We start from the raw sequence: 56021 nt of genomic DNA, 5'->3' as shown, positions 1-56021 counted from the left end.
GGACGGTCGAACCGGGCAGGGGGGAGCCCCGTAAAATCGATCCCTATGGCACATCTCCTGGGCGCTGAGGCGCTGCGACTCGAGTACCCGACGCGGGTCATCTTCGACGACGTCTCGCTCGGCATCGAGGAGGGCGACCGCATCGGGATCGTCGGCCGCAACGGCGACGGCAAGTCGACCCTCCTTCGGCTGCTCGCGCAGCGCATCGAGCCGGACTCCGGCCGGGTCACCCACCGCCGCGGCGTCACCCTCGGCATGCTCGACCAGGCCGACACGGTCGACGAGGACCTGACGGTCGCGCAGGCGGTCGTCGGCGGCCTCGAGGAGCACGAGTGGGCGGGAGACGCGCGCACCCGCGACGTGATCGCCGGGCTGCTCCGCGACGTGCCGTGGGACGGCGTCGTCGGCTCCCTCTCGGGCGGGCAGCGCCGCCGCGTCGCGCTCGCGAAGCTGCTGGTCGGCGACTGGGACGTCGTGTTCCTCGACGAGCCCACCAACCACCTCGACGTCGAGGGCATCGCCTGGCTCGCCGAGCACCTCAAGCGCCGCTGGGCCACCGCCTCCGGCGGACTCGCCGTCGTGACCCACGACCGGTGGTTCCTCGACGAGATCTGCACCGCCACCTGGGAGGTGCACGACCGCCTCGTCGAGCCCTTCGAGGGCGGCTACGCGGCGTACATCCTGCAGCGCGTCGAGCGCGACCGGATGGCGACCACGATGGAGGCCAAGCGGCAGAACCTGATGAAGAAGGAGCTCGCGTGGCTGCGCCGCGGAGCCCCCGCCCGCACCGCGAAGCCCAAGTTCCGCATCGACGCCGCCAATCAGCTGATCGAGGACGAGCCTCCCGTGCGCGACTCCGTCTCGCTGTCGCAGCTCGCGGTCTCGCGGCTGGGCAAGGACGTCGTCGACCTGCTCGACGTGACCGTGCGCTACGGCGAGCGGACGGTGCTCAACCGCATCGAGTGGCGCATCGCCCCGGGCGAGCGCACCGGCATCCTCGGCGTGAACGGCGCCGGCAAGTCGACCCTCCTGGGCCTGGTCGCCGGCAGCGTGCAGCCCACGAGCGGCAAGGTGAAGCGCGGCACCACGGTGCGGGTCGCGATCCTCGACCAGCAGCTGCGGGAGCTGACCGAGGTGCAGGACCAGCCGGTCCGCGAGATCATCGCCCAGCAGCGCACCAGCTACTCGATCGGCGGCAAGGACATGACGCCCGGGCAGCTGCTCGAGCGGCTCGGCTTCTCGAGCGCTCAGCTGTCGACGCCGGTCAAGGACCTCTCGGGAGGCCAGCGCCGGCGCCTGCAGCTCCTGCTGATCCTGCTCAGTGAGCCGAACGTGCTGATCCTCGACGAGCCCACCAACGATCTCGACACCGACATGCTCGCCGCGATCGAGGACCTGCTCGACTCCTGGCCCGGCACGCTGCTCGTCGTCTCGCACGACCGGTACCTGCTCGAGCGGGTCACCGACCAGCAGTACGCGGTGCTCGAGGGCGCGTTCCGGCACTTGCCCGGAGGTGTGGAGCAGTACCTGGAGCTGCGCCGCGCGCTCGAGAAGGCGGGACCGGCGGCCCTGTCCTCCTCAGGCTCCGCCGCACCCTCCGGACTCGGCGGCGCCGAGCGGCGCACCGCCGAGAAGGAGGTGTCGGCGATCGACCGGCGCCTGCACAAGCTGACCCAGCTGACGAAGACCGTGCACGAGAAGATGGCGACGCACGACCAGGACGACTACGACGGCATCCTGGCGCTGAACGCGACGCTCCGCGGCTACGAGGACGAGACCGCCGAGCTCGAGCTGCGCTGGCTGGAGCTCTCGGAGCAGCTGGAGGGCTGAGCTCCGCGCACGACCTCGGCTGCGAGGGGGTCTGTCCGCTGACAGCCGAGTGACCCCTCCTGCAGCTGATGTCCTGCGGCCGGGCCCTAGCCGAAGTCGAGCGAGAGCTTGCGGAGCAGCTGCGCGAGCCGCTCCTGCTGCGCGTGAGTCAGGGCGCCCAGCAGCTCCTGCTCGGCGTCGACGAGCCGCGTGATGGCGGCGTCCACGCGCGCGAGACCGGACGGCGTCATCTGCACCAGCACTCCGCGTCCGTCGTTGGGGTCGTCGAGGCGCTCGACCAGGTCGCGCTCGACGAGGCGGTCGATGCGGTTGGTCATGGTGCCGCTGGTGACCATGGTCGCCTGCAGCAGCTGCTTGGGGGAGAGGCGGTAGGGGGCGCCCGCGCGGCGCAGCGCCGACAGCACGTCGAATTCCCACGTCTCGAGCTCCGAGCGGCCGAACGCCGTCCCCCGGGCGCGCTCGAGCTGCTTGGCCAGCCGCCGCATGCGGGAGAAGACCTGCAGCGGCGTGAAGTCCAGGTCGGGTCGTTCCCTCACCCAGGCGTCGACGATGCCGTCGACCTCGTCGTTCGCGCTCACCCCTCCATTGTGGCGGGTGCGGGCCGGTGCGGTTCCCGGAGGAGACGCGAAGGGGCGGACTCCGGGTTCTCTGCGGGTCTCGACCGGATGGCAGGATGGACGACGCGCGCGAGCGCGGTCCGCCATGGTGTAACGGCAGCACGGCAGCCTTTGGAGCTGTCCGGTCCAGGTTCGAATCCTGGTGGCGGAGCGGGGGATGACGAGCGCGCACCGACCCGGGTGCGCCCGCCGAAGAGGAGACGCGATCATAGACAGCACTCTCGCGGTCGTGATCCTGGCCGCAGGCCAGGGCACCCGCATGAAGTCCAGGACGCCCAAGGTGCTGCACCGGCTGGCGGGACGGCCGCTGCTCGGCCACGTCCTCGACACCGCCGCCTCGCTCCAGGCGCAGCACGTCGTCACCGTCGTGCGGCACGAGCGCGAGCGGGTCGCTCAGGCGGTGCTCGAGCACACGCCCGCAGCCCTCGTGGTCGATCAGGACGAGGTGCCGGGTACAGGCCGCGCGGTCGAGCTCGGGCTCGGCGCTCTGCCCGCCGACTTCGACGGGACCGTCGTGGTGCTCAGCGCCGACGTGCCCCTCCTGGACGCCCCGACGCTCCGGCGCCTCGTCGACGCGCACCTCGCCGAGGCGAACGCGCTGACCATGCTCTCGTGCGTCCTCGAGGACCCGACGGGCTTCGGGCGCATCGTGCGCGGCTCCGACGGCGGCTTCGCCTCGATCGTCGAGCAGAAGGACGCCGACGACGACCAGCTCGCCATCGCCGAGATCAACGCGGGCGTCTACGCGTTCGACGCAGCGGCCCTCCGTGCGGTGATCGGCGGCATCGGCACCGACAACGCGCAGAAGGAGATGTACCTCACCGACGCCGCGGCGGCCCTGAAGGCGGCCGGCCGTGCGATCGAGGCCGTCCCGGTGCAGGACCGCTGGCTCGTGGCCGGCATCAACGACCGCGTGCAGCTGGCCGACGCGGCGCTCGAGCTCAACGCGCGCATCGTCCGCCGCTGGCAGCTCGAGGGCGTCACGGTCCAGGACCCGGCGACGACCTGGATCGACGTCGACGCGGTCCTCGCGCCCGACGTCGAGATCCTCCCCGGCACGCAGATCAAGGGACCGACCGTCATCGCGACGGGCGCGGTCATCGGCCCGGACACCACGCTCGACTCGTGCGAGATCGGCGAGGACGCGGTCGTCAAGCGCTCCGACGCGACGCTCGCCGTGATCGGCGCGGGCGCGCAGGTCGGCCCCTTCTCGTTCCTCCGCCCGGGCACGGTGCTCGGCGCGAAGGGCAAGATCGGCACCTACGTCGAGACCAAGAACGCGACCATCGGCGCGGGATCGAAGGTCCCGCACCTGTCCTACGTCGGCGACGCGACCATCGGCGAGGAGTCGAACATCGGCGCCGGCTCGATCTTCGCCAACTACGACGGAGTGACCAAGGCGTCCTCCGTGGTCGGCTCCCACGTGCGGGCCGGGTCGCACAACGTCTTCGTCGCCCCCGTTAGAATCGGGGACGGAGCGTACACGGGCGCCGGCACGGTCATCCGCAAGGACATCCCCGCCGGAGCCCTCGGCATCACCGTCGCTCCGCAGCGCAACATGGCCGGTTGGGTGCAGACCCACCGTCCCGGGACCGCGGCGGCGACCGCCGCCGAGGCGGCCGGGGTGCCCGAGCCCGAGGGCTCGGACCGGCCGACCGGAGGAAGCGGAGAACAGTGACGGGCATCACCGCCAGCAACAAGAAGAGCCTGGTCCTGGTCTCGGGGAGGGCGCATCCGGCACTGGCGGAGGCCGTCGCCTCCGAGCTCGGGACCGAGCTGGTCACCACCGAGGGGCGCACCTTCGCGAACGGCGAGCTCTACGTGCGCTACGGCGAGTCCGTGCGCGGCGGTGATGTGTTCGTGCTGCAGTCGCACACCTCGCCGATCAACGAGTGGCTCATGGAGCAGCTGATCATGGTCGACGCGCTCAAGCGCGCCTCGGCCAAGCGGATCACCGTGGTCGCCCCGTTCTACCCCTACGCCCGTCAGGACAAGAAGGGCCGCGGCCGCGAGCCGATCTCGGCCCGCCTGGTCGCCGACCTCTTCAAGGCCGCCGGAGCCGACCGCATCATGTCGGTCGACCTGCACGCCGCGCAGATCCAGGGCTTCTTCGACGGGCCCGTCGACCACCTCTTCGCGATGCCGGTGCTGCTCGAGCACTTCCGCGAGAAGCTCGACCCGTCGACCCTCACGGTCGTCTCTCCCGACATGGGCCGCGTCCGCGTCGCCGACATCTGGAGCGACAAGCTCGGCGTGCCGCTCGCGATCATCCACAAGCGCCGCGACCCGAAGGTCGCGAACCAGGTCTCGGTCCACGAGATCGTCGGAGAGGTGAAGGGGCGCGTCTGCCTGCTCGTCGACGATCTCATCGACACGGGACGCACGATCGCGAAGGCCGCCGAGGCGCTGAAGAACGCCGGAGCGATCGGCGTCGTCGTCGCCGCGACCCACGCCGTCTTCTCGGACCCGGCCCGCGAGCTCCTCAGCTCCGAGTTCATCGACTCGGTCGTCGTCACCGACACCCTGCCGCTCCCGGAGGAGAAGAAGTGGGACCGCCTGACGATCCTGCCGATCGCGCCGCTGCTGGCGCGCGCGATCCACGAGGTGTTCGACGACGGCTCCGTCACCTCGATGTTCGACGGCGACGCCTGATCGACCGGGCCTGAGTTCCGCGCGTGCCCGGGCGAGTGAGCGCTGATCGCGCTCGGGCGCGCCCCGCGGAGCCGGTCGGGGCGATCGCGCTCGCCGGGCTCTTCCTCGTCTACTCGCCCGCCGCGCTCGAGGCCGGCTGGTGGCTGCTGCTCGGGATCGGCGTCGCCGCGGTGCTGACCGCGATCAGTGCGGTCGCCGACTCCGGCCGCGAGCAGCACGACGGGCCGACGGCCCAGTGGCTGGCGCTCGCCGGCCGGGCGCTCGGCGCGTCCGCGCTGGCGCTGACCGCTGCGGACTCGGTGCTCGGCGCGTCCGCGCGGCCCGTCGCGGTGCTGATGCTCGTCGCAGTGACGGTGTTCGTCCTGCGGGGGGGAGTCGTGCGGGCGGGTCTCGCGCGCGGACTCGGCGCGCTGGTGGTCCTGCTCCTGGTGGCCGCCGCCGTGATCGTCGCCGTGGCGCCGCCGGTGCTCCCCGAGTCGGACGTGCGTCCGGGGGGAGTGGAGGGCACCGCGTCCGCCGCGGCGCTCGCGCTGCTCCTGTTCGCGCCGCCGACGTCGGGTGCCCTCGTGCGGCTCCGGCCCGCGCTCGTCTCGACGGGCGTCGTCGCCCTCGTGGCCGGCGCGCTCGGGGCGGGACTGCTGCTGCTGGTCGGGCCGGCCGTGCTCGCCGGCACCGCCACTCCGCTGCGCGCCGCCGCACTCGGCACCGCCGCCGAGGTGCCCGTGGCGGTCGCCGCCGTGCTCGCGGGGCTGCTCGCGCTCGTCGTGCTGCAGCGCCGCGATGCGGGAGCCCTCGTCCGCCTCGCCGACGCCGGAGAGATCCCGGGCGTGCTCGCGCAGCGCTCGCGGCGGACCGGGGTCCCGGTCGTCGCTCAGCTCGTCGTGTGCCTCGTCTCGGTGGTCGCGGTCGTCGTGCTCGACGCGGATGCGCTGCTCGCCTTCGCGGTCGCCGCCCAGCTGGTCGCGTTGATCGTCCGCCGGGTGGAGTGGGGAGCGGCGGCGCTGCGCCTGCCTGCGCTGGTCTCGGCGGTCGGTGCGCTGGTGCTGCTGCTCGCCCTGCCCGCGGCGACGGCGGCCGCGGTGGCGGTGCTCCTCGGGCTCCTGCTGATCGTGCGGGCGTTCCGGCGCTGAGCCGGGCGCTCAGACTCCGGCGGCCGCCGTCGCGGAGGCGCCGCCGCTCAGACGCAGGGTGAGCGGATCCGCGCGGACGCGGTCCAGGCCCGCTCGGACCGCTCCGAGCGCGACGGCGCGGTCGCCGAGGGTCGAGGGCACGATCCGCGGCGCCGGCGCGTGCACGAGGGCGGCGACCCGCTCCGACACGTCGGCGAGCAGCGGTCCGGCTGAGGCGGCGAGGGCGCCGCCGACGACGAGGAGCGAGACGTCGAGGAGGTTCGCGAGGGTGGCCGCGACCGCGGTCAGTCGCGCGGCCAGGCGGTCGACGACCTCCCGGGCCAGCGGGTCGCCCGCCGCGGCGGCGGCCAGCACCTGCTCGGCGCCCGGGTGCTCGACGGAGTCCAGGAGCGACGGGGCGCGACCCGGAGCAGCGAGGGACTCCTGCGCCCACGACCGGGCGAGTGCCGCGACGCCCTCGGCGGATCCGACTCCCTCGACCAGGTCGAGGTAGCGCATCTCGCCGGTGAGTCCGCGCGCGCCCCGGAGCAGCGTGCCGCCCAGGACCACACCGCCGCCCAGGCGCTCGCCCGAGAGCAGCGCGACGTAGTCCGAGCAGCCGACGGCGGCGCCGCGCCAGCCCTCCGCGAGGGCCGCGAGGTTGGCGTCGTTGTCGACGACGGCCGCCCAGCCGCGCGCGGCGAAGCGGTCGCCGAGGCCGGGGTTCATCGCGCTCCAGAAGCCGCTGTCGTCGGCGGGGGAGCGGCCGTCGGCGTCGACCGGCGCCGGGACTCCGAAGGTGACGGCGAGGACCTCGTCGTCCGGGACTCCGGCCCGGCGCAGGGTGCGGTCCAGGATCCGCTCGATGTCCGCGAGGCGGCGCTCGCGCGGCAGCTCCTCGACCGGCTCGTGGTCGACCGGCTCGACGTGGTGCGCGATCGTGTCGCCCAGGAGGTCGGCGACGTCGACTCCGACGCTGTGCTGCCCGGCGTCGACTCCGACGATGACGCCGGCCGTCCGCCGCAGCGCGTAGCGGCGCGCGGGGCGGCCCTTCACGTAGTCGCCCGCTGCGCGCTGATTCGCGAGCTCCTCGATCCAGCCGAGCTCTATGAGGTCGTCGCAGACGGCGATGACGGTCGAGCGGGTGAGGCCGGTGCGCTCGATCAGATCGGAGGCGGTCAGCGGCTCCCCGCTCCACGCGCTCTGCAGGATCTCGAGGGCGTTGCGGCGTCGCTGGAACGAGAACGTGTTCTCGGACATCGGTTCCGCCTCCCCTCTTGACCCCGAGCGGATCGGCTGCAACAGTACATCGCGTACTAGATTTTCTATCTAGATTTAGTCGATGAAGCAACTTTTCCACACATATGGGAGACGACGACGTGCCCCTCACCACCCCACCCCTCGGCGGCCTGAGCCGCCGGTCCCTCCTCGCCGCGGCGGGAGCGGGCGCCGCCGCGCTCGGCCTCGCCGCCTGCGCCTCGCCCTCCGGCTCCGGCCGCCCCGTCGAGATCGTGTTCCACCAGTCCAAGCCCGAGGTCATCGGCTACTTCGACGAGGTGATCGAGAAGTTCCACGCAGCGCAGTCCCGCGTCCGTGTCGTGCACGACTTCTCCTCCAACCTCTCGGCCGGCTTCGTGCGGTCCAACCCGCCGGACCTCGGCTGCCTGAACTACAACTTCGAGGTCGCGCGCTTCGTCGAGCGGGGCGCGTTCAGCGACCTGTCCGACCTGCCGGAGGCGCAGCGCATCAATCCTGCGTTGCAGCCGCTGATCGAGCAGACCGCGTCCTACCCCGACCGCACCAGCGTGCTGCCCTACTCGCTGATGATGTCGGCGGTGCTCTACAACCGCGAGATCTTCGCCCAGCAGGGGCTCGAGGTGCCGACCACCTGGACCGAGTTCATCGCCGTGTGCGAGGCGCTGAAGGCCGCGGGCATCACTCCGCTCTACAGCACCTACAAGGATCCGTGGACGGTCTCGCAGGGGCTGTTCGACTACTCCGTCGGCGGCACCGTCGACCTCGAGTCGTTCTTCTCGCAGCTGAAGGAGCAGGGGCCGGAGGTGGGGCCCGGGTCGCCGGTCTCCTTCGAGAAGGACTTCGCCGCTCCGGTCGACCAGATGCTGCAGATCGCCGCGTACTCGAATCCGGATGCGGCCAGCCGGGCGTACGGCGACGGCAACCTCGCGTTCTCGAACGGCGAGGCCGCCATGTACTTCCAGGGGCCGTGGGCGCTGAGCGAGATCGCGAAGACCGCTCCCGACCTCTCGATCGGCGCCTTCCCGCTCCCGATGACGGACGACCCCGAGGAGCGCCGGGTGCGGGTCAACGTCGACCTCGCGCTCTGGATCCCCGAGGCGTCCACCAAGAAGGAGGCCGCGCGCGAGTTCCTCGCGTTCCTGATGCAGCCCGAGATCATCGACGCCTACAACGCCGACAACAACGCGTTCGGAGTGACGACCGATGCGCCCGCGGTCACGCAGCCCACGCTCGTCGAGCTCCAGGAGTTCTACGACCGGGCCGCCTTCAGCCTCGGCGCCTCGCAGCTCGTGCCGCAGAACATCCCGCTGCAGAACTACCTGCAGGGCATGGTCCTCGGCTCCGACCCGGTCCGCACGCTGCGCACGATCGACGCCGACTGGGCGCGCATCGCGTTCCGCTCCTGACCACTCCTCCCCGCCGACCACTCTCCCCGCCGACCACTCTCAGAGACGAGACACCATGGCCACCACCCTCCCCGCGCGGACGGAGGAGCGGCGCCCCGCCGCCGCCCGCCCCATCGCGCGCACCACGCCGAAGCGGCGCCGCGACCTCACGTTCCCGCTGTTCCTCCTCCCGGCGCTGATCCTCTTCACGCTCGCGATCACCCTGCCGGCGGTGATGGGCATCTTCTTCAGCTTCACCGATTCCATCGGCTTCGGCGAGTGGAGCTTCATCGGCCTCACCAACTACGTCGCCCTCTTCTCGGACCCGGCGATCCTCGCGTCCTACGGCTTCACCGTCGGGCTCGCGCTGGTCACGGTGCTGCTGGTGAACGTGATCGCGTTCCTGCTCGCCATCGCCCTCACGACGCAGATCCGGGGCAAGGTCGCCCTGCGGGCCGTCTTCGTCCTGCCGATGGTCGTGTCGGGCATCATCATCGCGTTCGTCTTCAACTTCCTCTTCTCGAACTCGCTGCCCGGCTTCGCCGCGTCGATCGGAGCGACTCCGCTGGCCAGCAGCATGCTCGCCAACCCGGATCTGGCGTGGCTCGCGATCGTGATCGTCACCGCCTGGCAGGCGGTCCCCTCCGCGCTGCTGATCTACATCGCCGGAGTGCTCTCGATCCCGGGCGACGTCTACGAGGCGGCCTCGCTCGACGGCGCGTCCAGCTGGGGGCAGCTGCGCTCCATCACGCTGCCGCTGGTCGCGGGCTACGTGGTGATCAACCTCGTCATCGGCTTCAAGAACTTCCTGAACTCGTACGACATCATCGTCGGCCTCACCAACGGCGGACCGGGCACCTCGACCCGCAGCGTCGCGATGACGATCTTCTCGGGCTTCACCAGCGGCGACTACGCCTACCAGATGGCCAACGCCACGATCTTCTTCCTCATCGCTCTCGTGATCGCGCTCGTGCAACTGCGCGTCTCGCGCGGAAAGGCGGCCTTCTGATGACCAGCCAGGTCCCCCTCTCGCCGGCGCTGCCCGGCACCCGCCCCGCGGCCGACGCCGACGCCCGCCGCGGCGGACGCCGGAACCGCTCGAACCTGCTCCTCACCCTCGTTCTCGCGGTCTGCGCACTGACCGTCATCGCTCCGCTCTGGGTCACGGTGACCATGGCGTTCAAGACGACCGCGCAGGCGGTGGACGGCAACGCCTTCTCGATCCCGGCTCCGATCTCGATCGACGGCTTCGTGCAGGCCTGGAACCTCACCGACTTCCCCCGCGGCTTCGCGATCTCGCTGCTCGTCACCGCGATCACCGTCGCCGGGACCATCGTGCTCAGCGCCCTCGCGGCCTACGCCATCTCGCGCAACTGGGAGAAGAGGTTCTACCGCTACTCGTTCTTCTACCTGCTCGCCGCGATGTTCCTGCCGTTTCCCGTGCTCGCCCTCTCGCAGGTCTCGCTCACCGGACTCGTCGGCCTCGACAACCCGATCGGCGTCGCGATCCTGCACGTGATGTTCCAGCTCTCCTTCAGCGTGATGCTGTTCACCGCGTTCCTCCGCTCACTCCCCGAGGAGCTCGAGGAGAGCGCACGACTGGACGGAGCGACCACCAACCAGGTCTTCTGGCGCCTGGTGTTCCCGCTGCTGGCCCCCATGAGCGCGACCGTCGGCATCTTCGCCTTCCTTGCCTCCTGGAACGACTTCATGATGCCCTCGCTCATCACCTCCGACCCGTCACTGCAGACCCTGCCCGTGCTCCAGAGCATCTTCCAGACCCAGTTCAGCAACGACTACAACGTCGCCTTCGCCTCCTACCTGATGGCCATGGCGCCGGCGATCCTCGTCTACCTCTTCACCCAACGCTGGGTCATGTCCGGCGTGACTCAGGGGGCGATCAAGTAAGGCTCGCGGGTCTCGGGGCGGCGATCTGCGGCGTTGTCCGTTCCGCTGGCCTCGGGGCGGCCGTCTGCGGCGTTGTCGATCGGTCGTCGTAGCTCCGCTACGCCTTCCCTCCTCCGCCTTGCAGCCGACCACCCCGAGACCCGCGGCCACCCTCCGAGAGACGCATCGGGCCGTGCTGCGCACGAGCAGCCGCTCGGCGGAGGGGCCCACCTCTGCTGATCGAGTAGCCCGCGGAGCGGGCGTATCGAGATCCACGTCCGCCAGGAGGCGGGTACCACTCATCGAACAACTCAACGGAAGGAACGGCATGACCGAGACCCTGCTCACCAGGAGCGGCACCGCGGAGGACGCGCTGTGGTGGCGGCAAGCGGCGGTGTACCAGATCTACCCGCGGAGCTTCGCGGACGCGGACGGGGACGGGATCGGCGACCTGAAAGGGATCATCCAGCGCATCCCCTACCTCCGCGAGCTCGGGATCGACGCGGTGTGGCTCAGCCCGTTCTACCCGTCGGCGCTGGCCGACGGCGGGTACGACGTGGCGGACTACCGCGACGTGGACCCGCGGATCGGGACCCTCGCCGAGTTCGACGAGACGACCCGACTGCTGCACGAGGCGGGCATCCGCGTGATCGTCGACATCGTGCCGAACCACTCCTCCGATCTGCACCCCTGGTTCCAGGAGGCGCTGGCGGCGCCGAAGGGCTCGCCCGAGCGCGAGCGCTACGTCTTCCGCGACGGCCGCGGCACCGACGGCTCCGTCCCGCCGAGCGACTGGGAGTCGGTGTTCGGCGGCCCCGCCTGGGAGCCGGTCGGCGACGGCCAGTGGTACCTGCACCTCTTCGCCAAGGAGCAGCCCGACTGGAACTGGGCGAACCGCGAGATCCGCGACGACTTCCTCGACACCCTCCGCTTCTGGTCCGACCGCGGAGTCGACGGCTTCCGGATCGACGTGGCCCACTCGCTCGTCAAGGACCTCAGCGAGCCGCTCCCCGCGGCCGCCGAGATCGAGGCACCGAGGATCGACGGCTCGCACCCGTTCTGGGACCGCGACGAGGTGCACGAGGTCTACGCCGAGTGGCGCGCCCTGTTCGACTCCTACGACCCTCCGCGCACCGCGGTGGCCGAGGCCTGGGTCGACGCCTCCCGCCGCGCCCGCTACGCCAGCCCCGAGGGCCTGGGCCAGGCGTTCAACTTCGACCTGCTCGAGGCCGACTTCAATGCGGAGGAGTTCCGCCGCCTCATCTCGTTCAACCTCGAGCTCGCCGCCGAGTCGGGCTCCTCGACGACGTGGGTGCTCTCGAACCACGACGTCGTCCGCCACCCGACGCGCTACGGACTTCCGGCCCGCGGCGACGCTCCGGTCGCGCCCGCGAAGCAGTGGCTGCTCAGCGGGGGAGCGGAGCCCGGGCTCGACCGCGAGCGGGGGCTCCACCGCGCCCGCGCCGCGACGCTCCTCCTCCTCGCCCTGCCCGGCTCCGCGTACCTCTACCAGGGCGAGGAGCTGGGCCTGCACGAGGTGCCCGCGATCCCGGATGCGCAGCGCCAGGACCCGACCTTCTTCCGCAGCGGCGGCACCGACGTCGGCCGCGACGGCTGCCGGGTTCCCCTGCCCTGGACGGTCGGCGGCGACTCGTTCGGCTTCGGACCGGGCGCCGCGCACCTGCCGCAGCCGGAGTGGTTCGCGGACTCCTCCGTCGAGGCCCAGGAGCGCGACGAGGAGTCGACGCTCGCGCTCTACCGCCGCGCGCTGGCCCTGCGGCACGAGCTGCAGTCCGGCGAGCAGCTCGAGTGGCTCGACTCGGAGCCCGACGTGCTGCACTTCGCGCGCCCGAACGGCTGGCGCTCGGCGACGAACCTCGGCGCGACCCCGGTCGCGCTGCCCGCCGGCGAGGTGCTGCTCGCGAGCGGCCCGCTGGGCGACGGAGTGCTGCCACCCGAGACCACGGTCTGGCTGCGCTGAGCCGCTGAACGCGAGAGCGCCCCCGCACCCGATCCGAGGATCGAGGGGCGGGGGCGCTCCGGCGTGTCAGGCGGTCAGTGCGTCGACGGGTCCTGCTCGACCTCGGAGCGGTCGCCCGACCACAGCGTGTGGAAGGTGCCCTCCTTGTCGACGCGCTGGTAGGTGTGCGCGCCGAAGAAGTCGCGCTGCCCCTGCACGAGGGCGGCGGGGAGGCGCTTCGAGGCGAGCGAGTCGTAGTACGACAGCGCGGCACCGAAGCCGGGGATCGGCACGCCCGAGAGCGCGGCGGTCGAGACGATGCGGCGCCAGGCGGCCTCGCCGTTCGCGACGGCCTCGGCGAAGTACGGGTCCTCGAGGAGGGTCGAGATGCCCGCGTTCTCGGCGTAGGCGTCGACGATGCGGTTGAGGAACTGCGCGCGGATGATGCAGCCCGCGCGCCAGATCTTCGCGACGGCGCCCTTGTCGATCTCCCAGCCGTACTTCTCGGCTCCGGCGATGATCGCGTCGAAGCCCTGAGAGTAGGCGACGACCTTCGAGGCGTAGAGGGCGGCGCGGACGTCGTCCTCGAAGCCGTCGTAGAGGGCGACGGGAGTGGGGCGCGAGGTGACGCGGTTCTGCACCGCGGCGCGCTGCTCCGGCTTCGACGAGACGGCGCGGGCGAAGACGGCCTCGGCGATGCCGCCGACGGGCACGCCCAGGTCGAGCGCGTTCTGCACGGTCCAGACGCCGGTGCCCTTGGAGCCGGCCTGGTCGAGGACGACGTCGATGAACGGCGAGCCGGTCTCGGCGTCGACCTGGCGCAGCACCTCGGCGGTGATCTCGATCAGGTACGACTCGAGGTCGCCCTTGTTCCACGCGTCGAAGACCTCGGCGATGGCGGCGGGCTCGTGGCCGCCGACCGTGCGGAGGAGGTCGTAGGCCTCGGCGATGAGCTGCATGTCGGCGTACTCGATGCCGTTGTGGATCATCTTGACGAAGTGGCCGGCGCCGTCGGTGCCGATGTGGGTGACGCAGGGCTCTCCCTCGGCGACCGCCGCGATCGAGGAGAGGATCGGACCGAGGGTCTTGTACGACTCGACCGAGCCGCCGGGCATGATCGAGGGGCCCTTGAGCGCGCCCTCCTCACCGCCCGAGATGCCGGTGCCGACGAAGTGGATGCCGGTCTCGCGGACCGCCTTCTCGCGGCGGATCGTGTCGGTGAAGAGCGCGTTGCCGCCGTCGACGATGATGTCGCCGGGCTCGAAGACCTTCGTCAGCTGGTCGATGACGGCGTCGGTGCCGCGGCCGGCCTGGACCATGATGATCGCGGTGCGCGGCGTCGCGAGCGAGGCCGCGAAGTCCTCGATGGTCTCCGAGGCGACGAAGCCGGCCTCGGGGTGCTCGGTGATCAGCGTCTCGGTGCGCCCGTACGAGCGGTTGAAGACGGCCACGGTGTTGCCCTCGCGGCTGGCGAGGTTGCGGGCCAGGTTCGAGCCCATCACCGCCAGACCGACGACTCCGATGTTGGCTGTGGCGGTGGGCTTGTCAGACACGGTTCTCCTCGACGTACGCGTTCAGGGACGCGCCCAGGCTATCGAAGCGTCCCGGCCGCGGCCCGGTCCCGAGCGTGCACATCGGTCGCGGCGGCGATTCACGGCCGTGCGGAGGGAGCTACACGGTGTGGTCGGCCGGCACTCGCTCCGAGGGGATCGGGGGCGGCGGAGGAGTGCCGTCGCCGAAGGGACGCCCGCCCAGCTCCTCGCGGTGCGACGGGACGCGCCAGCCCGACAGGTCCGGGCCCTTGGGGACCACTCCGGTCGGATTGATGTCGCGCTGCACCTCGTAGTAGTGCGACTTGATGTGGGTGAAGTCGATGGTGTCGCCGAATCCCGGAGTCGCGAACAGGTCGCGCGCGTAGCCCCAGAGCGCGGGCATCGCCGAGAGCAGGTTCCGGTTCGCCTTGAAGTGGCTGTAGTAGACGGCGTCGAAGCGGGCGAGCGTCGTGAACAGGCGCACATCCGCCTCGGTGATCGTGTCGCCGACGAGGTAGCGCTGCGTGCCGAGGCGCTCCTCGAGCCAGTCGAGACGGGCCCAGAGCGCGTCGTAGGCCCGCTCGTACGACTTCTGCGACCCCGCGAACCCGCACTTGTAGACGCCGTTGTTCACGTCGTGGAAGACCAGCTCGGCGACCTCGTCGATCTCGTCGCGGAGGTGGTCGGGGTAGAGCTCGGGGGCTCCGTCGCGGTGGAACGCGGTCCACTCGGTCGAGAAGTCGAGCGTCATCCGCGGGTAGTCGTTGGTGACGACCTCGCCGGAGGGGATGTCGACGATCGCGGGCACCGTGATGCCGCGCGGGTAGTCGGGGAAGCGCTTCAGGAACGCGTCCTGCAGGCGCGGGATGCCCAGGACCGGGTCGACGCCGCCGGGATCGAGGTCGAACGTCCAGCTGCGCTTGTCGTGGGTCGGACCGCAGATCCCCATCGAGAGGGCGTCCTCGAGTCCGAGCAGGCGCCGGACGATCACGGCGCGATTCGCCCAGGGGCAGGCCCGCGAGACCACGAGGCGGTAGCGGCCGGCCTCGACGGGGAAGCCGTCGCTCCCGTCCGCGGTGATCCGCGTGGGGATGTAGTTCGTGTCGCGGTGGAACCCGTTCTTCTCCACGTAGGAGCCGAAGTCGTCGTCAGTCATGGTCCGCACGCTAACGAGTGCGCCTGACCGCCTCCCGGCAGGACCCCGCGGGTGGCGGGCGAGGGGATCGGCCGGTAGGGTGGGCAGCTGAACTTCGGCGAGGGATGCACCACGCATCCGTGATCGACGCGGTGGAAGCAGGCGAGGCCCCGAGAGGGGCGCCGCGGACTTTTCCTCACGCTGACATGCGTTCGAGTCGAAACCCCGTCCGTGGCCCCGGCCACGACCCCGATCCGGTGGCGTGCGCGCCGCCCAAGGAGAACATCATGGCTGAACTCACCAACAAGGTCGTCGCGGAGCTCCGCACCTCGTTCGGCAAGGGAGCGGCGCGCAAGATCCGCGCCCAGGACAAGATCCCCGCGGTCCTCTACGGCCACGGCACCGAGCCCCAGCACGTCACGCTGCCGGGCCACCAGGTCCTGCTGCTGACCCGCAAGGCGAACGCGATCCTCGAGCTCGACATCGACGGCACCCCCCAGACCACCCTGGTCAAGGACATCCAGCGCGACCCGGTGCGCCAGATCATCGAGCACATCGACCTCGTGGTCATCAAGCTCGGCGAGAAGGTCTCGGTCGACATCCCCGTGCACGTCGAGGGCGAGGCCGCTCCCGGCACCCTCGTGTCGATCGACGCCAACACGCTCTCGCTCGAGGTCGACGCGACCAAGATCCCGCAGAGCATCGTCATCTCGGTCGAGGGCCTCGAGGCCGGCACCCAGATCGCCGCCGGCGACGTCGTGCTGCCCGACGGCGCGACCCTCGTCACCGAGGCCGACGTGCTGGTCGTCAACGTCACCGCCGAGGTCGAGCAGGACCTGGGCGAGGAGGACGAGACCCCGGCCTCGGGCGACGTCGTCGCCGAGACCGCCGAGTAGTCTCCCCACCTGCACCACCGGACGGGCCCGCCGCGATCGCGAGCGGGCCCGTTCCGCATCCGGCACGTCCGCATCCGGCACGAGAGAAGGACCACCATGGGCGACACCTGGCTCGTCGTCGGGCTCGGCAACCCGGGCGCGCAGTACGCGCGCAACCGGCACAACGTGGGCCAGATGGTGCTCGACGAGCTCGCGTCGCGGATCGGCGGCTCGTTCCGCCGGCACACGCGCGCGAACGCGACGGTGGCCGAGGGCTTCCTCCGCCCCGGGGGCCCCAAGCTCGTGCTCGGCAAGCCGAACAGCTTCATGAACCTCTCGGGCGGCCCGACCTCGCAGCTGCTCGACTTCTACTCCCTGGCTCCCGAGCGCCTGATCGTCGTGCACGACGAACTCGACATCCCGTTCGACACCCTGCGCCTGAAGCAGGGCGGTGGCCACGGCGGACACAACGGCATCCGCGACATCCTCGCCGCGACCGACGGAGCCGACTTCCTCCGCGTGCGCGTGGGCATCGGCCGCCCGCCCGGTCGCCAGCCCGCCGCCGACTTCGTCCTCAAGGACTTCGCCGGCCCCGAGCGCGAGACCCTGCCGATCCTTCTGCAGGACGCCGCCGACGCCGTCGAGCTGATCGCCGACTCCGGCCTCGCCGCCGCCCAGCTGAAGTTCCACACGAGCGCCTGACCCGCCTCACCGAGGGAACCCCCGACCGTCGAGGGAACCCGGAGCAGAGGGCTCCCTCGACGGTCCGGGGTTCCCTCACGGACGGACCGGCCACGCCGAGCACGGCTCCGTGTCGGGGGTCCGCAGTAAACTCGGACAGTGCCACTCAACGAGATCATCTCGGCGCTTTCGCGCGCCTCCACGTTCGACGACGCACTGGCGTACGCGGTGCGCGACGCCGACTTCTCCGTCACCGACGGCCTGCGGGTCCCGCTGCTCGCGGGGCTGCTCGAGCGCCGGGCGGAGGCGGGCCGACCGCAGGCCGCGCTCGTCGTGACCGCGACGGGCCGCGACTCCGAGAACATCCGCGCCTCGCTCAGCTGCGTGATGCCCGACGCCGACGTCGTCGAGTTCCCCGCGTGGGAGACGCTGCCGCACGAGCGGCTGAGCCCGAGCGCCGAGATCGTCGGCCGCCGCCTCGACGCGCTGCGGCGCATGAAGACCTGGACGGCCGAGAAGCCGCTGGTCGTCGTCGCCTCCGTCCGCGCCGCACTGCAGCCGGTCGCCGACAACCTCGCCGACATCGCGCCGATCCGCCTGGTGAAGGGCACGCGCGGCTACGACCTCGGCCGCATCTCGGCCGAGCTGGTCGACCTCGCCTACGCGCGCGTCGACATGGTCACGCGGCGCGGCGAGTTCGCCGTCCGCGGTGGAATCCTCGACGTCTTCCCCGCGGTGGCCGAGCACCCGAGCCGCATCGACTTCTTCGGCGACGAGGTCGACTCGATCCGCGCCTTCTCGGTGGCCGACCAGCGCTCGCTGCCCGGCGAGTCCGACTCCGTGGTGCTGCCGCCCAGCCGCGAGCTGCTGCTCGTCCCGGCGGTCCGCCAGCGCGCACGCGAGATGCTGCACGAGTTCCCGAGCCTCTCGGCCATGCTCGCGAAGATCGCCGAGGGCATCCCCGTCGAGGGCATGGAGTCGCTCGCGCCGGCGCTGCTCGAGCGCCTGGTGCCGATCTCGCACTACCTGCCCGAGGGCGCGGCGGTGGCCGTGCTGGCCCCCGAGCGCGTCGCCACCCGCGCCATCAGCCTCGCCGAGACGAACCGCGAGTTCCTCCAGGCCGCCTGGAGCGCCGCGACCGCCGGAGCCGAGGCGCCGATCGACCTCGCCTCGGGCGAGTTCATCCCGCTGGGCGCCCTGCGCGACTCGGTGAAGTTCAGCGCCCCCGGCGCCGCCGCTCCCGACCACCCGTGGTGGACCATGAGCACCTTCCGCCAGGGCCCCGCCGCGGGCGAGGCCGAGGTGCTCCCCGAGGATCTGGGCATCGACGAGATCCTCGCCGTCCGCGTCGAGGGCGAACCCGTGCCCGGTTTCGGGGCCAACGTCGAGGGCGCGCTCGCCCACGTCCGCTCGCGCCTCTCCGACGGCTGGACCGTCGTGCTCACCGCACCCGGCACCGGCACCGTCGAGCGCACCGATCAGGTGCTCGCCGAGCACGAGGTCGCGGCGCGCATCGTCGCCGACCTGCCCGGCGAGGTCGAGGCCGGTCTCGCCTACGTGCTCCAGGCGTCCGTCGACCACGGCTTCGAGGTTCCGGAGGCGAAGCTCGCGCTGCTCACCGACACCGAGTTCTACGGGCGCACCGTCGGCTACGACTCCCGCGCCGTCAAGAAGCTCGCGTCGCGCCGCAAGAACGTCGTCGATCCGCTGCAGCTCACCCCCGGAGACCACGTCGTGCACGCCACGCACGGCATCGGGCGCTTCGTCGAGCTCTCGCAGCGCGAGGTCTCGAGCGGCGGCCGCAACGCGGTGAAGACCAAGCGCGAGTACCTCGTGCTCGAGTACGCGCCCAGCAAGCGCGGCTTCCCCGGCGACAAGCTCCTGGTGCCCACCGATCAGCTCGACCTGCTCTCGCGCTACGTCGGCGGAGAGGCGCCGGCGCTGAGCAAGATGGGCGGCAGCGACTGGGCCCAGGCCAAGAGCAAGGCGCGCCGCGCCGTCCGCGACATCGCCGTCGAGCTCGTGAAGCTCTACTCCGCCCGCATGGCGTCGCCCGGCCACGCGTTCCCGCCGGACACCCCCTGGCAGCGCGAGCTGGAGGAGGCGTTCCCCTTCGCCGAGACGCCCGACCAGCTGACCGTGATCGACGAGGTGAAGGCCGACATGGAGCGGCCGATCCCGATGGACCGCCTGCTCTCGGGCGACGTGGGCTTCGGCAAGACCGAGGTCGCCGTGCGCGCCGCGTTCAAGGCGATCCAGGACGGCAAGCAGGTCGCGATGCTCGTCCCGACGACGCTGCTCGTGCGTCAGCACCTCGAGACCTTCCAGGAGCGCTTCGCCGGCTTCCCGGTCCACCTGCGCGCCCTGAGCCGCTTCCAGAGCGCGAAGGAGTCGAAGGAGACGATCGACGGCCTCGCCGACGGCACCGTCGACATGGTTATCGCGACCCACCGCCTCCTCTCGGACAACATCGTCTTCAAAGACCTCGGACTCCTCGTGATCGACGAGGAGCAGCGCTTCGGCGTCGAGCACAAGGAGAAGCTGAAGGCGCTGAAGAAGAACGTCGACATCCTCTCGATGAGCGCGACCCCCATCCCGCGCACCCTCGAGATGGCCGTCACCGGCATCCGCGAGATGTCGACGCTGGCGACACCGCCCGAGGAGCGGCACCCGATCCTCACCTTCGTCGGCCCGTACTCCGAGAAGCAGGTCGGCGCCGCGATCCGCCGCGAGCTGCTGCGCGAGGGCCAGGTGTTCTTCGTGCACAACCGCGTGTCGACGATCAACCGCGTGGCCTCGCAGCTCGCCGAGCTGGTTCCGGAGGCGCGCATCGCGGTCGCGCACGGCAAGCTGAGCGAGGCCCAGCTCGAGCGCATCATCGTCGACTTCTGGGAGCGCAAGTTCGACGTGCTCGTCTCGACGACCATCGTCGAGACCGGACTCGACATCCCCAACGCCAACACCCTGATCGTCGATCGCGCCGACAAGTACGGGCTCTCGCAGCTCCACCAGCTGCGCGGACGCGTGGGCCGCGGCCGCGAGCGCGCCTACGCCTACCTGCTCTACGACGAGACGAAGCCGCTGAGCGAGACGGCGCACGACCGGCTGCAGACCCTTGCCGCCAACACCGACCTCGGCGGCGGCATGCAGATCGCGCTGAAGGACCTCGAGATCCGCGGGGCGGGCAACCTGCTCGGCGGCGAGCAGTCCGGTCACATCCAGGGCGTCGGCTTCGACCTCTACCTGCGGATGATCGGCGAGGCCGTCGACACCTTCCGTGGCGACGTCGCCGAGGGCCAGACCGAGCTGCGGCTCGAGCTGCCGGTCGATGCGCGGATCCCGGAGGAGTACGTCGACAGCGAGCGCCTGCGCCTCGAGGCGTACCAGAAGCTGTCGGCCGCGTCCTCGCCCACCGCCAAGGAGGGCAGCGTCGAGCTGGTCGTCGAGGAGCTCACCGACCGCTACGGCGAGCTGCCCGAGGCGGTCGAGAACCTGATCCTCGTGTCACGCCTGCGGATGCGCGCCCAGAAGGCCGGGCTCAGCGACGTCGTCGCGATGGGCTCCAACGTCCGGGTCGCCCCGGCGCACCTCGCCGACTCGATCCAGGTCCGGCTGCGCCGGATGTACCCGAGCGCCAAGTACCTCCAGCAGGCGAACGCCGTGGTCGTGCCGATGCCGGTCGTCGACGGCGTGCCGCTGAACGACCGCGCGCTCATCGACTGGGTGGCGAATCTGCTCGAGGCGCTCTTCCCCGAGCCGGCCGCGGTCGCGAGCTGACCGACCCCGAACGAAGGATCACGATGACCGCACCCGCCGACCACTCCGTCCCGCCGCGCGTCCCCGCGCCGGACGAGCCGAGCATCCCCGAGCTCGAGGACGACGAGACGATCGCCCCGCGCCCCGAGGAGGAGGTGGCCGACCTCGGCCGCGCCGAGCCCGACCTCGAGGACCACTCCTAGCCCGACGACCCTCCGCGAGATGCCACTTCAGTACGCGACACGCCGTGTCGGGCGTACCGGAGTGGCATCTCGCGGAAGGAGTCAGTGCCCGAAGTGCGCCCGGACCTCGGCCTTCCAGCGGTCGCGGTCCTCGGCCGAGATGAACGCGGCGTCGAACGAGTTGAGCGCGAGCTGCTCGAGCTGCTCGTCGTCCATGCCGAGTTCCTCGACCAGCGCGCGGTAGTTCGCGTCGACGTAGCCGCCGAAGTAGGGCGGGTCGTCGCTCGACACCGTCGCGATCAGTCCCTGGCGCAGCATCTCGGGCAGCGGGTGGTCCTTCATCGTGTCCACCGCGCGCAGCGCCACGTTCGACAGCGGGCACACGGTGACCGGCACCTTCTGCACCCGCAGCATCGTCACGACGGCCGGGTCCTCCATCGCGCGGATCCCGTGGTCGATCCGCTCGACCTTCAGGAGCTCGAGGGTCGCGGCCACGGTCTCGGGCCCGCCCTCCTCACCGGCGTGGGCGACGAGGTGCAGCCCCTCGGCCGCGGCCCGCGCGTAGACGTCGACGAACAGCTCCGGTCCGAAGCCGACCTCGTTCGAGTCGAGCCCGACGCCGATGATGTGCTCGCGGTAGGGGAGGATCGCGGTCAGCATCTCGTCGGCCGCCTCGGCGCCGAGGTCTCGCAGGAAGCACATGATGAGGTCGGTCGAGATGCCGTGCGTCTCGAGACTCGAGCCGAGCGCGCGCGTGAGTCCGGCCATGACCGTCTCGAGCGCGACTCCGTTGCCCAGGTGCGTCTGCGGGTCGAAGAAGATCTCGGCGCGGCGCACGTTGGCGAGCTTCGCGCGGTCGAGATAGCCGGTCGCGAGCTCGAAGAAGTCGCGCTCGGTCTTCAGCACGGTGAGGTTCGAGTAGTGCAGGTCGAGGAACGAGCCGAGGTCCGTGAACGCGTAGCGGGCGCGGAGGGCGTCGATGTCCTCCGTCGGCAGCGCGACCCCGTTGCGGCGCGCCATCTCGACGATGTGCTCGGGCTCGATGGTGCCCTCGATGTGGATGTGGAGCTCCGCGCTCGGCGGTGCACCTCGGTCGAGGGGAGTGGTGTCGGGCACGGTGATCCTGTTCCGGGTCGCCGGATGCGCCCCGCGGTGACCCTAGCCGCGTCGTGTTACGTCCCGATGACCGGCGGATGTGGACTCCGCTGGCCGACGGATGTGGCGCACGCCGCCGGTCGGCAGGATGGGGGCATGCCGCTGCTCGCCCGCCGCCGCCGACCCGCGCCCGCGCCCCCGGGCGCTCCGCTCGTCCGACTCCGAGAGGTCGCCGTGCGGACCAGCGAGGCCGAGCTGCTCGCTCCGCTCTCGCTGGAGGTCGAGCCGGGCGAGGTCGTCGCCGTCACGGGCCCCAACGGCAGCGGCAAGACGACCCTGCTGCGCGTGATCGCCGGGCTGACCCTTCCCACCGCCGGCACCGTCGAGGTCGCGGGCGCTCCGGTCGACGAGCGCTCCCGCGAGCACCGGCGCCGCGTCGCCGCTCTCGTCGGCACCCCGCCGTTCGAGCGCGATCTCACCCTCGAGGAGCACCTCGCGATGGTCGCGCTGTCGTGGGGTGCGACGCTCGACGCAGCGCGCGAGAGTGCCGTCCAGGGCCTCGACTCCCTCGGACTCGTGGCCCTCGCCCGCCGCTTCCCGCACGAGCTCTCCTCGGGCCAGACCCAGCTCTTCTCCCTCGCGCTCGTGCTCGCCCGACCGAGCGAAGTGCTCCTGCTCGACGAGCCGGAGCAGCGGCTCGACGTCGACCGCGTGCCGCTCGCGGTCGAGGTGCTGCGCGAGGCCGCACGCGATCGCGCGGTCATCGTCGCCACGCACAGCGCACTGGTGACCGACGGCCTCGCCACCCGCGAACTCCGTCTGGGCCGCCGATGAACCGGATCCGCGCGGTGCGCGCCCTGCACCGCTCCCGGTCCGATCATCGCGACCGCGCCTACTCCGGCTACCTCGCCGCCCTCACCGTGCTGGTCGTCGTGCTGCCGGTGCTGCGAGCCCTCGTCCTGCTCGCCGGCGATCCGGTTCCGGTGCTCGCAGGCCTCGAGCTGCCGGTGGCCGTCGGAGTCGTCGCCGGACTGCTCCTGCCCGCGGCGGTCCTCCTGGGCCGGGTCCGCGGCCCCGCGGTCGACGAGCCGCACCCCACCGCCGTGCTCCTCACCACCGACCTGCCCCGGCGCCTCGTCCTCCGCCGCCCCGTCGCGCTGTCGAGCGCGTCCGTCGTGCTCGCCGGCATCGGTGGCGCCGTCCTGATCGCGGTCGCGACGGAGTCGTCCCTGCCACTCGCCGCCGTTGCGGGAGCCGCGGGCGGGGCGGTCCTCGCGGTCGCCTGGCTGGCCGGCGAGTGCCTCCCGCCGCGCTGGCCCGCCGGACTGGCCGCGGCGACGGCTCTCGCGGCGCTGCTGCCCGTCGGTCCGGGAGCCGTCGTCTCGGCCGCGCTCACCGGATCGGACCTCTCCGCCGCGATCGCCCTCGCCCTGTCCGCCGCCCTCGCGCTCGGGATGGTGCCGCGCTTGCTCGACGCCGTGCGCGGGCCGCTCGTGCTCGCCCAGTCCCGGCAGTGGCGTGCGACGCGCGACCGCGGAGCGATCGGTGAGGTCGCCGACGCGCTCGAGGGCTACCGGGCTCGCCCGCACCGCCTCCGCGGGTTCTCCGCCGTGCGGATCGCGCCGTTCGTCCTCGCCGTGCCGGTCCGCGATGCTGTGGGCGCGCTGCGCACGCCCGGCCGCTCTCTCGCGGGGGCCGCCGCCCTCGCCGCCGCCGGAGTCGCGCTCGCCGCCGCCGCCGTGGCGCCCCCGTCAGTGCTCGCCCTGCCCGCGGTGCTCGCCGGCGTCCTCGCCTACTGCGGAGCAGGCGTCTGGAGCGACGGGTTCCGGCACGCCTCCGCGACCGCCGGGCAGCCCGCGCTCCTCGCTCCCGCCCCCGTCGATCTGCTCCTGCTGCACGGGATCCTGCCGCTCGTGCTGGCAGTCGGCCTGCTCGTCCTCGCCGCCGTCCTCGCCTCCGGCCCGGGGGCACCCGCCGCGGCCGTGGCCGTCGTCGCCGTCGCCGCCCGCGCGATGGATGCGACGCGAGGACCGCTGCCTCCGTCGCTCCTCGGCCCGGTCCCGCTGCCGATCGGCGACGGCGCCGGTGCCGTCGTCCTGCTCTGGAACCTTGCCGGTGTGCTCGTGACGGGCGCTGCGGCCGTCGGAGTCGCGGCCGCCCCCGGTCTCGTCGCCGCCGTGCCGCTCGTGGTCGCCGCGTGCCTGCTCGTGGCGCGGCGCCGCCTCGCCCGAGCCTGAGGAGCGCCGTCGGCCGCGGATGCGAGGATGGCCGGGTGACCGCGCATCCCCGGCTCGACGAGCTCATCCGCACCGTCCACGTCCTCCGCGCTCCGGGCGGCTGCCCGTGGGACGCCGAGCAGACCCACGAGTCGCTCGTGCGCTACCTGATCGAGGAGTCGCACGAGCTGGTCGACGCCATCGAGGCGGGCGATCGCGACGACCTCATCGAGGAGCTGGGCGACGTGCTCTACCAGGTGCTCTTCCACGCCGATCTCGCCGCCGACGGAGCAGAGCCCTTCACGATCGAGGACGTCGCGGCGCACATGAACGCCAAGATGATCGGCCGCCACCCGCACGTCTTCGGCGACGCGACCGCCGAGACCGCCGACGACGTCATCGCGGTCTGGGACGAGCTGAAGCGGACCGAGAAGCCGCACCGCACCAGCGTCCTCGACGGCATCCCGCAGGGCATGCCCGCGCTCGCCCTCGCCGACAAGGTGATCGGCAAGGCGACGACCCTCGGCATCGTCGACGCGGGGGAGGGGCCGCTTCCGATCGAGTCCGAGGACGACCTCGGACCCCTGCTGCTCGCGATCGTCGCCTCCGCTCGGGCGCAGGGCCTGGACGCCGAGCGGGCCCTCCGCACCGCGACCCGCGACCTGCAGGACGAGATCCGGGCGGTCGAGCGCGAGCGCGCCGCGGACTGACCGCACTCAGGCGACGCGGCGCCCCTTCGGCAGCCGCGCCGCCGGCGTGGCCGTGCGCCGGATCGCTCCGAGCACCAGTCCGACCGCGAGCGCCAGCTGCAGCGTCAGTCCGACGAACCACGATGGAACGGTCTCGGCGAAGAGATCCGCAGGACCGCTGGAGTCCGGCTGGGACGTCCCGGAGCAGTCGATCTCGACCAGCAGGTCCGGTGGGACCTGCAGCTGCCGGACCCCCAGCGCTATCCCGCCGAACAGATCCGCCGGCTGCCCGTTCCGATCCAGCTGCGGCGGCACCGCATCGGCGAGGACCACGAACGGGTTGAGCGCCAGCAGGCCCCAGTAGCGGTCGGCGCGCGGAACGGTGCTCTCGTAGGCGGACCCGCACTCCGGATCGGGATTGCCCGCACCGTCGACGAAGACGGTGCGCGTCTCGGACACGGTCACCGTCGTCAGGAGGCCGAACGCGATCAGCGATCCGACGCTCAGCGCCGCCACCACGAGGTAGGTGGTGACCACCGACATCAGCGGCCGGTCGAGGATCCCGCTGAGCCCCACTCCGATCGCCGCGACCACTCCGAGCTGCACGGCCAGCACGAGCACCGAGACGAGCGCCGAGACCGCCGAGACGCCCCCCACCAGCACCGCCACGAGCAGGAACGGCAGCGTGCTGACGAGGAACGCGAGGGCGACCAGCCAGGCCGAGGCGAGCTTGCCGAGTACGAGCTGCGGAGTGGTGAGGAGCGTCACCTGCATCGACGCCAGAGTTCCCGCGTCGCGCTCGCCGTTGATCGCGGCACCGGACAGCGCGGGCGTGACCAGACTGCCCAGCAGCAGCACGAAGTAGACGAGCACGGAGTAGATCCAGCCGCCGACCTGGGCGCCGCTGCCCGACAGGACGCCGCTCGCGACGACGAGGAGCCCGGTGACGGCTCCGACCAGCAGGAAGAACAGTCCGAGCAGCACGAAGGACGAGACGCCGCGGACGCGCTGAGCGAGCTCGAGTCGGACGACGAGGCCCGCGCCCCGGAGGAACGGCAGCGCGCGGACGGGCTCGGGAGCGGTCGTCGTGGTCATCGTGTCGACTCCTCGGTGCTGGATCGCCGCAGATCGGCGAAGGTGTGCTCGAGCTCCCCGACGGCCGGCGCGAAGCGGCTCACCGCGACGCCCGCGCCGACGAGTGCCGCGAGGAGCGACGCGGCGGCCGCGTCATCGGCGACGGGCACGAGCACCGCGTCGCGATCCTCCCGGGCGGTGGCGCCCGTCACCCGCGCGACGAGGCCGGCGAGCTCGCGCCCGCCGGCGGACACCGCCTCGATGCGCCAGGTGCGGAGCGACCCGGCCGCGTGCGAGACCGCCTCCTGCGAGGCCGTGGTGCCGGAGTCGAGGAACACCGCCGCGTCGGCCATCTCGTCGAGCTCGGCGAGCACGTGGCTGGAGACGAGCACCGTCCGCCCCTCGGCGGCGAGCCGCAGCACGAGGTCGCGCAGGGCGATCCGCGCCCCGGGATCCAGGCCCGAGGCGGGCTCGTCGAGCACGAGGACGGCGGGGTCGTGCACGAGCGCCCGCGCGAGGCTCAGGCGCTGCTTCTGACCGCGGGAGAGCACGCGGGTGGGCCGGTCGGCGAGCTCGACGAGGTCGACCAGGGCGAGCAGCTCGTCGGCGCGCGCCTCGGCGTCGGCGCGGGGCAGCCCGTAGAGCATGCCCGAGGTGCGCAGCGTCGCCCGCGAGGTCAGAGCCGCCCAGGAGCCGAGCACGTCCGGCATCCAGCCGAGCGACGCCCGCACGGCGGCCGGTTCGGCGACCGGGTCGTGGCCGGCCACGAGCAGGCGCCCCGCGTCGGGCCGGAGGAGCGTGGCGAGCAGGAGCATGAGCGTGGTCTTGCCCGCGCCGTTGGGGCCGACGAGCGCGGTCACCTCGCCGGGTCGCGCCTCGAAGGTCGCGTTCCGCACGGCGTGCACGGATCCGAAGGAGCGCGAGACGCCGTCGGCGACGATGCCGCCGATCCCGGATCCGGCGCGGAAGCCTCGAGGCACCGACTCGGGCCCGTCGTCGTAGCGGGCGAACCCGTCCTGGTCGAAGTCGTGCTGGTCCGCGTGCATCCGGTCCCCGTCCGTCGCCGCCCGGAGGTCCCCTCGACCGTCCGGGCGCGGCGAGCCTAGCCGACGCCCGTGTCGGACGGCTCCGCGACGCCGGACGCGCCTCCGGCGGTCTGGGAGAATCGTCCCCATGGCCTCCTCGATCACCCCGCCCCGCGGCATGCGCGACTTCCTCCCGGCCGACAAGGCGAAGCGCGAGCACGCGCTCTCGGTCATCCGCCGCGTCTACGCGTCGCACGGCTTCGACGAGATCGAGACCCCCGTCGTCGAGGACTTCGAGCGCCTGCACTCGGGGCTCGGCGGCGACAACGAGAAGCTCGCCTTCAGCGTGCTGCGCCGCGGCCTCTCGCACGACGACCTCGCGGCCGCCGCCGCCTCCGACGACCCGTCGGCGCTCGCCGACCTGGGGCTCCGCTTCGACCTCACGGTTCCGCTCGCCCGCTTCTACGCGACGCACCGCGCCGAGCTGCCGACCGTCTTCCGCTCGGTGCAGATCGCTCCGGTCTGGCGCGCGGAGCGGCCGCAGAAGGGCCGCTACCGCCAGTTCGTGCAGTGCGACATCGACATCATCGGAGAGCCCGGCCAGCTGGCCGAGGTCGAGCTGATCACGGCGACCGCGTCGGCGCTCGACACGCTGGGCCTGCGCGACTGCACCATCCGCATCAACGACCGCCGTCTCCTCCTGGGCATCCTCGAGCACTGCGGATTCGCTACCGAGCGCTTTCCGCAGGCCCTGATCTCGATCGACAAGCTCGACAAGATCGGCGCTGCGGGCGTCGTCGCCGAGCTGGAGGCCGACGGTCCCGACGCGGCGGCCGTCCTCGGCGGCTACCTCGCGCGCATCGAGGAGGCCGTCGCCGCCGGGGGAGTGCCGATGGAGGAGTCCGTGATCCTCGCGATCCTGCCCGAGGGCGTGGACCCCGAGGCGGTGCTGGCCCTCGAGACCCTGGCCCGCGCGCTGCGCTCCCTGCCGGACGGCGTCTCCCTCCGGTTCGACCCCACTCTCGTGCGGGGCATGGGCTACTACACGGGCACGATCTTCGAGATCGCGCACCCCTCCTCCGGCTCCTCGGTCGGCGGAGGAGGCCGCTACGACGGCATGATCGGCCGGTTCCTGGGGCAGGACGTCCCGGCCTGCGGCTTCTCGATCGGCTTCGAGCGCATCGTCGAGCTGATCGACGTGCCCGTCGCCGAGCGCCCGGATGCGGTGGTGCTCGTCCACGAGCGCGACGCCGCCCCGGAGGCGCTGCTCGCGCTGAAGCAGGCGCTGATCGCCCAGGGTTCCCGGGTCCGGCTGGAGCGCCGCAGCAAGAACCTCACGCCGCTGCTCGACCGGGCGACGGCCGCGGGCTTCACCCGCTTCGCCCTCGTGCCCCGGGACGCGGCCGGGCTCGACTCCCTGTCGTTCAAGCCCCTGGGCTGAGCGCGCGGGATCTGAGAGGCGTCTCACCCGATCCGCCGGAGCCGACGCGTTCCGTGGCGTGATCCTTGGCGGATCCGTGAGAGCCTTAATACCCGCGAAATCTGCGGACACACCCGAGAAATCTCCCGAGGATAGCGTCGAGGCACCCGATCGGCGCGACTTGGCGCGCCTGGACGGGCACCACGCCGCCACCCGCGCACCACAGCAGCAGCATCACCGCGGCCGCGTCCTGCAGCCCGACGATCTCGACCCGAGGAGTCCCCCTTGACCCTGTCGCCCTTCCGCACCCCGGCCTTCGACCGCCGCAGCCTCCTCCGCATGGCGGGGGTCGCCGGCCTCGCGATCGGCGGCGCCTCCGTCCTCGCCTCCTGCGCCTCCGACTCCTCGGCCTCCACCGGCGGGTCCGGCGAGGGCGGCGACCTCGGCACCCTGAAGGTCCAGCTCTCCTGGATCAAGAACGAGGAGTTCTCGGGCGAGTTCTTCGCCGACTCCAAGGGCTACTACACCGACGCCGGCCTCTCGGGCGTGACCCTGACCGCGGGCCCCTCGACCGGCACCGCCGAGCTGCTCTCGGGCTCCGCCGACGTCGCGCTGAGCGACGCCGTCTCGGTCGGCACCGTGATCGCCCAGCAGGAGGCGCCGCTGAAGATCATCGGCGCGACCTACCAGAAGAACCCCTTCACGGTCCTCTCCATCGCGACCGCGGGCAACATCGCGACCCCGGCCGACATGGCCGGCAAGAAGATCGGCGTCCAGGCGTCCAACACCTCGCTGTTCCAGGCGCTCCTCGCCGCCAACGGGCTGTCGGAGTCGGACCTCACCGTCGTACCGGTCGAGTACGACCCCTCGGTCCTCATCAACGGCACGGTCGACGGCTTCATCGCCTACCTCACCAACGAGTCGATCACCGTCGCGAACGAGGGCTACGAGGTCGTCAACCTGCCCTTCGCCGACAACGGGCTCCCGTTCGTCGCCGAGACCTTCACGGTCACCGACCAGACGATCGCGGAGAAGCGCGACGCGGTCAAGGCGTTCCTCGTCGCGGAGATCAAGGGCTGGTCCGACGCGGTCAAGGACCCGGAGGCGGGCGCGATGCTCGCCATCGAGGACTACGGCAAGGACCTCGGCCTCGACGAGGCCTCCTCGAAGGAGGGCGCCACGATCCAGGCCGAGCAGCTCGTCGTCTCGGACGACACCGTCGCCAACGGCCTCTTCACGATCTCGGACGAGCTGCAGAGCGAGACCATCGCGTCCCTCGCCGGCGCCGGCATCGACATCTCGGCGGACGATCTCTTCGACATGACCCTCCTCGCCGAGGTCTACGAGGAGAACCCCGAGCTCGTCGACTACACCGCCTGATCCGGCACTGATCCACCTCCACGAAGGGCACCACCCGTGACCGACACGACCGACGCCGGCATCCTGCGCGAGCAGGATGCCGGCGGCACCGGCATCCAGATCCACGGCCTGTCGAAGACGTTCCGGATGGGCGCCCGCAGCGTCACGGCGCTGCAGGACACCGATCTGCACACCGATCAGGGCAGCTTCCTCGCACTGCTGGGCCCCTCGGGCTGCGGCAAGTCGACGATCCTCCGCATCCTCGCGGGGCTGGAGGAGCCGACGTCCGGCTCCATCCGGGTCGACGGCCGCACCCCGAAGGAGCTGCGCCGCGACAACAAGCTCGGCATCGCGTTCCAGGACCACGCGCTCCTCCCGTGGCGCAGCGTCATGTCGAACATCCGCCTCCCGTTCGAGATCGCGGGCAAGTCGGTCGACCAGTCCTACATCGACGAGCTCATCGACCTCGTCGGCCTCCGCGGGTTCGAGAAGGCCAAGCCCGCGCAGCTCTCGGGAGGCATGCGCCAGCGCGTCTCGATCGCGCGCTGCCTCATCCTCAAGCCCGAGGTGCTCCTGCTCGACGAGCCGTTCGGCGCGCTCGACGACATGACGCGGCAGAAGCTCAACCTCGAGCTGCTGCGCATCTGGACCGAGAAGCCCGCCACCACGCTGCTCGTCACGCACGGCATCTCGGAGGCGATCTTCCTGTCCGACCGCGTCGCCGTGATGAGCCCGCGGCCGGGTCGGGTGAAGGAGATCATCGACATCGACCTCCCGCGCCCGCGCACTCCCGAGATGCAGCGCACGCCCGAGTTCCACGCGTACGTCGACCAGGCGTCCGAGCTCCTGTTCGGCGACGGCGGCGCGGCCGCCGACGACCACTAGGAGGGCCGCATGGCCACGGCTTCCCCCGCTCCCGCCGTCGAGCGGCGCTCCTTCTCGCTCCCGCCCTGGGCCGCCGGGCTCCTCGGCGTGCTGGGCATCGTCGCCGTCTGGTGGATGATCGCGCTCGTCAGCGCGCCGACCGGCTCCTCGACCTACGCCGTGGTGCCCACTCCGGTGCAGGTCGTGCAGGTGGCGATCGACGACGGATTCGGCTTCTACTGGCGCAACTTCTCCGTCACGATCGGCGAGGCGGCGGTCGGCTACTTCTGGGGCAACCTCCTCGCCCTGGTGCTCTCGGCTCTCGTCCTCGTCGTGCCGTGGCTGGAGGGGGTCGTGTCGCAGCTCGCGGTCGTCACCTACTGCGTCCCGATCGTCGCCATCGGCACGCTCGTCCTCCTCATCATGGGCGGCGCCGAGGCTCCCGGTCTGCCCAGCGCGACCGCGGTGTTCCTCGCCGGCCTCTCCGTCTTCTTCACCACCGTGGTCGGCAGCCTCCTGGGGCTGAAAGCCGCCGACAAGGCGTCGCTCGACGTGGTCACGGTCTACGGAGGCACGAAGTTCACGCAGCTGCGCAAGGTGCGGATCATCGCGGCGCTCCCCAACATCCTGTCGGCGCTGCAGATCGCGGTCCCCGCGGCCTTCCTCGGCGCGATCCTGGGGGAGTACTTCGGCAAGATCGAGACCGGCGTCGGGCCGATCCTGGTCGCCGCGCAGGTCTCGCTCAACTCGCCCCGCGTCTGGGCGCTCTTCCTGCTCTGCGCGGGCGTCGCGCTCCTGGGCTACGGCATCGTCGGACTGATCGGCCGCCTCGTCGCGCCCTGGTCCTCCGGAAAGCAGGCGTGATCATGACCCTCACCCGAGGCAGGACCGAGCAGTCCACCGAGACGTCGATCCTCGCGGTCGACGAGCTCCGCCGTCAGCTGCGCTCCGCCGCACTCGGAGCGACCCTCAAGAGCCTGCGCAAGAGCGCCCTGATCGCGCTGTCGACGATCGTGATCGTCCTCGCGATCTGGATCGGCGTGATCCTCTTCAGCGGCGTCTCGCCCTACGTCATCAAGGGCCCGTGGGACGTCTGGGACCACCTGGTCGCCGGCGAGAGCGCGGCCGAGCACCGCGCCGAGCTGGGCGCGCTCTTCGCGGTCACCCTCTGGGACTCCTTCATCGGCTTCGCCGCGGGACTTGTGGTGGCCATCCTCGTCGCGATCCTCTTCCGGCTGTCCAAGGGCGTCGAGCACGCCCTCATGCCGTTCGCGCTCCTGCTGCGCTCCGTGCCGCTCATCGCGATGGCGCCGCTGATCATCCTGGTCTTCGGCCAGGGCACGATCGCCTCCGTCGCCGTCGTCGGCGGCATCGTGGTGCTGTTCCCCGCGCTGGTCACCATCGCGTTCGGCCTGAACAACGCGTCGCCGCAGATGCTCGACGTGGTCTCGGTCTACGGAGGATCCACGCTCACCGCGATCCGCAAGGTCGCGATCCCCGGCGCCCTCCCGTCGCTGTTCGCCGCGATCCGGGTCTCGGTGCCCGGCGCCATCACGGGCGCCCTGCTGGCCGAGTGGCTGTCGACCGGCAACGGCATCGGCGGCTCGATCTCGGCCTGGTCGGCGCAGGCCCGCTTCGACGACGTCTGGTCCGCGGTCGTGCTCGTCACCGGCGTCTCGCTGGTGCTCTACATGGTCGTGCAGGTCGTCGAGACCTTTGTGCTCTCGCGGATGTCGCTCTCGCTGAACTGAGGCGGGCGCGCGGGGTCAGACGGTGACGAGCGCGTCCACCCGGCTGCCCGCGAGCAGCTCGCGGCCGCCGAGGCCGTCGAGCTCCATCACCACGGCGATGCCCTCGAGGCTCCAGCCGGCCCGCTCGATGAGGCGGCGGCTCGCGTCGAGGGTGCCGCCGGTCGCGAGCACGTCGTCGACGAGCAGGAGGCGCGCGCCCTTCGGCGCCGCGTCCTCGTGCACCTCGAGCGTGGTCGTGCCGTACTCGAGTGTCGCGTCCTCGCGCAGGAGGGCGCGGGGGAGCTTGCCGGGCTTGCGGATGGTGACGACGCCGAGGCCGGCCGAGTAGGCGGCCGCCGCTGCGAGCAGGAAGCCGCGGGCCTCCACTCCGGCGATCGCGTCGATCCGGCCGCGGTAGGGCTCGAGCAGGGCGTCGGCGACCGCCCGCAGCGCCTCGCCGTCGCCGAAGACGGGAGTGAGATCGCGGAACAGGATGCCCGGCTCGGGGAAGTCCGGGACGACCTCCGTGAGGCGCTCGACGAGGGCGGCGGCGGTGCTGGTCACGGGATCCTCCGGGAGGCTCGGGCGGCGCGGTGCGCCGGCGTGGGGCGCCGTCGCCGCCGGCTCGGGTTCAGGGCCCTGGAAGTCTACGCACGCCCGGCGTTCCCCTCCCGTTCGAAGGCGGTCAGTAGACTCCTTCCCGACCGCTCCCACCCTCCGGGAGCGCACCCGTCAAGAGGAGATAGTTGTGGCCCTTATCGAGGCAGTCGTCGCCCGAGAAATTCTGGACTCCCGTGGCAACCCCACGGTCGAGGTCGAGGTCCTGCTCGAGGACGGCGCGTCCTCGCGTGCGGCCGTGCCGTCGGGCGCGTCCACCGGGGCCTTCGAGGCCTACGAGCTGCGCGACGGCGACTCCGAGCGCTACCTCGGCAAGGGCGTGCAGAAGGCCGTCGATGCCGTCATCGACGAGATCGGCCCGGCCATCGAGGGCTTCGACGCCACCGACCAGCGCCTCGTCGACGCCGAGCTGATCGAGCTCGACGGCACCGAGAACAAGTCGCGCCTGGGCGCGAACGCGATCCTGGGCGTCAGCCTCGCCGTCGCGAAGGCCGCCGCGCAGTCGGCCGACCTCGACCTCTTCCGCTACGTCGGCGGCCCGAACGCGCACACGCTGCCCGTGCCGCTGATGAACATCATCAACGGAGGCGCGCACGCCGACACCGGCGTCGACATCCAGGAGTTCATGGCGGTGCCGCTGGGCGCCGAGTCCTTCTCGGAGGGCCTGCGCTGGGGCGTCGAGATCTACCACGCCCTCAAGGCGCAGCTGAAGAAGGCCGGCTTCGCCACGGGCCTGGGCGACGAGGGCGGCTTCGCCCCCGACCTGCCCACCAACCGCGAGGCGCTCGACTTCATCCTCAAGGCCGTCGAGGCGGCCGGCTTCACGCCCGGCAAGGACATCGGACTCGCGCTCGACGTGGCCTCCTCCGAGTTCTACAACGACGGCGCCTACACGTTCGAGGGCAAGAAGCTCACCGCGGAGGAGCTCTCGGCGTACTACGCGGACCTCGTCGCGAACTACCCGCTGGTCTCCATCGAGGACCCGCTGGACGAGGACGACTGGGCCGGCTGGACCCACCTCACCGCCGAGATCGGCGACAAGGTGCAGCTCGTCGGAGACGACCTCTACGTCACGAACCCCGTGCGCCTGGCCCGCGGCATCGCCGAGAAGGCCGGCAACTCGATCCTCGTGAAGGTCAACCAGATCGGCACGCTCACCGAGACGCTCGACGCCGTGGCCCTCGCCCAGCGCAGCGGCATGACCGCGATCCTCTCGCACCGCTCCGGCGAGACCGAGGACACCACCATCGCCGACCTCGCGGTCGCGGTGGACGGCGGCCAGATCAAGACGGGCGCCCCGGCCCGCTCGGACCGCGTCGCGAAGTACAACCAGCTGCTGCGCATCGAGGAGATCCTGGGAGGTGCGGCGACCTACGCGGGTCGTTCCGCCTTCCCGCGCTTCTCGGCGTAGCCTCGGCCGACGGCCCCGGTCGTCCCGCACCTCGGTGCGGGCACCGGGGCCGCTCCCGTTCCCCGTCCGTCCCGCCCACCGCGATCGAGGAGGCACCGCCATGGCCCGCCCGCCCCGCCGACCCTCCGCGCCCGGCTCCGCCCCCCGGCGTTCCGAGCCGGAGACGACCCCGGCCCCGGCGAAGCCCGGCGGGAAGAAGCCCGCCTCGTCGACCGCCGCCGGTGCTGCCCGGGGGCCCTCCGCCGGGGCGAAGCGGAGCAGCTCCTCGAGCCGCCCCGGATCCCGCCCCGGCACCCCCCGCGCGGGAGGCTCCCGCCCCGCCCGGCCGAAGCAGCCTCCGGCGCCGCCCTCGTCCGCCTGGGTCGCCGGCGTCCGCGGCTCCGGATTCACGCTCCTGATCATGGGCATCCTGATCCTGGCGGTCGTCGTGCTCGCGCCGAGCATCAAGACCTTCGTCGAGCAGCGCGCTGAGATCGCCGAGCTCCAGCGCACCGTCGACGAGGCGAAGACGCAGTCGCAGAACCTCGACGAGCAGCGCACGCGCTGGTCCGACCCGGCCTTCATCCGCGCGCAGGCCCGCGAGCGGCTCTACTTCGTCATGCCGGGCGAGGTCAGCTACCTGGTGCTCGACGACATCGCCGTCGCACAGCAGGCGGAGCAGCCCGCGAGCGACTCCGTGCAGCAGACGCCCACCGACTGGGCGGGCGCGCTGCTGTCCTCGATCGCGGTCGCCGGCCTCGGCGAGCCCACGGTCGACGAGCTCGCGCCGGCCGAGGAGCCCGCCCCGGCTCCCGCGGCCACCCCCGCACCCTGACCGCCCCGGCGTAGACTGGACCGTTCCGTCCGGTCCGACGTCCCCTGGAGCCCCCGTGACCACGCCCCCCTTCGATCCGCCCACCGAGCGCGACGTCGCCGTCGTCTCCGCCCAGCTGGGGCGGCCCGCCCGCGACGTGGTGGGAATCAGCGCGCGCTGCGTGTGCGGGAACCCGACGGTCGTCTCGACCAGTCCGCGGCTCGCCGACGGCACGCCGTTCCCGACCTTCTACTACCTCACCCACCCCGCCGCGACGGCCGCGATCTCGCAGCTCGAGGCGACCCAGGTGATGGCCGAGTACAACGAGCTCCTCGCCGAGGACGAGCAGGTGCGCGAGGCGTACGCCGCCGCGCACCGCGCGTTCCTGGCCGACCGCGAGAGCGTCGGCTCCGTGCCCGAGATCGCGGGCATCTCCTCCGGCGGCATGCCCGCCCGGGTCAAGTGCCTCCACGCGCTGGCGGCGCACTCGCTCGCGGCCGGTCCCGGAGTGAATCCGATCGGCGATCTCGCTCTCGCCCGGGCCGACTGGTCGCCCGAGCGCTGCGTCTGCCGCCCGTTCGAGCCGGACGAGGCCTGAGCATCCGTTCCCGCTGCCCGGGAACGCCCCGGTCGTCCCGCACTTCGCTAGACTTCCGATTCGTCGGGGTCAGTGCTGCCACCCGCCGTCGAGAGCGGGCACTTCGCGAGTAGTAGGGTGTTCGCACAGTCCATCCCTCTGGAGAGTTCACCGTGCCCAAAATCCTCATCGTCGGTGGCGGCTACGCCGGTTTCTACACCGCGTGGAAGCTCGAGAAGTACCTGCGCGCCGGCGAGGCCGAGGTGACGATCGTCGACCCGCTGCCGTACATGGCCTACCTGCCCTTCCTCCCGGAGGTGGCCGCCGGCTCGATCGAGCCGCGTCACGCCATCGTGTCGCTCCGCCGTCACCTGAAGAAGACCGCGATCCTCGCCGCGAAGGTCACGAAGATCGACCACGCCGCGAAGACCGCGACGATCACTCCGACCGTGGGCGAGCCCTACGACTTCGAGTACGACCAGATCGTCATCACCGCCGGATCCGTCTCGCGCACCTTCCCGATCCCGGGCGTCGCCGACAACGCGATCGGCCTCAAGACGATCGAGGAGGCGACCGCGATCCGCGACCGCATCCTCACCAACTTCGACAAGGCGGCCACGCTGCCCGCCGGCCCCGAGCGCTCGCGCCTGCTCACGGTCACGGTCGTCGGCGGCGGCTTCGCCGGCATCGAGGTCTTCGCCGAGCTCCGCTCCTTCGCGAGCGCCCTGCTCAAGCGCTACCCTGAGATCGACTTCGAGGAGACGCAGTTCCATCTCGTCGAGGCGATGGGCCGCATCATGCCCGAGGTCGCCCTCGAGACGAGCCACTGGGTGCTCAAGAACCTCGACCAGCGCGGAGCGACGGTCCACCTCGACACGCAGCTGAAGTCAGCCGAGGGCGGCGTCATCGAGCTCTCGACCGGCCAGACCTTCGAGTCCGACCTGATCATCTGGACCGCCGGTGTCATGGCGAACCCGTCGATCAAGAACTCCGACCTCCCGATCGAGGAGCGCGGGCGCCTGCGCGTGCGTCCCGACCTCCGCGTCGGCCACGACGACGTCCTCGTCGAGGGCGCCTGGGGCGCGGGCGACGCGACCGCGGTGCCCGACCTCACCGGAGGCGGCGTCGGCGGCTACTGCGTGCCGAACGCCCAGCACGCGGTGCGCCAGGGCAAGCTCATGGCCAAGAACATCGTGGCGGTCCTCCGCGGCGAGAAGCCGAAGGACTACTTCCACAAGAACGTCGGAGCGGTCGCCGGTCTCGGCATCGGCGTCGGCGTCTTCCAGTCCGGCAAGATCGCGATCAAGGGCTTCCCGGCCTGGGTGATGCACCGCGGCTACCACGGCCTGGCGATGCCCTCGTGGGAGCGCAAGTTCCGCGTGGTGTGGGGCTGGTGGAACAACCTCTGGCTCGGCCGCGACATCGCCTCGATCGAGGCCCGCGAGTACCCGCGCGGTTCCTTCGAGACGTACGCGTCGCGTCCGAAGCCGGCTCCTGCCGCGGCCGCTCCCGCCGCAGGCACCCCCGGCCCCGCCGGTGCGCCGGTCACCGTCGGCGGAGAGCCCGCGAAGTCCTGACCCCGCTCTCGCGGGGCGCGTGATCGCGCACCGCGGAAGCCGCCCCCATAGCCCAATCGGCAGAGGCAGACGACTTAAAATCGTCTCAGTCTGGGTTCGAGTCCCAGTGGGGGCACCTCGCGAGCTCTTCGAGCGTGCCCGATCGACGCGTTCCGGTCCAGGTGCATGCTGCGCCGCCCGACAGGTCGGCGATGCGCGCCTCTTCGGAAGGCTCGGGACGGACCCTCACCCGCTGGTCCGCATCGTTCCGCCGGGGCTCGCCCGCGCGAGATGCCCCGGCACGGGGCGTGACCCAGCGTCGGGCCCCGGTCTGCGTCGTTCCGCGGAGGCCCACCTGCGCGAGAAGCCCCGGAAAGGGGCAAGACCTGCCCTCGGGCCCCGGTTCGCGTCGTCTCGAGGATGTTCCGGCCGAGCGAACGGGCTCGGAACGAGCCCTGCCGCCCCGGCCCGGAGGAGAATCGCTCCGTGGCCCAATCCGTCCGGTAGCGAGCCGAGCGCGCTGCAGCGACCGGGCAGGTCGAGCGCTCTCGGTCGAGTGCTCAGGCTGCTCGGGCGTGCTCGCTCCGCAGTCCGGTCGACTCGGCCAGGAGCACTGCGGCGAGCACCTCGGTGATCTCGCCGGGAGTGCACTCGGCGCAGAGGACCACGAGGTCCTCCGGGGAGGACTCGGCCGCTCCGGAGCGGTCGAGGACGACGGCATCGGTTCCACAGCTGCTGCATTCGATCATGCGGGTACGGTACGTCCGACCTCCGACATCCGGACCGAGTGGCCCGGCGGGTCCCGCGATCCGCAGGAGGCGCGCGGCCGCGGCTACCGGTCGGTGCGGACCCCGTCAATCCCCGACCCGGCGCCGACGGCTCGAATAGAGTCGTGGCCAGGCGGTTCCTCTGCCGGGATCGCGCGTGCGCCGTCCCCGCGGGAGCCGGAACCGTCCGTATCATCGGAGGGCGAGGCCGTACGGCCCCGTCCTCTTCTCGTGCCGCAGGGCACCGTACCGCACCGCCCGGAGACGGGTGGCAGGAGACCTCCATGGGGAAGCTGCTCTACGGCGCCTCGGGCGTCGAGATCGAATTCGACGACCGCACGCTCACGCACGTCCAGATCGTCATCGCGAACAAGCTGCGCCGTCGCGAGAGCTTCTTCTTCTCCTGGCGCGACGACCCGGCGGTGGGCGACGGACGATCGAGCATCTGGCTCGATCCCTCCGTGCCCCTCTACTTCAAGTACTTCGGCGGCCGCGTCCCCTCGATCAACCGCACCTGGATCGACCTGCTCACGGCGTCGGCCAACTCGTCCGGCGGACTGCAGCTCGTGCAGGAGCCGGACGCCGCGCCCACGCCGCCCCCGAAGGGCGAGCAGGGCCCGTAAGGGGTCCGCGCGCCCGCCGTCCTGCACCTCCCCGCACCCGTCAGGAAGAGCGACCATGAAGCGCGACGTCTCCGCCCACCTCACCCTCGACGTAGCGCGCCCCGCGTTCCTCGTGCTCTCGCTCGCCATCGCAGCGGACTACGCGGCCGAGGAGTCGCTCACGGTGACCCTCGGCGGCGAGGCCGTCCGACCCCGCGAGGTGCTCGACCAGCACGGCACGAGGCTGCACGTCCTCGAACCCGGGGTCGGCGAGCTGGTGATCGACTACTCCGCCCGCATCGAGGGCCGCCTCGCCCCGCTCGAGGGGGAGGAGGTCGACCGCCTGCGCTACCTGCGGCCGAGCCGGTACGCCGAGTCGGACATCCTGTGGGCGACCGCCCGGGCCGAGTTCGCCGGTCTCACGGGCTCGGATCTGCTCGCCGCGGTGAGCTCCTGGGTGGGCACCCGACTGGCGTACGTCCCCGGCTCGAGTCTGCCGACCGACGGCGCCGAGCGGACGCTGCTCGCGCGGCAGGGGGTCTGCCGCGACTTCGCGCACCTCGTGGTGGCGTTGCTCCGGGCCCTGGACGTGCCCGCGCGCCTGGTCGCGGTGTACGCGCCGGGCCTGCAGCCGATGGACTTCCACGCGGTCGCCGAGGCCTGGGTGGACGGCCAGTGGCGCGTCGTCGACGCGACCACCCTCGCTCCGCGGCAGAGCCTCGTGCGGATCGCCACGGGACGCGACGCGGCCGACACGGCGTTCCTCAGCGTCTACGACGGCGTGGCGACCCTGGGGGAGTTCACCGTGGGCGCGGTCGTGGACGTCCTGCCGGACGACGACGTGCGCGAGCCCGCGTCGATCGGCTGACGCCGCGCGCGCGGAGCCGCTCCCGGCGCTACTGCTCCGGATCGACGAACCGGCGCCACGCCCAGACGGACGTGCAGACGACGGTGAAGGCGACCACCGCGAAGACGACCGGTCCGGCGCCGCCCTCGGTCGCCCAGGCGGCGATCGTGGGCGTCAGCAGCAGGAACAGCACCGTCGTCGCGAGCAGCGTCAGCCCGAGCCACAGCGCGGGCGACCAGCGCAGGATGCTCTGCCCCGCCGGACGGCCCACGGGGAACAGGAGCACGACGCTCGAGCCGACCGCGAGCAGCGTCGTCGCGCTGAGGACCTCGGCGGTGAGGGCGCCGACGAAGGAGCCTCCCGCGGGGACGACGGCCGAGAGTGCCCACGCGAGACCCGCCAGGCCGAGGAGGGAGACCACCCGCACGACCGCGAGCTTGGCGCGGTCGACCGCGGTCGCTCCGTCGGGCAGCATCAGGCCGATCACGACGCCGAACAGGAAGGCGGGATCGAGTCCCGCGAAGCGGGAGAGCAGCGCCGCGCCGGCCACGAGCAGCAGTGCGCGCGGAGAGGCCACGACGCCGATGCCGGGCAGGCCCATGCGCCGGCCGACGAGCGCGGGCACGCCGGCCGCCACAGCGTTCACCACGGCGGTGGCGAGGATCACGGCGATCAGCAGGCGGAGGTAGGCGGGCTCGCTGTCCACGCGGCCCGACAGCAGGGCGAGACCGGCGGCGCAGCCGATCATGCCGACCACCCTCGTGCGGGTCGAGGCGGGCGCGGGGTCGGGCTTGTCGTCGTACTCCACCCGGGCGCGGTTGCGGCCCGTCAGCTGGAAGGCCCGCTCCTGCCGCGGCCCGCGACCGGCGACGGCCAGGCGGGCGGGGACGACCACGAGCGCCAGCGAGGCGACGGCCAGGGCGAGCGACCGCATCCAGTCGGCCGCCGTCCCCAGTGGGGCTCCGGAGGAGAGGGCGGTCGTCATGCCGGTCGCCGCACTCCAGCTGCCCGGCTTCGGGGCTCCGCCGGCGCCCTGGCCGGGGGCCGGGGCCGCTTCCGGAGTCGTCGGCTCGGGCAGCGGCACGGCGGTGGCGCCGTCGGTCGACTCGGGGGTGGGAGAGGCGGTCGGGGTGCTCGGGCGCGCGGGCGCCGGAGACCGGGTGGGCCGGGGCGACGCGGTGCTCGGCGCGGGGGACGGGGAGCCGGGGACGGCGGACGGTGCGGCGCCCGGCGTGCTTGCTCCGGGGGTCGTGGTGGGGGTGGGAGCGGTCGCCGAGGGAGTCGGCGTCGAGGCCGCGAACGTCGCGTCGATCCACGGGCTCGGGGAGCCGTAGTTGCCGGCGGCGTCGCCCAGGATCGCCGAGACGCGGTGCGGGCCGGCGGTGACGGTGCCCCCGGTGCAGGTCCAGACGCCTCCGCTGACCGCCGCATCGCAGGTGTTCACCCGGTCCACGTAGACGTAGGCGCGCGTCCCGTCGACGCCGGTGCCCGCGTAGACGGCCCCGGTGAGCGGGAGGGACGCGCCGGCGCCGGGCGAGGTGATGCGCGGTGCGGGAGGTGCGGCGGTGTCGACCACGAGCCGGACGGCGGCGCTCGGCTCCGAGACCGTGCGACCTGCGAACGAGGCGCTCTGCGTCGCGGTGACGCGGTAGCTGCCGGGGGTCGGAGTGGGTGCGAGCTGGCAGAACCATGCGCCGGAGCGGTCCGCGGTCGCCAGGCACGCCGCTCCGCCGTCGCTCGTCACGGCCACCGCGGCGCCCGGGTAGGCGGTGCCGCGGACGGAGCCCGCCGACGTCGCGGAGCCGTCGACCGATTGGATGACCGGGGGACTGAGCACGGCGACCTGCACGGACGCGGTGGTCGTGCCTCCGGAGGCGAGGAGCTCGACCGCGCTGAGCGCGAGCGGGCCGTCGTCGAGGTCGGCGCGGCAGCTCCAGGTGTCGTCGGAGGCGACCGTCGTGATGCAGAGGGGATCGCTGCCGCCGCCGCGCACGCCGACCTGGATCTCGTTCCCCGCCGTTCCCGTCCCGGTGACGGTCGTCGGACCGCCCGAGATCACGGAGCGTGCGGCGGGGGAGGTGATCGAGAGGGGGGCCGCGGCGGTGGCGCTCGGTGCCAGCACGGCCGCGGCGCACGCGAGGAGGGCGAGGAGGACGGCGGGTCGCCGGGATGCGCGTGCGGCCCGACGGCTGGGCGTCGGCGCGTCCGGACCTCGGCGCGCGGAGGCTCGACGGCGCAAGGTCATCGGGACGCCCGATGAACCCCCCGGTACTGCTGCGTCGACTCTCGGTGGCACTGTGCGTCCATTGCACGGGCGCTCGCGGGCACTGTCAAGCGGGCACGCCCGTCGTCACCGGATGGACACCGAACCGGTCCTGCGCGGGGGGAGCGCGCACCCGGCGGGAGAGCGCTTCCGCGAGAATACCTCCATCGACCCTTTCGGAGGAAGCATGAGCGAGGACGCGGCGCGCGGACGCGACAGGCGGCAGGTGCGCGCCGAGGCCGCGCGCTTCGACGACCCGCGCGAGCTGGGACGGCTCCTGCCCTCCGGGCTGCGGATCGGCCTGGCGCAGAGCGCTTTCCAGACCGAGGGCTCGCTCGAGACCGGCGGCCGCGGCCGATCGGTCTGGGACGACTTCGCGCTGCGGCGCGGCACGATCGCCGAGGAGGCGACGCCCGAGGTCGCGACCGACTTCCTCCTGCGCTGGCGCGAGGATCTCGCCCTGCTCGTCGATCTCGGCGCCGACGAGCTGCGGCTCTCGCTCTCGTGGCCGCGCGTGCAGCCCGACGGCAGGGGGCCGCTGGACCGCGGCGGGATCGGCTTCTACGACCGTCTGCTCGATGCGCTCGCCGAGGCCGGGATCCGCGTGGTGCTGACGCTGCATCACCGCGACACCCCCTCCGCCCTCGGCGCCGGCTGGATGGACCGCGACACCGCGTTCCGCTTCGGCGACCTGGCGTTCGACGTCGGCGCGAAGCTGGGCGACCGCGTCGACGACTGGGTCACGCTCGATCAGCCGTCCACCGTGATGCTCGAGGGGTACGCGCTCACCCGGCAGGCCCCGGCGGCGGGGCGCCTCCTGAACGCCCTGCCCGCGCTGCACCACCAGCTGCTCGGGCACGGCGTCGCCGTCGAGGCGCTGCGAGCGGCGGAGGTCCGGGGCCGGATCGGTCTCGTCGACGCTCTGGCGCCGGTCGAGCCCGCGAGCGGCTCCGAGGCCGACGTCGCATGGGCCGGCCTCGCCGACGTCCTCCGCAACCGGCTCGTTGCCGACGCGGTGCTCACCGGCGCGTACCCGCAGGGTCCGGAGGAGCTGCCGCCGTTCCTCGAGCGCCTCGAGCGGGTCGACCCCCGGGACCTCGAGCGGCTGTCGGCCCCGCTCGACTTCTACGCCGTGGCTCCGCTGCCGCCGCAGCGCGTCGCGGCGGGGCGGGATCCGCACGCGCCGACAGGCGTCGGCGCGCCGCCGGTGCTGCCGTTCCACGAGCGGCCCTGGCCCGAGCTGGACCGGACGGGCGACGGCTCGCCCTCGGCACCGTGGGCGCCGGTGTCGGTCCTCCGGACGCTGGTCGAGCGGTACGGCGAGGCGCTGCCTCCGCTGGTCGTCACCGCGCTCGGCGCGAGCTTCCCCGACGTGCTCGACCAGGACGGCGCCGTCGTCGACACCGAGCGGATCCGCTGGCTCGGCTCGCACCTCGGTGCGCTCGCCGAGGCGGTGCACGAGGGTCTCCCGGTCGAGTCGGTGCAGCTCTGGACCCTGGTGGACGCGTTCGAGTGGCAGCACGGCTACACCCGCCCGCACGGGCTCGTCGCCCTGGACGCGCGCGGCGGCGACCGGGTGCCCAAGGCGTCGTTCGACTGGCTGCGACGGGTGCTCGACGCGCGCTCCTGACCGCTCGTCCGGCCGTGCGTGCGAGACTTCCGCGGTGCGCAGCCTCCTCGCCCTCGCCTCGATCCTCCACGCCGAGCCCGCTCCGGTGCTCGCCGCCCTCGCCGACGTGCTCGCCGACGACGGCGGCTTCGCCCGCACGGCGGACGGATTCGAGCGGCGCCTGCCGGTAGCGGGCCTCGAGCAGTGGCGGGTCCTCGCCGACGAGGAGGGAGCCCGCATCGAGTGCGAGTTCGTCGCGCCTGCGGCCTCCTCCGCTCTCGCGGGCGTCCTCGGACGGCGACGCCTGCGCGAGGCGCCGGAGCGGTTCCGCGCCGTCGTCACGGCGGTCGCGGATCGCGTCGAGCCGCGCTGACCTGCGCGCATCCGGCCTGGTCGTGACGCCGATCGGGGAATGCCCGAGCAGTACTCGGTGTTGTCTAGGGATGACGGGGCGGGGCTCGGAGCCCGGCCCACCGGACCGCTCGGAGGAGCACGACGCAGATGGCAGGAACAGGCATGAACAAGGGACGTGGGACGCGCGGCGGCGACGAGGAGATCGTCTACCGCCGCCACGCGAACGGACGCGGCATGGTCGCTCCCGGCTCGCGCGTCTCGGCGTCCGCGTACGTCGAGACGGGCGCCTACGTGGAGCCCGGCGCGACGGTCGGCGAGCGCGCCTGGATCGGCGCCGGGAGCTGGGTCGACCGCGACGCGATGATCGGGCACAGCGCCTTCATCGGCGCGAACGTGCATGTCGGGCCCGAGGCGATCATCGGCCCCGGAGCCCGCATCGGCAGCTACACCCGCATCGGCGGCTCGGCCGTCGTCGCGACGGGGGCGCGGGTCGACCGCGACACCGTCGTGCCGGCCGGCGGCCGCTACGGCGCCGAGGAGAGCACCCGAGAGGCGGGCAGGCGCGCCGCCTGACCCCTCCCACCCGGACGACCCTGTTCCGCCGCCGCCCCGACTCAGGCGGCCCGGAATAGGGTCGTTCCCATGTTCGAACTCCACCACCTCAGCGCCCAGGAGCAGTGGGACTGGCTGCAGCGCGGCGAGGTCTCGCCGCTCGAGCTGGTCGACCACTACCTCGCCCGGATCGAGCGCTGGAACGGCGAGCTGGGCGCCTTCACGACGGTGACGCCCGACGCGGCGCGGGAGCGCGCCCGGGACCTCGCCGACGGAGCCCTCCCGCGCACGGCCGCCCTCTGGGGCCTGGCGAGCGGGGACAAGGACCTGTGGCGCCGCCGCGGCGTCCGCACCACGTCCGGATCGAGACTGCGCGAGTCCTTCGTACCCGACGCCTCCGACGGGATCGTCGAGGTGCTCGACGCGGCGGGGGCGATCAGCCTGGGCAAGACCGCGGCTCCCGAGTTCGGCATGCCCTCTTACACCGAGAGCCGGGTCGGACCGCCCACGGTGACGCCGTGGGACACGCGCCTGGGCGCCGGGGGCTCGAGCGGAGGAGCGGCGGCGGCCGTGGCCGCGGGGCTCCTGCCGTTCGCGCCGGCGTCCGACGGCGGCGGCTCGATCCGCATCCCGGCCGCCGCGTGCGGACTGGTGGGGCTCAAGCCCTCGCGCGGGCGGGTGCCGGCGATGTCGGGGGTGGGAGGAGTCGGCGGGCTCGTCGTGGCGGGGCCGATCGCGCGCTCGGTCGCCGACGCGGGCCTCCTCCTCGAGGGGCTGCTCGAGCGCCGCAACGGCCGGATCCCGCAGCCCTACTCGGTGGCCGCGCCGGAGGATCGCGAGGGCTCGTTCCTGGGCGCCGCGATCCGAGGGGAGGGGCGCTTCCAGATCGGCGTGCTCACCGCCTCGCCGTGGGACGACGTGCAGGACATCCGCCTCGAGCCCGAGGCGCGGGCCGCCTTCGACGAGGGCATCGCCGCCCTCTCGGCACTGGGCCACGGACTCGACGACGCCTCCCTGCCGCCGAGCAGCGCCTACCCGGCCGCGTTCAGAACCCTCTGGCAGAGCGGCGCGTCGACTCTGCCGGTCGAGACGCCCGCGGACTTCGAGCTCCTCGAGCCGCTGACCCGCTGGCTCGTCGTCGAGGGCCGGCGTCTCGGCGCCCGCGAGGTCGTGGAGGCGGCGTCGGTCCTGACGGGCTTCGAGCGCGCCCTGATCGCCGCCTTCTCGAGCTTCGACGCCGTGCTCGCGCCCGCGATGACGATGACTCCGCGCCCGGTCGGCTGGTACGACGCCGAGGACCCGGAGCGGAACTTCGCGCAGCAGGTCCAGTACACGCCGTTCACCTCGTTCGTGAACGTCGCCGGGCTCCCGGCGATCACGCTGCCCCTCTCGATGACGGACAGCGGCCTGCCGATGGGGATCCAGTTGATCGGACGGCCCGGCGGAGAGGCGGTGCTGCTCTCGATCGGCGCGCAGCTGGAGCGCCGCGCGCGCTGGCAGCGGCGGCATCCCCCGCAGTGGTGATCCGTCACTCCGGCAGATCCCCAGCCGGAGCACTAGGCGCTTAGGTAAGGCATGCCTATACTTGCCTCGATGTGCATGTTCGAGGGACGAGACGGCTCGGAGCCGATCGACGTCAAGCAGTACCTGATCGCGGGCGACGAGACCGTCGTGCCGTGGATCCAGAGCATGCTCGACTCCCTCCCCGCGAACGCCCGCGGCCAGGTGTTCGTCGAGGTCGACGACGCACGCGGACTGCCGCCGCTCTCGTCTCCCGGCCGCGTCACCGTGACCTGGCTGGGCCGCTCGACGCGCTCCGGTGCCCCCGGCACGGGCGCCCTGTGCCGCCGCGGCATGGCGCTCGACCGCGCCGTGCGGGCCTGGGTGGGCGAGATGTCCGTCGTCGACGGCGACTACCCGTGGTCGGACGAGCGCCACGACTTCTGCGCGTGGGTCGGAGGAGCGGGGCCGCTCATCGCCGAGCTCGCCGCCGACGTCGAGGCGCGACTGCGCGTCTCCGCCGAGCACGCCGCCCGCTGAACCGCCCTCGGGGTTAGGTGAGGCTCACCTCACCGTGCGATACTGAGTCGATGCCTCCGACGACCGCCGCCCCCGCCCGCCCGGCCTACCGGCCGTACCTCGCGACCGTCTCCCGGGCGACGAGGATCGCTCCGCACTTCATCCGCGTGACCCTCACGGGCGAGGACCTCGACTCCGTCGGCTGCACCGGGCCCGACCAGCGGATCAAGCTCGTTGTCCCGACCGCGACCTCCACCGCCCGCGACTTCCTGGCGTCCGTCGCCGATGCCGACGGCCCGGACGGGGTCGCCGCCGACTGGTACGGCCGCTGGCGCACTCTGCCCGACGCGCAGCGGAACCCCCTGCGCACCTACACGATCCGCGCCGTCCGCCCGGAGGCGTCCGAGGTCGATGTCGACTTCGTCGCCCACGGCGACTCCGGCCCCGCCTCGGCCTGGGTCGGCACCGCCGCGCCGGGCTCGGAAGTCGTCATCATCGCCCCCGACACGCGCTCCGAGCTGCCCGGCGGCGGTGTCGAGTGGCACCCCGGAGCGGCGACGTCGCTCCTGCTCGCCGGCGACGAGACCGCCGTCCCCGCGATCGGCGCGATCCTCGAGAGCCTCCCGGCCGACGCCTCCGGAGCCGCGTTCCTCGAGGTGCCCACCGCCGAGGACCGCCTGACGCTGCGGCACCCTGCCGGGGTGCAGGTCACCTGGCTCGTCCGAGAGAGCGGAGCCGACTGCGGAGCGGCGCTCGACGCCTCCGTCCGCGCCTGGTCGACCCGCTTCCTCACGGCTCACCACCGGGGCGTCGAGGTGTCGGACGTCGACATCGACAGCGGGATCCTCTGGGAGGTGCCCGAGGAGAGCACCGACCCCGGCCTCTACGCCTGGATCGCGGGCGAGGCCGGAGCGGTCAAGCGCATCCGCCGCTGCCTCGTGACGGAGCTCGGCGTCGACCGCAAGCGCGTGGCCTTCATGGGGTACTGGCGCCTCGGCCGCTCCGAAGCCAATTAGCCGAGCGGGCCGCGGGAACGTCCTCTGCGGCGTTGTCGTCGCACCGCGTGGTTCCACCATGCGGAGCTCCTCCGCCTTGCAGCCGACGCGCGGGCCGCGGGAACATCGTCTGCGGCGTTGTCGTCGCACCGCATGGTTCCACCATGCGGAGCTCCTCCGCCTTGCAGCCGACGCCCCCGCGACCCGCTCGGGCTTCACGCTCAGAGCGTCGGAGGCAGTCCCACCAGGCGGCTCGAGAGGTCCCAGAGGTCGGTCCCGAGCACGCGGTCGCGGGCCTGCTTCGCGACGCCGCCGTGGGGCTTCAGGCCGTCGAAGTAGGTGCCGCTCGCGGCGCCGACGTCGGGCTCCGAGCAGAGCGTGATCAGGGGCACGGCGCCCGCCTCGGCGGTGATGCCGTAGGAGCCGGACGTCAGCGTCTGCATCGCCTTCATGACGCGGGAGTCGGCTCCGAAGCCGGTGGCGACGAAGCCGGGGTGGAACGAGTAGGCGTCGACGGCGGTCGGCAGCAGGCGCTCGGCGAGCTCGCGGATGAAGAGGATCGTCGCGAGCTTGGAGGTGCCGTAGGCGCTCCAGCCGCCCAGCCACGGGCCCTTCCTGCGGTCGAGGTCCTCGAGCGACAGGCGGCCGAACCGGTTGGCGACGCTCGCCGTCGAGACGACGCGGGCGCCGGGACGGGCCGCCCCGGTCTCGATGAGGCGCGGCAGCAGGAGCCGGGTCAGCAGGAACGGCGCCAGATGGTTGCTCTGGATCGTCCGCTCGTGGCCGTCGGCCGTCGTGCCGCGCTCCGAGACCAGGCCGCCGGCGTTGTTGGCGAGCACGTCGATCCCGTCGAAGCGCTCGAGGAGCGACGCGGCGAGGGCCCGCACGTCGTCGAGCCGGTCGAAGTCGGCGACGAACGGCACGCCTCCCACGTCCTCGGCGACGGAGCGGGTCCGCTCGGGGTTGCGGCCGACGACCGCGACGGTCGCCCCCGCTTCCGCCAGCTCGCCCGCGGTGACCTTCCCGATCCCGGAGCTCGCTCCGGTGAGCACGACGACGCGCCCCTTCATGTCAGCGACCACGGAGGTATCCGCCCTTCTCGAGACCGGCTTCGATCTCGAATCGATTGCGCAGCGGATCGCGACCCGCCACGAGGTACGCGAACGGGAACCACATCCCGTAGCGCTTCCACTGCTGCACGTGCACGGCCTCGTGCTCGAGGACGCGGTCCGACGCGTTGGCACCCGTCAGATAGCTGATGCCGACGCACGACCCGCCGCGCCCGTAGGCCCAGTCCGGCAGTCCGCGGAAGACGACGAGGCCGTTCCGGCGCTCGATCCGCCCGGTGCTCCAGACGAACCCCCAGACGAGGCCCACCGCGGAGGCGAAGAGGTAGCCGGGGCGGGTGACCGCGGGGTCGAGGGCGACGACGGCGACCGCCCGGCGCAGGGCGCTCACGCGCTGTCGCGCCCGTAGGTCTCGAGCAGGCGCAGCCACACCTCGCTGATGGTCGGGTAGGAGGGCACGGCGTGCCAGAGGCGCGAGAGCGGCACCTCGCCGACGACGGCGATCGTCGCGGAGTGGATCAGCTCGCCGACCTCCTTGCCGACGAAGGTGACGCCGAGCACCACCCGGCGCTCCTCGTCCACGACCATGCGGGCGGTACCGGTGTAGCCGACCGCGGCGAGGGAGGCGCCGGCGACCGAGCCGATCTCGTAGTCGACGACCCGCGCGCGGTAGCCCGCCTTCTCGGCCGCGGCCGCCGTCAGGCCGACCGAGGCGACCTCCGGGTCGGTGAAGACGACCTGGGGAACGGCCTCGTGGTCGGCGGTCGCCACGTGCGCACCCCACGGGGCGTCGAGCACGGCGGCTCCGGTGGCGCGGGCCACGATCACGTCGCCCGCGGCGCGCGCCTGGTACTTGCCCTGGTGGGTGAGGAGCGCGCGGTGGTTCACGTCGCCGACTCCGTAGAGCCACGGCGAGGAGCCGCCGATCGGCGCGCCGTCGGCGCCGAGCACGAGCATCGTGTCGTCGACGGTGAGCGAGGACCCGGGCTCGAGGCCCACGGTCTCGAGCCCGATGTCGCGGGTGTGCGGGGCGCGGCCCGTCGCGGCCAGGATCTCGTCGGCCTCGATGACGTCGCCTCCCTCGAGGGTGACCGCGACGCCGCCGTCGGAGCGGCGCTCGACCGCGGCGGGCGAGGTGCCGAGCCGGACGTCGACGCCGAGCTCGCGGAGGGAGTCGCCGACCAGCGCCCCGGCGAACGGCTCGAACGGAGCGAGGAGCCCGCTGCGCGCGAGCAGGGTGACGGAGGAGCCCATGCCGGCGTAGGCGGTCGCCATCTCGACCGCGACGACTCCGCCTCCGACGATCACGAGGCTCGGCGGAACGGTCTCGGCGCTCGTCGCCTCGCGGCTCGTCCAGGGAGCGGCGTCGCGGAGCCCCGGCACGTCGGGCACGAGGGCCGTCGTGCCGGTCGCCACCGCGACGGCCGCGCGCGCACGGAGCACCCGCTCCGTGCCGTCGGGCGCCGTCACGGTCACCTCGCGCTCACCGCTCAGGCGGCCGTGGCCGCGGACGAGCTCGATGCCCGCTCCCTCGAGCCACTGCACCTGGCCGTGGTCGTCGAAGCCGCTCGTGACGGAGTCGCGGTGCGCGAGGAGCGCGGCGACATCCACTCCGCCCGAGACCGCCTGGGCCGCTCCGGGGAGGTCGCGTGCGGCCCGCAGCGCCATCGGCGCGCGCAGGAGCGCCTTCGAGGGCATGCACGCCCAGTAGGAGCACTCTCCGCCCACGAGCTCGCTCTCGACGACGGCGGCGGTGAGGCCGCCCTGCACGGCCCGGTCGGCGATGTTCTCGCCCACGGGGCCGGCTCCGATGACGATCAGGTCGAACTCGTCGGCCGTGCTGCTGTCGGTGCTCATGGTGTCCAGATCCTTCTCGGGCGGCGGCCCGTGACTGCTGACCCGGGACGCTGCGTCCCGGTGGGGGCCGGCGTGCGCCGGCGGGCTCAGTGGGCGGGCACGATCTCGGCTCGCCAGCCGTCGTAGCGGCCGCCCTCGCTCTCGACGGCCTCGACGACCTGGCGGAGGAAGGCGGTCGTCGCCTCCTCGTCCACGGCCGCGTGATGGCTCGCGACCAGCACGTGCCGCAGGCGCAGGCGCGAGATCGCGATCTCGTAGCCGGAGGCGACCAGCGCGCGACCGGCCCGGCGGGCGCGGCTCGCGCGGGTGAAGACGGCGAAGTGGTCGACCTCGCGCAGCTCCCAGACCTGGTCGCCGTAGCGCAGCCGGATCTCGAGCTGACGGGCGGCGCGCTCGCGCTGCGCCTCGAGGGCGGAGCCGGCGGTCTCAGCGGGGCGGGCGGAGAGGATCTCGTCGCTCATCGGCCGGTGAACTCCGCCGTCGTGCGGGCGAGGAACGCCTGCAGGCCGATCGCCGCGTCCTCGGAGGAGGCGAGCCGGGCGAGCTCCGCGGGCAGCGCGGCGGAGGCCGCCTCGGGGGACGACACCGCGAGGCGCGCGTTCGCGAGGGCCGCCTGCACGGCGAGCGGTGCCTGCGCGGCGATCCGCTCTGCGAGGGCCGCGGCGGCCTCGGCGATCGTGCCGTCGGGCACGACCTGCTGCACGAGTCCGATGCGGTGCGCCTCGGCGGCGTCGAACAGGTCGCCCGTGAGGATCCAGCGCATCGCGTCGCCCCAGCCGGTCGCCCGGGGGAAACGCAGCGTGGCTCCGCCGAAGGGGAGGATGCCGCGCGCGACCTCGATCTGCCCGAAGCTCGTCGACTCCTCGGCGAGCACGACGTCGCTCGCCAGGGCGAGCTCGATGCCGAGGGTGAGGCAGGTGCCCTGCAGGCCGATCACGACGGGTTTGGAGACCGGACGGGTCCGCAGGCCCCACGGGTCGAGTCCGCCCTCGGGCACGAAGTCGAGCCCGCCGGAGGCGATCCGCGGACCGATGTCGGCCAGGTCGAGGCCGGCGGTGAAGTGGGGGCCCGAGGCCAGGACGACCCCGACGCGCAGGTCGGGATCGCGGTCGAGCTCTCCGTACGCGGCGGCGAGGGCCGACAGCAGGGCGAGATCGGCCGCGTTGCGCTTCTCGGGCCGGTCGAGCACGATCTCGAGCGTGTGACCGCGGCGCGCGGTGCGCACGCGTGGGTTCTCGCTCATCGGTCCTCCGCTCGGTCGCGTCCGTCCATCTTGCCCGGTGCCCCCGGCACTCCCCGGCCCCCGGTCGCGGATTCGGGGTGCTCGCTCAGGCCCCGCGGGCGAGGGCGCCGACGAGGCGGAGGATCGTGGGCAGGTCGTCGACGGCGGCGGCGGGGGAGGAGGGGGCGAAGGAGGTGAGTCCGGCGCCCGCGAGCGGGAACCGCGCTCGCAGCGCCTCGAGGCTCGCCACGAGCCGTGCGGCCGGCACGCCGAAGGGGACCGGGTCGAACAGTCCCGCGAGGTCGGCCGGATCGAGCACGTCGAGATCGATGTGCACGTACACCGCGACCGCGCCGGTGGCCTCGACGGCCGCGACGAGCGACTCCGGATCGAGCTCGTCGGCCGTCAGGCTGCGGGCACCGCGCTCGAGCAGGCCCTCGAGCTCGCCCGGATCGGTCGCCCGCACTCCGGCGAGCACCACGCGGGCGTCGTCGACCCGCTCGTCCGCGCCCGCGCTCAGGAGCCCGACGCCGCGGCCGAGGACGGCCGAGAGGACCATGCCGGAGAAGGCGCCGCTGGGAGACGTGGCGGGAGTGTTCCCGTCCGGATGCGCGTCGAGCCAGACGAGGGCGACCGGGCCGTCGGTCGAGCGCACGGCGTGGCCGACGGCGGCGAACTCGACGCCGCAGTCGCCTCCGATCGTGATCACGGGGCCGGGACGTCCGGCCAGTGCCTCGCGGACGCGCTCCGCGGTCGTCGCGACGGAGGCGTAGCGGCGGATCCCGGTGTCCTGCGCGTCGCCCGCCTCGGCGGGGACCTCGACGGTGACGGTGGCGGAGGAGGGGAGGTCGCCGCGGATCGCCTCGGCCCCGTCGACGAGGCGCATGGCCCGCGTCGACGCCGAGCCCTGCCACTGCGGGACCACGAGGAAGGACGCCATGCGTCTCAGTCTGGCACGGGGCGGCGCTCGTCCTCAGACCGCGGGCAGCACGCCGAGCGCGGGGTCGGCGCTGGCCGCCGCGGGCGCCTCGGCGGCGGGCGCGTCAGGCCCGTCCAGGTCGACGATGGCCTCGTCGAGAGCGGAGCGCGAGCGCTCGACCGCCCGCCGGGCCTCCTCCAGTGCACCCGCGGGGTCGGCGGCGGCGAGCCGGACCGCGACGTCGAGCTGCGCGAGCGTCTCCTCCGCGAGGATGCGCGGCGCCGCGGTGATCCGGTCGCCGTGCACGAGCACCAGCAGGCCGACCCCGTCCGCGCCCAGACGGGCGGCCGTGCGGGCGGCCTCGACGAGCAGGAGCTGGCGCTCGGCCTGCGCGTGCGGGTCCCGGTAGCCGGCGACGACCGCGTCCAGCGCGGCGTCGGCGTCGAGCAGGAGCGCGAGCACCGCGGCGGGGTCGTGCCCGGTCGTGGCGGCGCGTGCCTCGTCGGCGTCGAGCAGCAGCGCCCTGGCGGTGGCTCCGGCGGTCGCGACGTCGGCGGCGGAGGCGACCTGCGCGGCCGTCCGCACACCGGAGAGGGTGTCGGCCCGGTCGAGGTCGTCCCGCACCGAGCGCTCGAGGCCGCTCAGCTGGGCCTCGGCGCGGGCGAGGAGCGCGGTCATCCCCTCGACGCCGGCGAGCAGGGCTTCGGCGTGCTCCTCCGGGGAGTCGGCGGCGCGGTCCGCGGCCTCGCGCAGCGGGCGCACCTGCCGCTCGGAGGCGAGGCCGGCGAGGACCGAGACGTCGGCACGGGCACGCTGCAGCCGCTCCGGGAGGGGCGGGGGAGCGGAGGTCACTCTGCGATCGTACGGCGCGCGTGTTACGGACCGTGTCGCCTCCGCTCGACCGCGCCCACCGGGGTGCGCAGGATGGACGGCATGACCCGCTCGCTCGCCATCGTGGAGGTCGCCCGGACGCGGCCCGGACGCGACGAGTACCACGCGTACGTGCAGATCCTGAACGGCCGCCTCCTGACCCTCGCCCGCGAGCTGGGCTGGGACGCGCGGCGCTACGCGGCCGAGGACCTCGGCGCCGCCCGGCTGCTCGCCGAGACCGACGGTGCCGACGCGATCGTGCTGGCCGGCGGCGAGGACATCGCGCCCGAGCGCTACGGAGCCGCTCGCGGCTATCCGGGCGAGGGCCCGCACGCTGAGCGCGCCGACGACGCGCAGATCGCCCTCGTGCACCGCGCTCTCGCCCGCCGCACGCCGCTGCTCGGCATCTGCCGCGGCCTCCAGATCGTGAACGTCGCCCTCGGCGGCACGCTCGTCCCCGACCTCGGCCCCGACGCCGCGCACGTGAACGCCGCCGCCCCCGCGCACGAGCGGATGCACAGCCACCCGGTGGAGCTCGCCGCGTCCTCGACCCTGTCCGGGCTCTTCGGCGCGGAGGTCCTGGCGGTGCAGAGCGCGCACCACCAGGCCGTCGACCGCCTCGCACCCGGGCTCGAGATCGTGGCGCGCGCCGACGACGGGGTGGTCGAGGCGATCGAGCACCGCAGCGCCCCGATCGTGGCCGTGCAGTGGCACCCGGAGGATCCGCAGGCCCCCGCGGGACAGCTCGCGGTGCTCCTCGACGGGCTCGCGCTCGCCACCGCTCAGGGCGCTTTCGCGGCTCCGGCGCTCGCCGCCTGAGCGGCGCGGCGCCTCAGCGGGCCAGCCGCGCCATCCAGGCCTCGATCTCGTCGGCCGAGCGCGGGATGCCGGCCGACAGGTTCTCGACGCCGTCCTCGGTGACCAGCACGTCGTCCTCGATCCGCACGCCGATGCCGCGCAGCTCCTCGGGCACCGTGAGGTCGTCGGGCTGGAAGTACAGGCCGGGCTCGATCGTGAACACCATGCCGGCCTCGATCACTCCGTCGAGGTACATCTCGCGCCGGGCCTTCGCGCAGTCGTGCACGTCGAGGCCGAGGTGGTGGCTCGTGCCGTGCACCATGTAGCGGCGGTGCTGCTGGTTGTCGGCCTCGAGCGCCTCCTCGGCGCTGACGGGGAGGAGCCCCCATTCCGCGGTGCGGCGGGCGATCACGGCCATGGCGGCCGCGTGGACCTCGCGGAAGCGGATGCCGGGGCGGACGATCGCGAACGCGGCGTCGGCCGCCTCCCGCACCGTCTCGTGCACCCGTCGCTGCGCCTCGGTGTAGACGCCGTCGACCGGGAACGTGCGGGTGATGTCGGCGGTGTAGTAGCTCTCCTGCTCGACGCCCGCGTCCAGCAGGACGAGCTCGCCGGGACGCACCGGTCCGTCGTTGCGGGTCCAGTGCAGGATGCAGGCGTGCGGACCGGCGGCGGCGATCGTGTCGTAGCCGACCGCATTGCCGTCGGCGCGGGCGCGGCCGTTGAACACGCCCTCGATCAGGCGCTCGCCGCGCTCGTGGGCGACGATGCGCGGCAGGTCGGCGAGCACGTCCTCGAAGCCCCGGGCGGTCGCGTCGACGGCGGCGCGCAGCTCGGCGATCTCGTAGAGGTCCTTCACCAGGCGCAGCTCGCTGAGGTCGCGCTCGAGGGCGGCGTCGGAGTCGTCCGAGGTGCGACCCGCGAGGCGCTCGGCGACCAGCGGGTCGGCCTCGCGCAGGACGGCCACGGACACGTCGTCCTGCGCGTCCAGCACCGCGTCCAGCTCGTCGATGCCGCGGGCCTCGAGCCCGAGGTCGGCCGAGACCTGCGCGAGGGAGGGCCGCGGGCCGATCCAGAACTCGCCGATCTCGGGGTTCGCGTAGAACTCGTCGGAGTCGCGGCCGGCGCGCTCGCGGAAGTACAGCACCGCGGTGTGCCCCGACTCGCCGGGCTCGAGCACCAGGACGGCGCCGGGCTCGGAGTCGGCGCCCCAGCCGCTCAGCCAGGTGAAGGCGGAGTGCGCGCGGAACGGGTAGTCGGTGTCGTTCGCCCGCTGCTTGAGCCGGCCCGCGGGGATCACGACGCGCTCGCCGGTGTGCAGCGCCGAGAGGCGCTCGCGCCGGGCAGCGGCGAAGGAGGCCTGCTCGCGCGCGGGGGGCAGGGGCTCGTCCCGCTCGGCCCAGCCGGAGGCGATGAAGTCGCGGAAGCGGTCGGAGGCGGGGGTCGTCGAGCGGTTCGCGGTCGCGCGCGGGGTGGGCGCGGCGGCGGGGTCGGGCGTCGGGGTGGTCTGCTCGTCCGTGTTCGTCATGCCCCCATTCTCCTCCTCGTCCGGGGGAGGGGTCAGGACGTCTCCTTCACCAGACCGCGCACCGAGAGCTGGGCGAGGACCGGCCGGTGGTCGCTCCCCGCGTCGTCGCGGTCGCCGACGACGACGTAGCCCGAGACGTCCCAGCGCCCCGAGAAGAGGACGTGGTCGATGGGAGCGCCCAGCGGTGTCGGGAGCGACGCGGGCCAGGTCCCGAGGGCCGCGCCGCCGGCGAGCGACCCTGCGTCGGTGCAGCCGCCGAGGTCCGCTGCGCCGGGCAGGCCTGCCCAGTGGTCGAGGGTCGAGTTGAGATCGCCGACCACGACCACGTCCTCCTCCGTGCTGCAGAGCGCGGCGAGACGCGAGAGATCACTGCGCCAGTCGGCCATCAGCGAGGGGATCGGCGGAGCGGCGTGCACGGCGGCGATCACCGGGCGCTCCGGGGTGTCCGGTCGGACGACGAGGGAGGC

52 protein-coding genes and 2 tRNA genes (1 of these 54 only partly in view) are annotated in these 56021 nt (G+C 72.9%); 35 read left to right on the top strand and 19 right to left on the bottom strand.

Annotated elements, in window-relative coordinates; genetic code table 11:
• Positions 1-45: 45 nt before the first annotated feature.
• Complete coding sequence (locus ASF46_RS11625; RefSeq protein ID WP_056867753.1) at positions 46-1830, top strand: ABC-F family ATP-binding cassette domain-containing protein; 1785 nt, start codon at positions 46-48, stop codon at positions 1828-1830.
• Positions 1831-1916: 86 nt separating this feature from the next.
• Here ASF46_RS11625 and ASF46_RS11620 read toward each other — a convergent pair whose 3' ends face one another.
• On the bottom strand, positions 1917-2408 hold the full coding sequence (locus ASF46_RS11620) for a MarR family winged helix-turn-helix transcriptional regulator (protein ID WP_055793772.1): 492 nt from the start codon (positions 2406-2408) through the stop codon (positions 1917-1919).
• Between the two features lie 118 nt (positions 2409-2526).
• Here ASF46_RS11620 and ASF46_RS11615 point away from each other — a divergent pair.
• The 4 genes from ASF46_RS11615 (at position 2527) to ASF46_RS11600 (ending at position 6229) form a co-directional block, all read left to right on the top strand.
• Positions 2527-2598 (top strand) — tRNA-Gln (locus ASF46_RS11615).
• A 6-nt stretch (positions 2599-2604) separates the two neighbouring features.
• On the top strand, positions 2605-4125 hold the full coding sequence (glmU, locus tag ASF46_RS11610) for a bifunctional UDP-N-acetylglucosamine diphosphorylase/glucosamine-1-phosphate N-acetyltransferase GlmU (protein WP_082485453.1): 1521 nt from the start codon (positions 2605-2607) through the stop codon (positions 4123-4125).
• Entirely contained in the window at positions 4122-5099 is a 978-nt protein-coding gene (locus ASF46_RS11605; protein WP_055793762.1) for a ribose-phosphate diphosphokinase, read from the top strand. Before glmU ends, ASF46_RS11605 begins: the two co-directional genes overlap by 4 nt.
• Positions 5100-5134: 35 nt before the next feature.
• Entirely contained in the window at positions 5135-6229 is a 1095-nt protein-coding gene (locus ASF46_RS11600) for a hypothetical protein (RefSeq protein WP_056867752.1), read from the top strand.
• A gap of 9 nt (positions 6230-6238) precedes the next feature.
• Here ASF46_RS11600 and ASF46_RS11595 read toward each other — a convergent pair whose 3' ends face one another.
• A complete protein-coding gene (locus ASF46_RS11595; RefSeq protein WP_056867751.1) occupies positions 6239-7468 on the bottom strand; it encodes an ROK family transcriptional regulator in 1230 nt (409 codons plus the stop codon).
• A gap of 119 nt (positions 7469-7587) precedes the next feature.
• Between ASF46_RS11595 and ASF46_RS11590 the strand changes: the two genes are divergently transcribed.
• The 4 genes from ASF46_RS11590 to ASF46_RS11575 all read left to right on the top strand — a co-directional run bounded on the left by ASF46_RS11590 (position 7588) and on the right by ASF46_RS11575 (position 12718).
• On the top strand, positions 7588-8871 hold the full coding sequence (locus ASF46_RS11590) for an ABC transporter substrate-binding protein (RefSeq protein ID WP_235576931.1): 1284 nt from the start codon (positions 7588-7590) through the stop codon (positions 8869-8871).
• 55 nt (positions 8872-8926) lie between these two features.
• Complete coding sequence (locus ASF46_RS11585; RefSeq protein WP_056867749.1) at positions 8927-9859, top strand: carbohydrate ABC transporter permease; 933 nt, start codon at positions 8927-8929, stop codon at positions 9857-9859.
• A complete protein-coding gene (locus tag ASF46_RS11580) occupies positions 9859-10758 on the top strand; it encodes a carbohydrate ABC transporter permease (RefSeq protein WP_056867748.1) in 900 nt (299 codons plus the stop codon). Before ASF46_RS11585 ends, ASF46_RS11580 begins: the two co-directional genes overlap by 1 nt.
• 307 nt (positions 10759-11065) lie before the next feature.
• Positions 11066-12718, top strand: a complete 1653-nt coding sequence (locus ASF46_RS11575; RefSeq protein ID WP_056867747.1) for a glycoside hydrolase family 13 protein — start codon at positions 11066-11068, stop codon at positions 12716-12718.
• Between the two features lie 74 nt (positions 12719-12792).
• Here the strand turns inward: ASF46_RS11575 and gndA are convergent, their stop codons facing one another.
• On the bottom strand, positions 12793-14196 hold the full coding sequence (gndA, locus tag ASF46_RS11570; RefSeq protein WP_056868560.1) for an NADP-dependent phosphogluconate dehydrogenase: 1404 nt from the start codon (positions 14194-14196) through the stop codon (positions 12793-12795).
• Positions 14197-14368: 172 nt separating this feature from the next.
• Entirely contained in the window at positions 14369-15385 is a 1017-nt protein-coding gene (locus ASF46_RS11565) for a glutathione S-transferase family protein (RefSeq protein WP_056867746.1), read from the bottom strand.
• A 266-nt stretch (positions 15386-15651) separates the two neighbouring features.
• On the opposite strand from ASF46_RS11565, the gene ASF46_RS11560 reads away from it, so the two are divergent.
• The 4 genes from ASF46_RS11560 (at position 15652) to ASF46_RS19165 (ending at position 20879) form a co-directional block, all read left to right on the top strand.
• Positions 15652-16260, top strand: coding sequence for a 50S ribosomal protein L25/general stress protein Ctc (locus ASF46_RS11560; protein WP_082485451.1), 609 nt, complete (start codon positions 15652-15654; stop codon positions 16258-16260).
• A gap of 96 nt (positions 16261-16356) precedes the next feature.
• Entirely contained in the window at positions 16357-16941 is a 585-nt protein-coding gene (gene pth / locus ASF46_RS11555) for an aminoacyl-tRNA hydrolase (protein WP_055793738.1), read from the top strand.
• Positions 16942-17079: 138 nt separating this feature from the next.
• Complete coding sequence (gene mfd / locus ASF46_RS11550) at positions 17080-20697, top strand: transcription-repair coupling factor (protein WP_056867745.1); 3618 nt, start codon at positions 17080-17082, stop codon at positions 20695-20697.
• Between the two features lie 23 nt (positions 20698-20720).
• Positions 20721-20879, top strand: coding sequence for a hypothetical protein (locus tag ASF46_RS19165; protein WP_157602463.1), 159 nt, complete (start codon positions 20721-20723; stop codon positions 20877-20879).
• A gap of 81 nt (positions 20880-20960) precedes the next feature.
• On the opposite strand, the gene ASF46_RS11545 is transcribed toward ASF46_RS19165, so the two are convergent.
• Positions 20961-21974, bottom strand: coding sequence for an adenosine deaminase (locus tag ASF46_RS11545; RefSeq protein WP_056867744.1), 1014 nt, complete (start codon positions 21972-21974; stop codon positions 20961-20963).
• Positions 21975-22109: 135 nt separating this feature from the next.
• On the opposite strand from ASF46_RS11545, the gene ASF46_RS11540 reads away from it, so the two are divergent.
• The 3 genes from ASF46_RS11540 to ASF46_RS11530 are packed head-to-tail and all read left to right on the top strand — an operon-like array spanning position 22110 to position 24879.
• Complete coding sequence (locus tag ASF46_RS11540) at positions 22110-22787, top strand: ABC transporter ATP-binding protein (protein WP_082485450.1); 678 nt, start codon at positions 22110-22112, stop codon at positions 22785-22787.
• Positions 22784-24190: a hypothetical protein gene (locus ASF46_RS11535; RefSeq protein ID WP_056867743.1), complete on the top strand. Its 1407-nt coding sequence runs from the start codon at positions 22784-22786 to the stop codon at positions 24188-24190. The genes ASF46_RS11540 and ASF46_RS11535 overlap by 4 nt, the downstream gene beginning before the upstream one ends.
• Before the next feature lie 35 nt (positions 24191-24225).
• Positions 24226-24879 carry a MazG family protein gene (locus ASF46_RS11530; RefSeq protein ID WP_173892346.1) on the top strand — a complete coding sequence of 218 codons (654 nt, stop codon included), beginning with the start codon at positions 24226-24228 and terminating at the stop codon, positions 24877-24879.
• Between the two features lie 6 nt (positions 24880-24885).
• Here the strand turns inward: ASF46_RS11530 and ASF46_RS11525 are convergent, their stop codons facing one another.
• A complete protein-coding gene (locus ASF46_RS11525) occupies positions 24886-25953 on the bottom strand; it encodes an ABC transporter permease (protein ID WP_056867742.1) in 1068 nt (355 codons plus the stop codon).
• Positions 25950-26978 carry an ABC transporter ATP-binding protein gene (locus tag ASF46_RS11520; protein ID WP_082485449.1) on the bottom strand — a complete coding sequence of 343 codons (1029 nt, stop codon included), beginning with the start codon at positions 26976-26978 and terminating at the stop codon, positions 25950-25952. The genes ASF46_RS11525 and ASF46_RS11520 overlap by 4 nt, the downstream gene beginning before the upstream one ends.
• A 127-nt stretch (positions 26979-27105) precedes the next feature.
• Here ASF46_RS11520 and hisS point away from each other — a divergent pair, with 127 nt between their 5' ends.
• The 5 genes from hisS to ASF46_RS11495 all read left to right on the top strand — a co-directional run bounded on the left by hisS (position 27106) and on the right by ASF46_RS11495 (position 32351).
• A complete protein-coding gene (gene hisS / locus ASF46_RS11515) occupies positions 27106-28398 on the top strand; it encodes a histidine--tRNA ligase (protein ID WP_056867741.1) in 1293 nt (430 codons plus the stop codon).
• Between the two features lie 264 nt (positions 28399-28662).
• Entirely contained in the window at positions 28663-29757 is a 1095-nt protein-coding gene (locus ASF46_RS11510; RefSeq protein WP_235576930.1) for an ABC transporter substrate-binding protein, read from the top strand.
• A 126-nt stretch (positions 29758-29883) separates the two neighbouring features.
• Positions 29884-30621: an ABC transporter ATP-binding protein gene (locus ASF46_RS11505; protein ID WP_082481620.1), complete on the top strand. Its 738-nt coding sequence runs from the start codon at positions 29884-29886 to the stop codon at positions 30619-30621.
• Between the two features lie 9 nt (positions 30622-30630).
• The gene (locus tag ASF46_RS11500; RefSeq protein ID WP_056867740.1) at positions 30631-31464 is read left to right on the top strand and encodes an ABC transporter permease; all 834 of its coding nucleotides are present in this window, start codon (positions 30631-30633) and stop codon (positions 31462-31464) included.
• Positions 31465-31466: 2 nt separating this feature from the next.
• On the top strand, positions 31467-32351 hold the full coding sequence (locus ASF46_RS11495) for an ABC transporter permease (protein ID WP_082481618.1): 885 nt from the start codon (positions 31467-31469) through the stop codon (positions 32349-32351).
• 15 nt (positions 32352-32366) lie between these two features.
• On the opposite strand, the gene ASF46_RS11490 is transcribed toward ASF46_RS11495, so the two are convergent.
• On the bottom strand, positions 32367-32894 hold the full coding sequence (locus tag ASF46_RS11490; protein WP_055793721.1) for an adenine phosphoribosyltransferase: 528 nt from the start codon (positions 32892-32894) through the stop codon (positions 32367-32369).
• 184 nt (positions 32895-33078) lie between these two features.
• Between ASF46_RS11490 and eno the strand changes: the two genes are divergently transcribed.
• The 5 genes from eno (at position 33079) to ASF46_RS11465 (ending at position 37421) form a co-directional block, all read left to right on the top strand.
• Positions 33079-34359: a phosphopyruvate hydratase gene (gene eno, locus ASF46_RS11485; RefSeq protein WP_055793720.1), complete on the top strand. Its 1281-nt coding sequence runs from the start codon at positions 33079-33081 to the stop codon at positions 34357-34359.
• Positions 34360-34459: 100 nt separating this feature from the next.
• A complete protein-coding gene (locus ASF46_RS19735) occupies positions 34460-35173 on the top strand; it encodes an FtsB family cell division protein (RefSeq protein WP_056867739.1) in 714 nt (237 codons plus the stop codon).
• 55 nt (positions 35174-35228) lie between these two features.
• Positions 35229-35750, top strand: coding sequence for a DUF501 domain-containing protein (locus tag ASF46_RS11475; protein ID WP_056867738.1), 522 nt, complete (start codon positions 35229-35231; stop codon positions 35748-35750).
• A 152-nt stretch (positions 35751-35902) separates the two neighbouring features.
• The gene (locus tag ASF46_RS11470) at positions 35903-37306 is read left to right on the top strand and encodes an NAD(P)/FAD-dependent oxidoreductase (protein ID WP_056867737.1); all 1404 of its coding nucleotides are present in this window, start codon (positions 35903-35905) and stop codon (positions 37304-37306) included.
• A 41-nt stretch (positions 37307-37347) separates the two neighbouring features.
• A tRNA-Leu gene (locus ASF46_RS11465) sits at positions 37348-37421 on the top strand.
• A 424-nt stretch (positions 37422-37845) separates the two neighbouring features.
• Here the strand turns inward: ASF46_RS11465 and ASF46_RS11460 are convergent.
• Positions 37846-38034, bottom strand: coding sequence for a hypothetical protein (locus ASF46_RS11460; RefSeq protein WP_056867736.1), 189 nt, complete (start codon positions 38032-38034; stop codon positions 37846-37848).
• Between the two features lie 302 nt (positions 38035-38336).
• Between ASF46_RS11460 and ASF46_RS11455 the strand changes: the two genes are divergently transcribed.
• Together ASF46_RS11455 and ASF46_RS11450 are read left to right on the top strand one after the other, a co-directional pair.
• Positions 38337-38675, top strand: coding sequence for a hypothetical protein (locus ASF46_RS11455; RefSeq protein ID WP_055793712.1), 339 nt, complete (start codon positions 38337-38339; stop codon positions 38673-38675).
• Positions 38676-38730: 55 nt separating this feature from the next.
• Entirely contained in the window at positions 38731-39522 is a 792-nt protein-coding gene (locus ASF46_RS11450; protein WP_056867735.1) for a transglutaminase-like domain-containing protein, read from the top strand.
• A gap of 28 nt (positions 39523-39550) precedes the next feature.
• Here ASF46_RS11450 and ASF46_RS19160 read toward each other — a convergent pair whose 3' ends face one another.
• On the bottom strand, positions 39551-41623 hold the full coding sequence (locus ASF46_RS19160) for a hypothetical protein (RefSeq protein WP_056867734.1): 2073 nt from the start codon (positions 41621-41623) through the stop codon (positions 39551-39553).
• Between the two features lie 328 nt (positions 41624-41951).
• Between ASF46_RS19160 and ASF46_RS11440 the strand changes: the two genes are divergently transcribed.
• The 6 genes from ASF46_RS11440 to ASF46_RS11415 all read left to right on the top strand — a co-directional run bounded on the left by ASF46_RS11440 (position 41952) and on the right by ASF46_RS11415 (position 47314).
• Complete coding sequence (locus tag ASF46_RS11440; protein ID WP_056867733.1) at positions 41952-43394, top strand: glycoside hydrolase family 1 protein; 1443 nt, start codon at positions 41952-41954, stop codon at positions 43392-43394.
• Positions 43395-43428: 34 nt separating this feature from the next.
• Positions 43429-43746, top strand: a complete 318-nt coding sequence (locus ASF46_RS11435; RefSeq protein ID WP_056867732.1) for a hypothetical protein — start codon at positions 43429-43431, stop codon at positions 43744-43746.
• 143 nt (positions 43747-43889) lie between these two features.
• Positions 43890-44300 (top strand): hypothetical protein, encoded by a 411-nt coding sequence (locus ASF46_RS11430; protein ID WP_055793703.1) that lies wholly within the window; start codon positions 43890-43892, stop codon positions 44298-44300.
• A 69-nt stretch (positions 44301-44369) separates the two neighbouring features.
• A complete protein-coding gene (locus ASF46_RS11425) occupies positions 44370-45803 on the top strand; it encodes an amidase (protein WP_056867731.1) in 1434 nt (477 codons plus the stop codon).
• A gap of 75 nt (positions 45804-45878) precedes the next feature.
• On the top strand, positions 45879-46319 hold the full coding sequence (locus ASF46_RS11420) for an SIP domain-containing protein (protein WP_056867730.1): 441 nt from the start codon (positions 45879-45881) through the stop codon (positions 46317-46319).
• 50 nt (positions 46320-46369) lie between these two features.
• Positions 46370-47314, top strand: a complete 945-nt coding sequence (locus ASF46_RS11415) for a siderophore-interacting protein (RefSeq protein WP_056867729.1) — start codon at positions 46370-46372, stop codon at positions 47312-47314.
• Positions 47315-47514: 200 nt separating this feature from the next.
• Here ASF46_RS11415 and ASF46_RS11410 read toward each other — a convergent pair whose 3' ends face one another.
• The 7 genes from ASF46_RS11410 to ASF46_RS11380 form a co-directional block, all read right to left on the bottom strand.
• Positions 47515-48375 (bottom strand): SDR family NAD(P)-dependent oxidoreductase, encoded by an 861-nt coding sequence (locus ASF46_RS11410; protein ID WP_200919710.1) that lies wholly within the window; start codon positions 48373-48375, stop codon positions 47515-47517.
• A complete protein-coding gene (locus ASF46_RS11405; RefSeq protein ID WP_056867727.1) occupies positions 48365-48751 on the bottom strand; it encodes a hypothetical protein in 387 nt (128 codons plus the stop codon). Before ASF46_RS11405 ends, ASF46_RS11410 begins: the two co-directional genes overlap by 11 nt.
• On the bottom strand, positions 48748-50217 hold the full coding sequence (locus tag ASF46_RS11400; RefSeq protein WP_056867726.1) for a dihydrolipoyl dehydrogenase family protein: 1470 nt from the start codon (positions 50215-50217) through the stop codon (positions 48748-48750). The genes ASF46_RS11405 and ASF46_RS11400 overlap by 4 nt, the downstream gene beginning before the upstream one ends.
• 86 nt (positions 50218-50303) lie before the next feature.
• Positions 50304-50678 carry a ribonuclease E inhibitor RraB gene (locus ASF46_RS11395; protein WP_056867725.1) on the bottom strand — a complete coding sequence of 125 codons (375 nt, stop codon included), beginning with the start codon at positions 50676-50678 and terminating at the stop codon, positions 50304-50306.
• Positions 50675-51460 carry a crotonase/enoyl-CoA hydratase family protein gene (locus ASF46_RS11390; RefSeq protein ID WP_056867724.1) on the bottom strand — a complete coding sequence of 262 codons (786 nt, stop codon included), beginning with the start codon at positions 51458-51460 and terminating at the stop codon, positions 50675-50677. Before ASF46_RS11390 ends, ASF46_RS11395 begins: the two co-directional genes overlap by 4 nt.
• Positions 51461-51545: 85 nt before the next feature.
• Positions 51546-52379 (bottom strand): arginase family protein, encoded by an 834-nt coding sequence (locus ASF46_RS11385; RefSeq protein ID WP_056867723.1) that lies wholly within the window; start codon positions 52377-52379, stop codon positions 51546-51548.
• A gap of 33 nt (positions 52380-52412) precedes the next feature.
• Entirely contained in the window at positions 52413-53210 is a 798-nt protein-coding gene (locus ASF46_RS11380; protein WP_056867722.1) for a hypothetical protein, read from the bottom strand.
• An 81-nt stretch (positions 53211-53291) separates the two neighbouring features.
• Here ASF46_RS11380 and ASF46_RS11375 point away from each other — a divergent pair, with 81 nt between their 5' ends.
• Positions 53292-54047 (top strand): gamma-glutamyl-gamma-aminobutyrate hydrolase family protein, encoded by a 756-nt coding sequence (locus ASF46_RS11375; RefSeq protein WP_056867721.1) that lies wholly within the window; start codon positions 53292-53294, stop codon positions 54045-54047.
• A gap of 13 nt (positions 54048-54060) precedes the next feature.
• Here ASF46_RS11375 and ASF46_RS11370 read toward each other — a convergent pair whose 3' ends face one another.
• Both ASF46_RS11370 and ASF46_RS11365 read right to left on the bottom strand, forming a co-directional pair.
• Positions 54061-55554, bottom strand: coding sequence for an aminopeptidase P family protein (locus ASF46_RS11370; RefSeq protein ID WP_056867720.1), 1494 nt, complete (start codon positions 55552-55554; stop codon positions 54061-54063).
• A gap of 32 nt (positions 55555-55586) precedes the next feature.
• Positions 55587-56021, bottom strand: partial view of an endonuclease/exonuclease/phosphatase family protein gene (locus ASF46_RS11365; RefSeq protein WP_082485446.1) — the final stretch only. The gene runs 585 nt beyond the window's last position; the window shows 435 of its 1020 coding nt (coding positions 586-1020); its start codon lies off the right edge, out of view — the gene reads right to left on this strand; it ends in the stop codon at positions 55587-55589.

The sequence above is a fragment of the Rathayibacter sp. Leaf296 genome, assembly GCF_001423045.1.
GTDB lineage: Bacteria > Actinomycetota > Actinomycetes > Actinomycetales > Microbacteriaceae > Rathayibacter > Rathayibacter caricis.
This window is presented reverse-complemented; position numbering and strand designations above follow the sequence as displayed.

Excerpts from the sequence above, each read along its gene's own strand:
- ASF46_RS11460 (WP_056867736.1), bottom strand. The coding sequence starts at position 38,034 with ATGATCGAATGCAGCAGCTGTGGAACCGATGCCGTCGTCCTCGACCGC.
- ASF46_RS11540 (WP_082485450.1), top strand. The coding sequence starts at position 22,110 with ATGCCGCTGCTCGCCCGCCGCCGCCGACCCGCGCCCGCGCCCCCGGGC.
- ASF46_RS11440 (WP_056867733.1), top strand. The coding sequence starts at position 41,952 with ATGAGCGAGGACGCGGCGCGCGGACGCGACAGGCGGCAGGTGCGCGCC.
- gndA (WP_056868560.1), bottom strand. The coding sequence starts at position 14,196 with ATGGGCTCGAACCTGGCCCGCAACCTCGCCAGCCGCGAGGGCAACACC.
- ASF46_RS11450 (WP_056867735.1), top strand. The coding sequence starts at position 38,731 with ATGAAGCGCGACGTCTCCGCCCACCTCACCCTCGACGTAGCGCGCCCC.
- pth (WP_055793738.1), top strand. The coding sequence starts at position 16,357 with ATGGGCGACACCTGGCTCGTCGTCGGGCTCGGCAACCCGGGCGCGCAG.
- glmU (WP_082485453.1), top strand. The coding sequence starts at position 2,605 with ATGACGAGCGCGCACCGACCCGGGTGCGCCCGCCGAAGAGGAGACGCG.
- ASF46_RS11420 (WP_056867730.1), top strand. The coding sequence starts at position 45,879 with ATGTTCGAGGGACGAGACGGCTCGGAGCCGATCGACGTCAAGCAGTAC.
- ASF46_RS11520 (WP_082485449.1), bottom strand. The coding sequence starts at position 26,978 with ATGCACGCGGACCAGCACGACTTCGACCAGGACGGGTTCGCCCGCTAC.
- ASF46_RS11535 (WP_056867743.1), top strand. The coding sequence starts at position 22,784 with ATGAACCGGATCCGCGCGGTGCGCGCCCTGCACCGCTCCCGGTCCGAT.
- ASF46_RS11375 (WP_056867721.1), top strand. The coding sequence starts at position 53,292 with ATGACCCGCTCGCTCGCCATCGTGGAGGTCGCCCGGACGCGGCCCGGA.
- ASF46_RS11565 (WP_056867746.1), bottom strand. The coding sequence starts at position 15,385 with ATGACTGACGACGACTTCGGCTCCTACGTGGAGAAGAACGGGTTCCAC.
- ASF46_RS11575 (WP_056867747.1), top strand. The coding sequence starts at position 11,066 with ATGACCGAGACCCTGCTCACCAGGAGCGGCACCGCGGAGGACGCGCTG.
- ASF46_RS11580 (WP_056867748.1), top strand. The coding sequence starts at position 9,859 with ATGACCAGCCAGGTCCCCCTCTCGCCGGCGCTGCCCGGCACCCGCCCC.
- ASF46_RS11385 (WP_056867723.1), bottom strand. The coding sequence starts at position 52,379 with ATGGCGTCCTTCCTCGTGGTCCCGCAGTGGCAGGGCTCGGCGTCGACG.
- ASF46_RS19165 (WP_157602463.1), top strand. The coding sequence starts at position 20,721 with ATGACCGCACCCGCCGACCACTCCGTCCCGCCGCGCGTCCCCGCGCCG.
- ASF46_RS11500 (WP_056867740.1), top strand. The coding sequence starts at position 30,631 with ATGGCCACGGCTTCCCCCGCTCCCGCCGTCGAGCGGCGCTCCTTCTCG.
- ASF46_RS11595 (WP_056867751.1), bottom strand. The coding sequence starts at position 7,468 with ATGTCCGAGAACACGTTCTCGTTCCAGCGACGCCGCAACGCCCTCGAG.
- ASF46_RS11425 (WP_056867731.1), top strand. The coding sequence starts at position 44,370 with ATGTTCGAACTCCACCACCTCAGCGCCCAGGAGCAGTGGGACTGGCTG.
- ASF46_RS11400 (WP_056867726.1), bottom strand. The coding sequence starts at position 50,217 with ATGAGCACCGACAGCAGCACGGCCGACGAGTTCGACCTGATCGTCATC.
- ASF46_RS11415 (WP_056867729.1), top strand. The coding sequence starts at position 46,370 with ATGCCTCCGACGACCGCCGCCCCCGCCCGCCCGGCCTACCGGCCGTAC.
- hisS (WP_056867741.1), top strand. The coding sequence starts at position 27,106 with ATGGCCTCCTCGATCACCCCGCCCCGCGGCATGCGCGACTTCCTCCCG.
- ASF46_RS11455 (WP_055793712.1), top strand. The coding sequence starts at position 38,337 with ATGGGGAAGCTGCTCTACGGCGCCTCGGGCGTCGAGATCGAATTCGAC.
- ASF46_RS11390 (WP_056867724.1), bottom strand. The coding sequence starts at position 51,460 with ATGAGCGAGAACCCACGCGTGCGCACCGCGCGCCGCGGTCACACGCTC.
- ASF46_RS11525 (WP_056867742.1), bottom strand. The coding sequence starts at position 25,953 with ATGACCACGACGACCGCTCCCGAGCCCGTCCGCGCGCTGCCGTTCCTC.
- ASF46_RS11370 (WP_056867720.1), bottom strand. The coding sequence starts at position 55,554 with ATGACGAACACGGACGAGCAGACCACCCCGACGCCCGACCCCGCCGCC.
- ASF46_RS11560 (WP_082485451.1), top strand. The coding sequence starts at position 15,652 with ATGGCTGAACTCACCAACAAGGTCGTCGCGGAGCTCCGCACCTCGTTC.
- ASF46_RS11430 (WP_055793703.1), top strand. The coding sequence starts at position 43,890 with ATGAACAAGGGACGTGGGACGCGCGGCGGCGACGAGGAGATCGTCTAC.
- ASF46_RS19735 (WP_056867739.1), top strand. The coding sequence starts at position 34,460 with ATGGCCCGCCCGCCCCGCCGACCCTCCGCGCCCGGCTCCGCCCCCCGG.
- ASF46_RS11495 (WP_082481618.1), top strand. The coding sequence starts at position 31,467 with ATGACCCTCACCCGAGGCAGGACCGAGCAGTCCACCGAGACGTCGATC.
- ASF46_RS11395 (WP_056867725.1), bottom strand. The coding sequence starts at position 50,678 with ATGAGCGACGAGATCCTCTCCGCCCGCCCCGCTGAGACCGCCGGCTCC.
- ASF46_RS11505 (WP_082481620.1), top strand. The coding sequence starts at position 29,884 with ATGGGCGCCCGCAGCGTCACGGCGCTGCAGGACACCGATCTGCACACC.
- ASF46_RS11585 (WP_056867749.1), top strand. The coding sequence starts at position 8,927 with ATGGCCACCACCCTCCCCGCGCGGACGGAGGAGCGGCGCCCCGCCGCC.
- ASF46_RS11625 (WP_056867753.1), top strand. The coding sequence starts at position 46 with ATGGCACATCTCCTGGGCGCTGAGGCGCTGCGACTCGAGTACCCGACG.